Source organism: Catenulispora yoronensis (assembly GCF_039531695.1).
Classification (GTDB): Bacteria; Actinomycetota; Actinomycetes; order Streptomycetales; family Catenulisporaceae; genus Catenulispora; species Catenulispora yoronensis.
The window spans coordinates 40,933-83,283 of record NZ_BAAAQN010000056.1 but is presented as its reverse complement, the minus strand read 5'-3'; the positions used below and the strand labels follow the sequence as shown (position 1 = coordinate 83,283).

Annotated in this window: 30 protein-coding genes; 18 read left to right on the top strand and 12 right to left on the bottom strand. The window is 71.4% G+C overall.

From position 1 onward, the window contains the following. Positions 1-683: 683 nt before the first annotated feature. Complete coding sequence (locus ABD481_RS35155) at positions 684-2,219, bottom strand: FAD-binding oxidoreductase (RefSeq protein WP_344670164.1); 1,536 nt, start codon at positions 2,217-2,219, stop codon at positions 684-686. 257 nt (positions 2,220-2,476) lie between these two features. On the opposite strand from ABD481_RS35155, the gene ABD481_RS35150 reads away from it, so the two are divergent. After that, complete coding sequence (locus ABD481_RS35150; RefSeq protein ID WP_344670163.1) at positions 2,477-3,841, top strand: FAD-binding oxidoreductase; 1,365 nt, start codon at positions 2,477-2,479, stop codon at positions 3,839-3,841. Positions 3,842-4,079: 238 nt separating this feature from the next. On the opposite strand, the gene ABD481_RS35145 is transcribed toward ABD481_RS35150, so the two are convergent. Both ABD481_RS35145 and ABD481_RS35140 read right to left on the bottom strand, forming a co-directional pair. Further along, a complete protein-coding gene (locus tag ABD481_RS35145; protein ID WP_344670162.1) occupies positions 4,080-4,430 on the bottom strand; it encodes a YciI family protein in 351 nt (116 codons plus the stop codon). A 156-nt stretch (positions 4,431-4,586) separates the two neighbouring features. Next, a complete protein-coding gene (locus ABD481_RS35140; RefSeq protein ID WP_344670161.1) occupies positions 4,587-6,083 on the bottom strand; it encodes a multicopper oxidase family protein in 1,497 nt (498 codons plus the stop codon). 155 nt (positions 6,084-6,238) lie between these two features. On the opposite strand from ABD481_RS35140, the gene ABD481_RS35135 reads away from it, so the two are divergent. From ABD481_RS35135 to ABD481_RS35115, 5 genes are all read left to right on the top strand, one after another. After that, positions 6,239-6,946, top strand: coding sequence for a dihydrofolate reductase family protein (locus tag ABD481_RS35135; RefSeq protein WP_344670160.1), 708 nt, complete (start codon positions 6,239-6,241; stop codon positions 6,944-6,946). 119 nt (positions 6,947-7,065) lie between these two features. Further along, positions 7,066-10,401 carry a non-ribosomal peptide synthetase gene (locus ABD481_RS35130; RefSeq protein WP_344670159.1) on the top strand — a complete coding sequence of 1,112 codons (3,336 nt, stop codon included), beginning with the start codon at positions 7,066-7,068 and terminating at the stop codon, positions 10,399-10,401. 12 nt (positions 10,402-10,413) lie between these two features. Further along, on the top strand, positions 10,414-12,045 hold the full coding sequence (cmdF, locus tag ABD481_RS35125; protein WP_344670158.1) for a tyrosine 2,3-aminomutase: 1,632 nt from the start codon (positions 10,414-10,416) through the stop codon (positions 12,043-12,045). Between the two features lie 62 nt (positions 12,046-12,107). Continuing rightward, positions 12,108-13,637 (top strand): 4-hydroxyphenylacetate 3-hydroxylase family protein, encoded by a 1,530-nt coding sequence (locus ABD481_RS35120; protein WP_344670157.1) that lies wholly within the window; start codon positions 12,108-12,110, stop codon positions 13,635-13,637. Between the two features lie 145 nt (positions 13,638-13,782). Beyond that, positions 13,783-14,964: an acyl-CoA dehydrogenase family protein gene (locus ABD481_RS35115; RefSeq protein ID WP_344670156.1), complete on the top strand. Its 1,182-nt coding sequence runs from the start codon at positions 13,783-13,785 to the stop codon at positions 14,962-14,964. Positions 14,965-15,048: 84 nt separating this feature from the next. Here the strand turns inward: ABD481_RS35115 and ABD481_RS35110 are convergent, their stop codons facing one another. Both ABD481_RS35110 and ABD481_RS35105 read right to left on the bottom strand, forming a co-directional pair. Next, positions 15,049-15,948: a hypothetical protein gene (locus ABD481_RS35110; protein ID WP_344670155.1), complete on the bottom strand. Its 900-nt coding sequence runs from the start codon at positions 15,946-15,948 to the stop codon at positions 15,049-15,051. 347 nt (positions 15,949-16,295) lie between these two features. Continuing rightward, positions 16,296-17,258: a helix-turn-helix domain-containing protein gene (locus tag ABD481_RS35105; RefSeq protein ID WP_344670154.1), complete on the bottom strand. Its 963-nt coding sequence runs from the start codon at positions 17,256-17,258 to the stop codon at positions 16,296-16,298. Between the two features lie 237 nt (positions 17,259-17,495). Here ABD481_RS35105 and ABD481_RS35100 point away from each other — a divergent pair, with 237 nt between their 5' ends. From ABD481_RS35100 to ABD481_RS35090, 3 genes are all read left to right on the top strand, one after another. Beyond that, positions 17,496-18,062 (top strand): DUF5987 family protein, encoded by a 567-nt coding sequence (locus ABD481_RS35100; protein ID WP_344670153.1) that lies wholly within the window; start codon positions 17,496-17,498, stop codon positions 18,060-18,062. Continuing rightward, a complete protein-coding gene (locus tag ABD481_RS35095) occupies positions 18,059-19,714 on the top strand; it encodes a GMC family oxidoreductase N-terminal domain-containing protein (RefSeq protein ID WP_344670152.1) in 1,656 nt (551 codons plus the stop codon). Before ABD481_RS35100 ends, ABD481_RS35095 begins: the two co-directional genes overlap by 4 nt. Positions 19,715-19,958: 244 nt before the next feature. Then, on the top strand, positions 19,959-20,837 hold the full coding sequence (locus ABD481_RS35090; protein ID WP_344670151.1) for a helix-turn-helix transcriptional regulator: 879 nt from the start codon (positions 19,959-19,961) through the stop codon (positions 20,835-20,837). Between the two features lie 64 nt (positions 20,838-20,901). Here ABD481_RS35090 and ABD481_RS35085 read toward each other — a convergent pair whose 3' ends face one another. Next, a complete protein-coding gene (locus tag ABD481_RS35085) occupies positions 20,902-21,663 on the bottom strand; it encodes a DUF2306 domain-containing protein (RefSeq protein WP_344670150.1) in 762 nt (253 codons plus the stop codon). A 217-nt stretch (positions 21,664-21,880) separates the two neighbouring features. On the opposite strand from ABD481_RS35085, the gene ABD481_RS35080 reads away from it, so the two are divergent. Genes ABD481_RS35080 through ABD481_RS35060 form a run of 5 tightly spaced genes read left to right on the top strand, consistent with a single transcriptional unit; the run spans position 21,881 to position 27,655 of the window. Further along, on the top strand, positions 21,881-22,726 hold the full coding sequence (locus tag ABD481_RS35080) for a methyltransferase domain-containing protein (protein ID WP_344670149.1): 846 nt from the start codon (positions 21,881-21,883) through the stop codon (positions 22,724-22,726). Positions 22,727-22,776: 50 nt separating this feature from the next. After that, on the top strand, positions 22,777-24,111 hold the full coding sequence (locus ABD481_RS35075) for a condensation domain-containing protein (RefSeq protein ID WP_344670148.1): 1,335 nt from the start codon (positions 22,777-22,779) through the stop codon (positions 24,109-24,111). Positions 24,112-24,121: 10 nt separating this feature from the next. Beyond that, entirely contained in the window at positions 24,122-25,402 is a 1,281-nt protein-coding gene (locus tag ABD481_RS35070; RefSeq protein ID WP_344670147.1) for an acyl-CoA dehydrogenase family protein, read from the top strand. A 37-nt stretch (positions 25,403-25,439) separates the two neighbouring features. Beyond that, complete coding sequence (locus ABD481_RS35065) at positions 25,440-26,744, top strand: cytochrome P450 family protein (RefSeq protein ID WP_344670146.1); 1,305 nt, start codon at positions 25,440-25,442, stop codon at positions 26,742-26,744. Continuing rightward, complete coding sequence (locus ABD481_RS35060) at positions 26,741-27,655, top strand: phytanoyl-CoA dioxygenase family protein (protein ID WP_344670145.1); 915 nt, start codon at positions 26,741-26,743, stop codon at positions 27,653-27,655. Before ABD481_RS35065 ends, ABD481_RS35060 begins: the two co-directional genes overlap by 4 nt. Positions 27,656-27,979: 324 nt before the next feature. On the opposite strand, the gene ABD481_RS35055 is transcribed toward ABD481_RS35060, so the two are convergent. Beyond that, positions 27,980-28,897 carry a cyclase family protein gene (locus ABD481_RS35055; RefSeq protein ID WP_344670166.1) on the bottom strand — a complete coding sequence of 306 codons (918 nt, stop codon included), beginning with the start codon at positions 28,895-28,897 and terminating at the stop codon, positions 27,980-27,982. A gap of 77 nt (positions 28,898-28,974) precedes the next feature. Further along, the gene (locus ABD481_RS35050; protein WP_344670144.1) at positions 28,975-30,132 is read right to left on the bottom strand and encodes an epoxide hydrolase family protein; all 1,158 of its coding nucleotides are present in this window, start codon (positions 30,130-30,132) and stop codon (positions 28,975-28,977) included. Between the two features lie 484 nt (positions 30,133-30,616). On the opposite strand from ABD481_RS35050, the gene ABD481_RS35045 reads away from it, so the two are divergent. Next, positions 30,617-31,714 carry an acyltransferase family protein gene (locus ABD481_RS35045; protein ID WP_425559366.1) on the top strand — a complete coding sequence of 366 codons (1,098 nt, stop codon included), beginning with the start codon at positions 30,617-30,619 and terminating at the stop codon, positions 31,712-31,714. Between the two features lie 79 nt (positions 31,715-31,793). On the opposite strand, the gene ABD481_RS35040 is transcribed toward ABD481_RS35045, so the two are convergent. The 3 genes from ABD481_RS35040 to ABD481_RS35030 form a co-directional block, all read right to left on the bottom strand. After that, the gene (locus tag ABD481_RS35040; protein ID WP_344670142.1) at positions 31,794-33,365 is read right to left on the bottom strand and encodes an MFS transporter; all 1,572 of its coding nucleotides are present in this window, start codon (positions 33,363-33,365) and stop codon (positions 31,794-31,796) included. Between the two features lie 192 nt (positions 33,366-33,557). After that, on the bottom strand, positions 33,558-34,391 hold the full coding sequence (locus ABD481_RS35035; RefSeq protein WP_344670141.1) for an SAM-dependent methyltransferase: 834 nt from the start codon (positions 34,389-34,391) through the stop codon (positions 33,558-33,560). Positions 34,392-34,397: 6 nt separating this feature from the next. Beyond that, positions 34,398-36,563, bottom strand: coding sequence for a molybdopterin oxidoreductase family protein (locus ABD481_RS35030; protein ID WP_344670140.1), 2,166 nt, complete (start codon positions 36,561-36,563; stop codon positions 34,398-34,400). 211 nt (positions 36,564-36,774) lie between these two features. Here ABD481_RS35030 and ABD481_RS35025 point away from each other — a divergent pair, with 211 nt between their 5' ends. Both ABD481_RS35025 and ABD481_RS35020 read left to right on the top strand, forming a co-directional pair. Beyond that, the gene (locus tag ABD481_RS35025) at positions 36,775-38,358 is read left to right on the top strand and encodes a class I SAM-dependent methyltransferase (RefSeq protein WP_344670139.1); all 1,584 of its coding nucleotides are present in this window, start codon (positions 36,775-36,777) and stop codon (positions 38,356-38,358) included. Positions 38,359-38,360: 2 nt separating this feature from the next. Further along, entirely contained in the window at positions 38,361-39,680 is a 1,320-nt protein-coding gene (locus tag ABD481_RS35020; RefSeq protein ID WP_344670138.1) for an extracellular solute-binding protein, read from the top strand. Between the two features lie 85 nt (positions 39,681-39,765). On the opposite strand, the gene ABD481_RS35015 is transcribed toward ABD481_RS35020, so the two are convergent. Beyond that, positions 39,766-40,416, bottom strand: coding sequence for a hypothetical protein (locus ABD481_RS35015; protein WP_344670137.1), 651 nt, complete (start codon positions 40,414-40,416; stop codon positions 39,766-39,768). Between the two features lie 88 nt (positions 40,417-40,504). Here ABD481_RS35015 and ABD481_RS35010 point away from each other — a divergent pair, with 88 nt between their 5' ends. Beyond that, on the top strand, positions 40,505-41,776 hold the full coding sequence (locus tag ABD481_RS35010; RefSeq protein WP_344670136.1) for an RNA polymerase sigma factor: 1,272 nt from the start codon (positions 40,505-40,507) through the stop codon (positions 41,774-41,776). The last annotated feature ends 575 nt before the right edge of the window (positions 41,777-42,351 follow it).

Here is a 42,351-nt window from a genome sequence, read left to right as displayed (position 1 = left end):
ATCGCCCTACTCAAACTCACCGGCTGGACCAACATCGCCGCCGCCACCGACCACATGCGCGACCACCGCAACCACACCCTGAAACTACTAGGCATACAAACCAACCCATGAGAACGCAAAAGCCCTGTCGGCGGTACTGTAGGCAAAGCCCTGCCGACGTGACCGAGGAGAACAAACCCAAACCCCCAGGGAGAGGGCTGACAATCACTGGGTAGGGGGCTGGGCGCCCTGCGCACTACGGCCGCCAGGAAGGTTCAGAGCAAAACCGCCAGCCGAAGGCCTGCTCCACCGGCGGCCGGAAGGTTGAAGCGACCGCCTCGGCCACCGAGTCCTTCAGTCCTCTCCCTGGGTTTTTGGTTTGTTCTCCTCGGTCACGTCGGCAGGGCTTTGCCTACAGTACCGCCGACCAGGTGTCAAGTTCATGCACACCCAACCGCAGCCCAATAAGCATCACCGCAGCGGCATGGACTTGATACCTGGGCGGCGGTGCTGTACCCGTAGGGCTGCCGACGTGAGCGAGGGGAACAAACCCCCACCTCACAAACCGCCAGCGCAGGGACTAGCCGGGCCCACCTATGGACTAGCGCCAGTTCTCCGAGGGATCAGAGGCCCGCCGGAGGCACCTGCCTTTGACTTTGCTCTTAAGCTCTTAACTCTACTCTTAGGCTCTCAAGCCCCTTCTCTCAACCTCCTGAAGGCAACCGCACCGACAACGCATGCCGAAACACGTCCCCCGGATCAAAACGCTGCTTCACCCGCTGAAGACGCGGATAGTTCCCCCCGAAGTACAGCTCCTCCCACCCCATCCCCGAGCGGTTCCACTCCGGATCAGCCAGGTCACCATCGGGATAGCTGATGTACGAACCATCCACCACCCCATCCGGCACCGGCACCCCACCACTGTGCTGAAAAACCTCACCGTAGAACGCCCGCACCCACCCAATATTCGCCTCATCCTCCTCCCTCTCAGTCCACATCCCCGTGCTGTACGACGCCTTGATGATCGCATCGCGCTGAGCAACCGCCGTAGCATCAGGCGCAACAGCGTTGACCTGCCCCCCGAACCCGGTAAGCACCAAACACCCCATCGGATTCAGGTGCTCAGGCATCGTCAGGTACCTGTAAATCGTCGCAATCTGCCCATCCGTATGCCCCCGGCGCAGGTAAGCAGCCTTGTGCTTATAGCGCCCAGCCGGATCGGCAGGCCAGTTGTAGGACGGCATCCACGACTCCATCCACGGCACCACCTCCCCGGTGTCGGACATCGGCGCCGCGCTGAGGTTGCTGACAATCGCCTCGATATGCGCCCCCAGCAGCTTCTCTGCATCCGGCGCGTCGTCAGGGATCACCGACGTCAACATGAGCACCGAGCCCGCGCGGTGCATGACGATCAGGTTGCTCCACAGCGGCGCACTGGGCGAATCCGGCGCGCTATTCTCCTCGTACCAGGTGAAGTAGTTGCGCAGCAGCGTATGAAAGTCCTGCTCGCTGAACCCATCCCAGGACCAGACGACATCCCGGCGCCGAACCGCCGCCGGCGCCGGCGGAAGCAGCTCGGACGGGTCGAGCGACAACGCACCGGGCGTCCGCAGCCAGTAGCGGGTCACGACACCGAACGTGCCGCCACCGCCACCGGCGTGGGCCCACCAAAGGTCGTGGTGGGGATCCCCAGGATCCCGCGACCCGACGACGACGCGCGCCCGCCCATCACCGTCGACCACCACCACCTCCACCGCCTCCAGATGGTCCACGACCAGCCCGTCGCGCCGAGACAACGGCCCATAGCCGCCCCCGGCGAAGTGGCCGCCGACACCCACGTCAAAACAGGTACCACCGGGGATGGTGACGCCCCAGCCGGCATGCAGCGACCGGTAGACCTTCTCCAGACGCGCACCGGCGCCGACAACGAACGCCCGACGCTCCGCGTCGAACCCGACATGGTCGAGTCCGGAGACGTCGATCAGCAGACGGATGTCGGGAGTAGTAGTGAAGTCCTCGAAGCAGTGACCACCGCTGCGGACCGCGACACGCCGCCCGGTGGCCACGGCGTTCTCGACGGCCGCCACGACCTGCGCGGTGTCGCGGACCAGCCAGACCTCGTCGGGAGTGCCGACGAAGCGGTGGTTGTAGCCCTCGGTCAGGGCCGGGTAGCGGGCATCCGCAGGGGTGACGATGTCGGAGCTCTCACCGGGCGCGGCGCCCTGGCGGGTTTCGGCCATGGGGGTTCCCTTCTCACGGGTGGAAGCCCTCCACACCGTGTCACCGCGCACGCCCCCCGGCATCTCTTCCTGTGCGGAGCAAATCCCATCCCGAAGCGTGTCCGGATCCGCGAGTCGGCTCCGACCCACAAGTAGAGAAGGCGAACAACACAGCGACGACTGCTGGTCAACAGCGACGACTGCTGGTCACACGACTGCTGCTCACACCACTGCTGCTCACACGACTGCTGCTCAACGGAACGTAGAAGGAGACCACCATGTCCACCACCGTGGAGCCCGAGGCCATCGAGTCCCTGCGGGCTGACGTCACCGGCGAGGTCGTCCTGCCGGGTGACGAGGGCTACGACGACCTGGCCAACTTGATCGTCCACACCGGGCACCCGGCGGTGATCGTCCGCGCCCGCAGCAACGACGACGTCGCGCGCGGTATCGGCTTCGCGGTGGAGCACGGCCTGGAGATCTCCACCCGCAGCGGCGGCCACAGCAACGCCGGCTTCAGCACCAACGTCGGCGGCCTGGTCCTGGACCTGTCCCTGCTGGACGGCGTCGAGGTCCTGAACGAGTCCGAGCGCCTGGTCCGGCTCGGCGCCGGCGCGCACTGGGTGAACGTCGCCGGCGCCCTGGCGCCCTACGGCCTGGCCTTCACCTCCGGCGACACCACCAGCGTGGGCGTCGGCGGCCTGCTGGTCGGCGGCGGCGTGGGCTGGATGGCGCGCAAGTACGGCCTGGCGCTGGACAGCCTCGTGGCGGCCGAGGTCGTGACGGCCGACGGCCGGATCCTGGTGGCCAGCGCGGAGGAGAACCCCGACCTGTTCTGGGCCATCCGCGGCGGCGGCGGCAACTTCGGGGTCGTGACGTCCTTCACCGTCGTCGCGCAGGCGGAGCCCCAGGTCTTCTTCGGCCAGATCTCCTTCGCCCCCGACGAGACCGCCGCGGTGTTGCGCGGCTGGGCCGCGTACATGGACTCCGCCCCGGAGGAGCTGACCACCACCGCCATGTGCTGGCCGACCTTCGGCGAGGCGGCCCCGCCGCTGGGGATCGTGGTCTGCTACGCCGGCGACGACGACGCGGCGGCCGGCCTGGCCATCGACCCGATCCGCAAGCTCGGCACCGTCGTCGACGACCAGGTCCGCCTCGTGCCCTACGGCGAGGTGCTCCAGCCGATCGGCGAGCTGCCCCCGGGCTGGCGCCCGCGGGTGCGCAACCGCCTGACCCCGTCGGTGACCGGCGACCTGGTCGACACCATCCTCGCCGAGCAGGCCAACCTGGCGAATCTGTATGTGGAGATCCGCGAGATCGGCGGCGCCCTGAGCCGGGTGGCGGAGGACGCGACCGCGTTCCCCCACCGCTCCACCCAGGCCCTGATCATGGGCGTGCTGCTCGGCTCGCCGGAGGACAATGAGCCGCTTCTCCCGACCTACGAGCAGTTCTGGTCGGCGATCGCGCCGTCGATGTCCGGCGCCTATAGCGGTTTCTTGAGCGACATTCTTCAGTCCGACATCGACGCGGTCTATCCGGCCCCGGTGTATCGCCGTTTGGCGGAACTGAAGCAGAAGTACGACCCCAACAACATCTTCCATCTCAATGTCAACGTTGTTCCCGCCGGAGCCGGCGAAAGCTGACCCTCCGGGGCCGGGACGTCGCCAGGCGTCCCGGCCCGGCGCCCGGCGCCCAACAGCCAATCCCGGGGCTCGCCGCCCCGGTCGGGCAGTGCCAAGCCGTGCCGAAGCCGCCCACCGCAGGACAGCTTTCGACTTGGCACTGCCCGACCGGGACGGTGGACCCGACAGCGACAGCGCTGCCTGGCTCGACCCCGACGGTCGAGCCAGCCAGCGCCCAAAACCACTGCCTAAAGCGCGCCTAAAACGTGTCGATGATCGGCCGGACCTCCATGGCGCCGAACTTGGCGTCGGGCCAGCGCGAAGCGATCTCCACCGCGCGCTCGACGGTCTCGCACTCCACCATCAAAGTCCCGGCGAGGCACTCCTTGGCCTCGGCGAACGGACCGTCGGTCGCGGTCACGGAGCCCCCGCGCACCCGGACCGTCTTGGTCTGCGAGGCGTCGGCGAGCGCCTGCCCGCCGAGCAGCTCCCCCGACGCCGAGATCTCGGCCATCAAAGACTCCACCTCGGACATCAGCTCCTGCTGCTCCTGCTCGGACAGGGCGGCCAGCGTCGCGGGGTCGTTGTTGATCAGCAGCAGGTATTTCACAGCGCTCCTCGAAGGATTGATGACGGGTGTCACGCGACACCGACGTCCTGAGCCGGACGTCCCGGGAGCAATACTAGGATTTCGCAGGCGCGCTCACGGGATCTCGGCGCATGTCGCGTCAACTTCGAGGACTGATACCTCGGATCGGCCCCGCCCTCACGCCACCACCATCGTCGCCATCATCCCCGTGTACGAAGCATGCTCCAGCAAATGGCAGTGATACACGTACTTCCCCGGATAGTCGGTGAACGAGGCCTGGATCCGCACCACCCCGTTCTTCGGGATCACCACCGTGTCCTTCCACCCCCGCTGCGTCGGATCCGGAGCCAGCCCATTGACATCCAGGATCCGGAACTGCACCAGGTGCAGATGGAAGTTGTGCTCCCACCCCGAGACATCAGTGATGGTCCAGATCTCGGTGCTCCCCAGCGCGATCCGCGAGTCCACCCGGTCCGGGTCGAAGATCTGTCCGTTGATCGGGAAGTAGTTCCCGTCCGGCGTCAGCGACAGCTCGATGCTCCGCGTCCGGTTCGCCGCCGGCAGCGGCGGTAGCGACGCCGCCAGCTGCGCGGGCACCTGGCTCAGGTCCGCCCCGCAGCTCTCGGTCACGTCGAAGCGCAGGACCTGGCCCAGGGTCGCGTCCTGGAGGAACAGCTGCGTGCCGTGCGCGCAGCCGGAGAAGTCGATGACGACCTCGGCGCGCTCGGCCGAGGAGATCTCGATACTCGCCGTCGACACCGGCGCCGCCAGCAGCCCGCCGTCGCTGGCGATCTGCACCACCGGCCGGCCGTCGCTCAGCGTCAGCGAGAACGCCCGGTGGTTGGAGCCGTTCAGGAAGCGGAAGCGGTACTTGCGCGGCGCCACCGGGAAGTACGGGCGCGGCTTGCCGTTGGCCAGGACCACGGTCCAGTCCAGGAACGGGTCGTAGAGCAGGCTGTTGTCGTCGTTCAGGTAGGCGTCGCGCAGCAGGATCGGCACGTCGTAGCGCCCGCTGGGCAGGCGCAGCCCGTCCTCCCACGGGTCCCGGATGATGTACATGCCGTGCAGGCCCTGGTAGACGTGCGGGGCCTCCATCATGTGCAGGTGGTCGTGGTACCACAGCGTCGCCGCGCGCTGCGTGTTCGGGTACGTGTTGACCTTCGTCCCCCCGGCGACGATCTCATCGGTGGGGAAGCCGTCGCTGGCCGCCGGCGTGTGCCCGCCGTGCAGGTGCACCACGACGCTCTCAGTGAGGCTGTTGGTGAACTTCGCGACCACGCGCCGGTTGCGGGTGGCGCGGATGGTCGGGCCGATGAAGCCGCCGCCGTAGCTCAGGATGCTGGTCAGGGCGCCCGGCGCGATGGCCGCGGTCGACTGCTGCACGTTGATCGTGTAGTAGTCGGCGTCGGCGGTGGTCGCCGTCGGGACCGCGTCGGCCAGGCGCGGCATGGCGTCGGTGAACGGCGTCAGGACGGCGGCCGGGCGGACCGTGCCCTTGATCGGCACCATCGACATGCCCGGCATCTGGGCCATGTCCGCGGGGTCCGGACCGGTTCCCTCGGCGGCCGGGCCGACGGGCAGCGCGGGACCCCCGCGCGAGCCCAGGACCAGCGCGCCGGCCCCGGCGGAGAAGCTGGCGGCGGCGCTGAGCCGCAGAACGTCGCGTCGTCTCATGGTCGGCACTTCCTTGCTGGCGTCAGGGCGGAGGCGTCATTGCCGCGCACAGTGCGCAACACAGGAGATGAAATCCGTATCAGGGTTCTGCTTGCATCTCCCATATTGCGGTTTCGCGGACGGACGCGGGGCCGACCCTCGCGGAGGTGATGACGATGGGCCGGGTGATCGCGGACATCTCGATGTCCCTTGACGGCTTCGTGGCCGGTCCGGACGACGGGCCGGGCGATCTGCCGATCGGCCGGGGCGGTGAGCGGCTGCACCGCTGGATGTTCGAATTGGCGAGTTGGCGCGCTCAAGTGGGGAAGGACGGCGGCGGCGACCGGGACGGCGGTGGCCAGAACAGCGGCGGCGAGGACGGCGGTGGTCAGGACAGCGCCAGCGCCGGCGCCGTCCAGAACGGCGTCGCCTCGGATCTGATGGAAGAGTACTTCCGGCGCAGCGGCGCGATCCTCATCGGCCGCCGCATGTTCGACCACGGAGAACCGGTCTGGGGCGACGAGCCGCCGTTCCGGGTACCGGTGTTCGTGCTCACCCACCGTCCGCGCGCGGCCGAGGCCAAGCGGGGCGGGACCAGCTGGAACTTCGTCCTGGACGGCGTCGCCTCGGCGGTGGCGCAGGCCACGGCCGCCGCCGGCGAGCGCGACGTCGCGGTGATGGGCGGCGGCCAGGTGATCAGCGCCTGCCTGGCCGCCGGGCTGCTCGACGAGCTGCGCCTGCATCTGGTGCCGATCCTGCTCGGCGGCGGCGTCCGGCTGTTCGCCGACTCCGCCGACCCCGCCGTCGGCCTGGAGCAGACCCGCGTGGTGTCCTCCCCGGGCGTGACCCACCTGTTCTACACAGTGCGGCGCCCCACAGCCTGAGTTCCGCAGCCTGAGTTCCACAGCCTTAGCTCCACAGCCACACCGCATTTGGAGAGATGAGCCCTCTCCGGGATCTCGCTGACCATGGGCCCATGCCCAGTGAGATCCGGAGGCCGCTCATGACCGAAGTCCCGGAAGCCCCGCGTCCCGGCACTCACCAGGCCGCGGCCACGCCGGTCCAGGAAGCGCTGTGGCTCCTCGAAGCCCTCGGCCACGACTCCGCCGCCCACACCCTGACCCGCTCCTACCGCCTCACCGGCGACCTCAGCCCCGAGCTGCTGCGCGTCGTCTGGCACGAGGTCGTGGACCGGCACGAGGCGCTGCGCACCACCTTCGCCCTCGCCGCCGGACGTCCGGTGCGTCAGGTCGCCGAGCGCGGGTACTGCGGCTACTCCTTCACCTACCACGACGTCTCCGGCCACCGCCGCGCGACCGCGCGCGCCCGGCGGCTGATCGCCGAGGCCGCCGCCTGGCCGTTCGAGCCCGGCGGGCCGCTGGCCCGGCTGACCGTCGTCCGCGGCGGCGTCGCCGAGCACCGGGTGCTGCTCACCGCGCACCAGACCGTCGCCGACGACCGGTCGATGTCGGTGCTCGTGCAGGAACTGTCGGAGCTCTACAACGCTGTCAGCGCCGGCGACTCCTTCCACGACGTCCACCCGGCCGCCGCCGCCGAAGCCTTCGGCGCGTTCGCCGAGCGGCAGCGCCGCCGGGCCGCCGAGGCCCAGGCGGCCGACGCGCTCCAGTGGTGGGTGCGGGCGCTGACCCCGCTGCCGCCGGAGGTGCCGCTGCCGGTGGTCCGCCGCCGTCCCGCCGAGCCGTCGGGCGCCGCGCTGACCGCGCAGCTCGACACCGGACGGGACCTGCTCCGGGCGGTCCGGGACCGGGCTCGCGCCGAGGGCGTCACCGAGTTCGACGTGCTGCTCGCCGCCTTCCAGACGCTGCTGTTCCGGCACGGCTCGGCCGACCGGATCGCCGTCGCCACCCCGGCGTCGACCCGTCGCGGCGCGGTCGACGCCCCGGTTGTCGGGCCCTGTGTCAACACGCTCATTCTCTGCGCGGACTTCGCCGCGGCGCCGGAGCCCGCCACGACACCAGAGCCCGCCGCGACACCGGAGCTCGCCACGGCACCGGACTTCCGGACCGTCCTGGCCCGGACCACGCAGTACGCGCAGGACGCCTTCGAACGGCGGGATGTGGCGTTCGCCGACGTCGTGCGCGCGCTGCCGGTGATCCGCGACCCTCGGCGCGCGCCATTGTGCGACGCGGTCTTCATGCACCGCACTGACCCGCCCGCCGCGCTGACGCTGCACGGCGTGACCGCCACACCGCAGCCCGCGGACCCGGGAGCGGTCGACACCGACCTGGCGCTGACCGCCGACACCTCCGGGACCGGGCTCGCGCTGTCGCTGACGCTGCGCGCGGACCTGTTCGCCCCGGACATTCCGGAGCTGATCCTCGGCCAGTACCGCACCCTGCTCGCCGCCGCTGTCGCCGATCCGACGGCGCCGGTCGGCACCCTCCCGCTGGACGGCGCCGACACCGTGGCCGCCGCGAACCAGGACGCCGACCGCATCGCCGCCGACGGCTACGCCGGGGCGACGGTCCCCGAACTGGTGCGGCTGTGGGCCGCGAGCAGCCCGGACACCGTGGCGGTGGAGTTCGCGGGGGAGAAGCTGACCTACCGCGGCCTGGCCGACGCCGCCGGGCAGGTGCGCGAGGCCCTGCGGAGCGCGGGAGTCGGCCCGGGCGAGCCGGTGGTGGTGCGGCTGGCCCCGGGCCTGGGCCAGATGGCCGCGCTGCTCGGAGTGCTGGAGGCCGGCGCCACGCTGGTGTGGTTCGGCCTCGGCGACGTCGGCAGCCGCGGCCGCGTGGTGCTGTCGGCCCTGCGCCCGGCCGCCCTGCTGATCGACGGCGGTCAGCGGCCGGACGAGCTCGCCGACTGGTACCGCGGCGAGACGGTCGGCCAGGTCGTCGACATCGCAGAGGTCCTCGATATCGCCGCCACCGCCAATACCGCCCCGCCGCAACACACTCTGCCGACAACGCCCCCATCAGCCCGCACCCCACCCCCACCCCCACCCCAAGTCCGCGCCACCGACCGCGCCTACATCGCCTACACCTCCGGCTCCACCGGCACCCCCAAAGGCGTCGCCCAGAGCCACGCGGCGCTGGCGCAGTTCGTCACCTGGCTCGCCGACGAGTTCGCGCTCGGCCCCGGGTCCCGGGTCGCGCAGTGGGTCGCCCCCGAGCACGATCCGGCGCTGGCCGAGACCTTCGCGGCGCTCGCCTCCGGCTCCACGCTGTGCCTGGTCCCGGCGCTGATCCGGGCGAACCCGGAGAAGCTCGTGGACTGGCTCGCGGCCGAGCGGATCAGCATGCTCCAGACCGTCCCGAGCTTCGCCCGGGAGCTGCTGCGGGTGGTGGAGGCCGGCCGGGCCCCCGAGCGGATGGCGGCGCTGGCCGTGCTGCTGCTGATGGGCGAGGCGCTGCCCGGCGAGCTGGTCACCGGGCTGCGGACCGCGCTGCCGCTGGCCCGCACCGCGAACCTGTACGGGCCCACCGAGACCATCGCCGCGACCTGGCACGAGGTGTCCGGTCCGGTGTCCGGGCCGGTGCCGATCGGCCGGTCCATCCCGGGCCGGCAGGTGCTGGTCCTGGACGACGAGGACCGCCCCTGCCCGGCCGGCGTCACCGGGAACCTGGTGATCCGCAGCCCCTACGTGGCCGACGGCTACCTGGGCGCGCCCGAGCCCGGCCCGGCGTTCGCGCCGCTGCCGGGGTTCCCGGCGGTGACGGTCGACGGCCGGCCGGTGGGCTGCTACCGCACCGGCGACCTGGCCCGCCGGCTGCCCGGGGGCGTGCTCGAATACCGGGGCCGCAAGGACTACCAGATCAAGCTCTACGGCAGCCGTCTGGAGCTGGCCGACGTCGAGGCGGCGCTGGCCGACCATCCGTCGGTGGCCGAGTGCGCCGTCGTCGCGGTGACCGACGCCGACGGCTTCGCCAGCCGGCTGGTGGTCCACGTCGTGCCGCGCGCGGACCCGGGCGGCCGGCCGCTGGGCTCGCCCGACGAGTGGCGCACCCAGCTGCGGCACCGGTTCGGCCGCTCGATGCTGCCGGCGCTGTTCCGGACGCTGCCCGGCCGCCTGCCGCGGACCCCGGCCGGCAAGGTCGACCGGGCCCGGCTGCCCGATCCGGGCGCCGCGGCCGGGCCGGCCGGGCGGCCGCTCCAGACCCCGGTCGAGAAGGAGATGGCCGGGTTGTGGGCGGAGCTCACCGACGGCGTCCCGGCCTCGGCCGGCGACACCTTCTTCGCCGCCGGCGGCCACTCGCTGCTGGTCCTGCCGCTGCTGCGGCTGATCCGCGGCCGGTTCGGCGTCGCGGTGTCCGCGGCGGATTTCTACGCGCACCAGACCTTGGCCGGGCTGTCCGCCCTGGTCGACCGATCCAGATAACGGAGTGAGTGCATGGCTTCCCAGCAGATCGCCGCCGGGTCCGTCTCGGAGGGCGCCGCGCCCGTCGTGTTCGACGGCGAGCACCTGGACATCGCCGCCGTCCGGCGGGTGGCCGAGGGCGGGGCCGCGTGTTCGGTCTCGCCGCAGTCCCTGGCCAAGGCGGCCAAGAGCCGCGCGGTGTTCGAGGACGTGGTCAACGCCGGCATCCCGGTGTACGGCGTGACCACCGGCTACGGCGAGATGATCTACATGCTCGTCGACCCCTCCAACGAGACCACCCTGCAGACCAACCTGGTCCGCAGCCACAGCGCGGGCGTCGGCCCGCTGTTCCCCGAGGACGAGGCCCGGGCCATCGTCGCCGCCCGGCTCAACGCCCTGTCCAAGGGCTACTCGGCGGTGCGTCCGGAGATCCTGGAGCGGCTGGCGCTGTTCCTGAACCTCGGCCTGACCCCGGCGATCCCGGAGATCGGGTCGCTGGGCGCCAGCGGCGACCTGGCCCCGCTGGCCCACATCGCCAGCACCGTCATCGGCGAGGGCTACTTCCTGTCCGGCGGCCGGCCGGTGCCGGCCGACCGGGTGCTGCGCGAGCACGGCCTGGAGCCGCTGGTCCTGAAGTTCAAGGAGGGCCTGGCGCTGATCAACGGCACCTCCGGCATGACCGGCCTGGGCGCCCTGGTGCTCGGGCGCGGCTGGGAGCAGGTGCGCCAGGCCGAGATCGTCTCGGCGCTGCTGGTCGAGGCGGTGCGCGGCTCCATGGGCCCGTTCCAGCCCGAGGGCCACGACCTCGCCCGCCCGCACCCCGGCCAGATCGACACCGCCGCGAACCTGCGGGCCCTGCTGCGCGGCAGCGAGCTCACGGTCGAGCACGCGGACCTGCGCAAGCAGGTGGCCGCGGCCAAGCAGGCCGGGACCAGCGTCCAACGCACCGAGATCTACCTGCAGAAGGCGTACTCGCTGCGGGCCATGCCGCAGGTCCTCGGCGGCGTGCGGGACACGCTGGCGCACGCCACCGCGCGGGTGCAGACCGAGCTGAACTCGGCCAACGACAACCCGCTGTTCTTCGAGGACCAGGAGGTGTTCCACGGCGCCAACTTCCACGGCCAGCCGGTCGCCTTCGTCATGGACTTCACCACGATCGCCCTGACCCAGCTCGGCGTGCTGGCCGAGCGCCAGCTCAACCGGGTCCTGAACCGGCACCTGAGCTACGGCCTGCCGGAGTTCCTGGTGGCCGGCGACCCCGGCCTGAGCAGCGGCTACGCCGGGGCCCAGTACCCGGCCACGGCGCTGATCGCCGAGAACCGGACGATCGGCCCGGCCAGCACCCAGAGCGTGCCGTCCAACGGCGACAACCAGGACATCGTCAGCATGGGCCTGATCGCCGCCCGCAACGCCCGCCGGGTGCTGCGCAACAACCAGTACATCCTGGCCGTGGAGTACCTGGCGGCGGCCTCGGCCGTGGACGTCTCGGACCGCTACCGCGGCCTGAGCCCGGCCGGCAAGGCCACCTACGACGCGGTGCGCTCGCTGGTGCCGCGCCTGGACTCCGACCGCTACATGGGCGACGACATCGAGACCGTGGCCGCCGCCCTGGGCCGCGGGGAGTTCATCGCCGCGGTCGAGAACTGCAACATCGACCTGCGCTGATCCAGGCCGCCGCCGCTGATCCGGCCCGCCGACCACCCACGTCCCCTGCGAGGAGCACCGGTATGACCACCCGGCCGTTGACCGGCGACGAGTACATCGAGAGCCTCCGAGACGACCGGGAGGTCTACCTCTACGGCGAGCGCGTCAAGGACGTCACCACCCATCCCGCCTTCCACAACCCGGTGCGGATGACCGCGCGGCTCTACGACGCGCTGCACGACCCGGCCAAGCGGGACGTGCTGACCTGCCCCGTCGACACCGGCGGGGAGGGCTACACGCACCGCTTCTTCACCACCTCGCGCAGCGCCGAGGACCTGGTCGGCGACCAGCGCGCGATCGCGGAGTGGGCCCGGATGAGCTACGGCTGGATGGGCCGCAGCCCGGACTACAAGGCCTCGTTCCTGGGCACCCTGGGCACCAACGCCGAGTTCTACGGCGAGTACGCCGACAACGCGCGCCGCTGGTACCGCGAGGCCCAGGAGAAGGTCCTGTTCTGGAACCACGCGATCGTCCACCCGCCGGTGGACCGGGACCGCCCGGCCGACGAGGTGGCCGACGTCTTCGTGCACGCCGAGCAGGAGCGGGACGACGGCCTGGTGGTCAGCGGCGCCAAGGTGGTCGCGACCGGCTCGGCCCTGACCCACCACGCCTTCATCGCCCACTACGGGCTGCCGATCCGCAAGCGCGAGTACGCCCTGGTGGCCACCGTCCCGCTGGCCGCCCCCGGCGTGAAGCTGATCTGCCGGCCCTCCTACACCGCCGCGGCGGCCGTGGCCGGCACCCCGTTCGACCACCCGCTGTCCTCCCGCCTGGACGAGAACGACACGATCCTGATCCTGGACAAGGTCCTGATCCCTTGGGAGAACGTGTTCGTCTACGGCGACCTGGGCCGGGTCCAGATGTTCACGGCCCGCTCCGGCTTCCCCGAGCGCTTCACCTTCCACGGCTGCACCCGGCTGGCGGTGAAGCTGGAGTTCCTGGCCGGGCTGTTGTCCAAGGCCCTGCAGGCCACCGGCACCCGGGACTTCCGCGGCGTGCAGTCCCGGCTCGGCGAGGTCCTGGCCTGGCGCAACCTGTTCTGGGGGCTGTCCGACGCGGCGGCCCGCAACCCGGTGCCCTGGACCGGCGGCGCGGTGCTGCCCAACCCCGACTACGGCATGGCCTACCGCTGGTTCATGCAGATCGGCTATCCCCGGATCCGCGAGATCATCCTCCAGGACGTGGCCAGCGGCCTGATCTACGTCAACTCCAGCGCCGCCGACTTCAAGAACCCGGAGATCCGCCCCTACCTCGACAAGTACGTGCGGGGCTCCGGCGGGGTCACGGCGCTGGACCGGACGAAGCTGATGAAGCTGCTGTGGGACGCCGTCGGCACCGAGTTCGGCGGCCGGCACGAGCTCTACGAGCGCAACTACTCCGGGAACCACGAGAACACCCGGGTGGAGCTCTACTTCTCCCAGCTGGCCGACGGCCGGCTGGACGGCTACCAGGCCTTCGTGGAGGCCTGCATGGGCGAGTACGACCTGGACGGCTGGACCGTGCCGGACCTGTCCTCCTTCGCCGAGCTCAACGCGCTGATCCCGAAGGTTTGAGGCGCCGCGCCGCGATACGCCGCGATACGCCGTGCTGCGATACGCCGTGCGGCGCCGCACTGCCGAAGATGCCGCCCCGCGCCGCCGGTGCCAGCGTGGGCGGTGCCCCCGCACATCAGTACCCTCCATCACCCGGGAGTGACCCATGGGAATCACCGAGGCCCCGTCCAGGGCCGAACTCGTCGGCCGCGCCTCCGACCTGGTGCCGCTGCTGCAGAAGGCGGCGCCGGCGATCGAGGAGAACCGCCGCCTGACCGACGAGGCCGTCGAGGCGCTCACCGCCTCCGGCCTGCTGAAGATGCGCGTGCCGCGCCACCACGGCGGCTACGAGTCCCCGATGCGCACCGTGGTGGACGTGCTGGCCGAACTGGCCCGCGGCGACGGCTCCGCCTCCTGGACCGCCGCGGTGTGGGCGATCAGCACCTGGATGGTGGGGATGTTCCCGGACACCGTCCAGGACGAGGTGTTCGCCGTCCCCGACGTGCGCGTCAGCGGCATCCTCAGCCCCACCGCGGTCGGCACCCCGGTCGAGGGCGGCGTCGTCCTCAACGGCCGCTGGGCCTTCAACACCGGCTCCCAGCAGAGCGCCTGGAACACCAACGCGGCGGTCCGCGCGCTGCCCGGCGGCGGCTTCGAGCCGATCATGGTCCTGATCCCGCTGTCCGACCTGGTGGTCGTCGACGACTGGCACACCGCCGGCCTGCGCGGCTCGGGCAGCGTCAGCACCGTGGCCCAGGACGTGTTCGTCCCGGACGCCCGCATCCTGCCGATGGGCCCGGTCCTGGCCGGCGTGCACCAGCTGGGCCGCAACGCCGACTCCCCGGTCTACAAGGCACCGTTCATGCCCACCGCCTGCGCCACCGTCAGCGCCCCGGCCCTGGGCCTGGCCAAGGCGGCCCGCGACGCCTTCTTCGACCGCCTCCCGGGCCGCAAGATCTCCTACACGGCCTACGAGAACCAGGCCGAGGCCCCGATCACCCACCTGCAGACCGCCGAAGCCGCCACGAAGATCGACGAGGCCGAGTTCCACGCCTTCCGCGCCGCCGGAATGCTGGACGACAAAGCCGCCGCCGGCGAGCCCTGGACCCTGGAGGAGCGGGCCCGGGTGCGGCTCGACCTGGGAGCGACCTGCCAGCGCGCCAAGGAGGCGGTCGACATCCTGGCCGACGCCAGCGGCGGCTCCTCGGTCTACTCCACGGTGCCGATCCAGCGCATCGAACGGGACATCCAGACCCTGAGCCTGCACGCGATCATCCACCCGTCGACGAACCTGGAGCTGTACGGCCGGGTGCTGTGCGGGCTGGAGCCGAACACGCACTACGTCTGAGGGCGGGGCAGGGGGGACGCAGGGCGCGTCCGGGGCCGAGCGGAGTCCGTGCTCGGCCCCGGAGGCGTTGGCCGACGCGCCCACCTAGAAGAGGGCGAACGGCAAGGCATCGGCGACCACGCCCAACGCCTCGCTCCAGATCCCGGAACTCGCGGCCTCGGCGACGTCGACCCCGCCGGCCGCCTCGGCGGCGGTCACCGTGCTCCGGCCCGCGAGCGCCGCCCCCTCATCGGCTCCGCCGTCGGCGGCGCCGGCCTTGGCCGCGGCGGCTGCACCCGCTGCCTTGGCCGCGGTGGCCTCCTTCGAGGCCTCGACCGGATCGGGTACGTCCTTCAGTACTGTCTCGATGACGTCGCCCGGGTCCTGTCCGCCGCTGGCTCCGGGACGGGTGACCGGGGGGATGATGTCCGGCGCGTCCTTGGCCACGAGCGAATAGCAGGATCCGGGCCCGTTCATGATGTCGTTGAGGACCGCTTGCCAGCTCAGGTCTTTGGTGTTCTGGAACTGGGACCACAGGTCCTTCGTCGACTTCACGCAGTCGAGCGCGTCCGGAGCGGTGGTCAGCAGTTCCTCGCCCGTCGCCGCCAGGTTCGAACTGATCGACACCGTCAGCGGGGACGACGACGATGAGGTGACCGAGCCGCCGGGGGGAATCAGGAGCCCGCCGTCGGAGGCGGGGCGTACTGATGTCTTGATCAGCGACCAGGCGACCTGGTCGGCTTTCGACAGCTTCGCCAGGTCCGTGTGGAGCTTGCCCGCGGCTTCCTTCGAATCCACTTCGAGTTCGGCTTTTGAGATGTTGAATGCCACGGCGTTGTAGGGCCGGGATGATTCCACGCCGTATTGCCTACTCAGGTGTATTCGAATAAAGGTGGACCATGCGGGATGCGCCGGATGCGCCGGATGCGGTTGGCGACGCGAACCCGGCAGGCCCGGCGGCAGATGCGCAGGATGAGAGCGTGAGCAGCATTGCCGCGGCGACACAAACAGCTGAGAATCGGCGGCGTGGAAGTCGAGGCATACGTCCGTTGAGCATGTTCTCCACCTTTTCGGTCATGCGAAGGCTGGAGCATGAATCCGGGCAGCACTCTATGCAGCCCTTGTGGTGGCGACCAGGGAATTCCATCATCGCGTCAGGGCGTCCAGGGGAAGCATGTAAACGGGTATTGCGTTTTGTCGTTGGCGCTTTTCCCGCTGCTTGATTCGGCGGCTCGCGGCGGACCTACGAGCCCTGATACATCAGAGCCCTGATCGGCCGCACGCCGACAGGCACCGGTCGGACCGATCCGACCGGTGCCTGCTCTGGCGTGTGCGGGGCCGGCGGGTGCCGTCTATTCCGCTCCGACGGCGGTGCGGCGGATGGCTTCCTTCCGCGCGTCGAGGAGCGCCAGCAGTACCGGTGGGTCCAGTACCCCGGCCGGCTTCAGGGCGAGGTCGACCGAAGGGGTCGGCGCGCCGTTGCGCACGACGATCGGTCCCTCGGAGCCCACACACAGTTCCGCGGAGCTGCTCAGCGCGGCTTCCCGGGCTTCTCGCAGTTCGCGCGCTCCTTGCGGGCCTCGCGGGTCCCGCAGCTCGCGGGGGTCGCGTCCCCGCCGGGGCGGCAGGGAGGTGCCGGGTCCGGGACCGTGGCCGGCGCCGGGAGCGTGGCCGATCCCGTGCCCGATCCCGCGTCCGGCCCCGGCGCCGTGCCCGACCCCACCCCCGACCCCATGCGCATCCGGACTCACCGACTGCGCCAGCAGATACCAGCTCCCCGGCGGCACCCCGTCGAACGTGAAGTCCATCGGCCGGTCCAGCACGGCGCACCGCACCGGCCGGCCCTCCGGCAGCCGCTCCGGGAACAGGCCGACGAACACCAGCCCGTGGCGTGCTCCGGCGTACGGCAGGATCTTGCCCTGCACCGTCCCCGTCCCCAGCCCCACCGGCCCCCGCGGCTCCCGGACCGGGATCCGGTCGGTGTACCCGCCCCGCTTCCGGAACGCCGTCGGGGACAGGCCCACGCTGCGGCTGAACCGCGAGCTGAACGTGCCGACGCTGTTGTAGCCGACCAGGATGCTGATGTCGACGACGTTCAGGTCCGTCGAGACCAGCAGGTGCTTGGCCTTCTGCAGGCGCAGCGCCGACAGGAACCGGGCCGGTGAGGTGCCGGTGGCGCGCAGGAAGATGCGGGTGAAGTGGAATTTGCTGAACATCGCCGCCCGAGCCATGTCGTCGACGGTGACCTGTTCCCCGAGTCTGGCGCGCATCGTGGTGATCGCCCGTTCCGCGGCGCGCTCGACGGTGTTCTCCATGGTCTGCTGCCTCTCGCCAATGCGTCATGTCCTTCGATGAGCTGATATTCAGGATGCTCGAACCGGGACAGGCCGGACTTCTCCCCTCGTGCTGCGGCCGGAAGCGCAATTCCGAACAAGCCCGCGGCGCGGACCGGGGCGGCCGCCCGGGCCGGGGCCGGTGGGCACTCCGGAAGACGACCCCCCTTCGCGCAGCGCCGGACAATAGCCGCGACCTGCGAGAAAGGGAGTTCACGCATGGAAGAGACCTTCGATGGCGATCCGTCCGAGACCGCCACACTGGAGGCGTACGCGGACACCATCGTCCCCGGCGAGAAGCGGTGGCCGGGGGACCGGGCGATCGCCGGGGTCAGCGCCGGCGGCGGCGCCGTGGCCGCCGGCGCCGTGGAGCTCATGCGGACGGACGCCGGCGGTCTCGCACCGGCGCTGCCGGACCTGGTGCGGGCGCTGAACGCGCACGCCGAGGCCTACCGGGACCGGCTCGGGCTGGAGCGCGACGACTCCGTGCCGGCGTTCGTGGCGCTGTCCGGGGAGCACCGGGTCGCGCTGGTGTCCGAGCTCGTCGCGCCCGGCCACCCGGAGAAGATGCTCTGGGTCGGCATGGCCATCTTCAGCAACATGGCCTTCGACGTCGGCGCGCACCTGCACACCTCCGAGGCCATGGCGTCCGGCCACCCGGGCCTGGCGGCCCTGGGCTACTTCCAGCCCGACCCCGACGGCCTGTGGCGCTTCCCGGACTTCTCCTACCGGCGGCCGCTCGCCGACCACCACCCCGACACCACACCCTCCGGGAGCCCGGCATGAGCGCCGTCGAGAGCACCGACGTCCTGGTCATCGGCAGCGGCTTCGGCGGCGCCATCGCCGCCTACCACCTGGCCGCCGGCGGCGCCCGGGTCGAGGTGCTGGAGCGCGGGCCCTGGCTGTCCGCCGAGGAGTTCGAGCACGACTTCAAGTTCGGCACCTCCTCCACCCGGATCTTCGACTTCGTCATCGGCGAGGGCATGAGCCTGCTGGGCGGGAACTGCGTCGGCGGCGGCAGCGTCGTCTACTTCGCCGCCATGCCCCGGGCCCCGCGCTTCGTCTTCGACCGGCAGGGCGGCACCGGCCGCCGGATGTGGCCGGCGGCCATCTCCCGCGACGCCCTGGAGCCCTGGTACGACCGGGTCGCCGAGGCGCTGCCGGTGACCCAGATGACCTGGGACGACGCCACCTACGCCGGCGGCCTGTGGGGCGCGGCCTGCCACGCCGCCGGCCGCACCGCCAACCCGGTGCCGGCCGCGATCGACCGCGAGCTGTGCACCAACTGCAACTGGATGATGGCCGGCTGCCGCTTCGACGCCAAGCGCTCGCTGCTGCTGAACTACCTGCCGGCGGCGCTGGCGCACGGCGCCCGGATCCGGCCGCTGCACGAGGTGCAGCAGATCTCCCGGACCGAGGACGGCGGCTACCGGGTCGCCTACAACGTGGTCCACGATGTCGACTACCGGGTGGTGGTCGGCAGCGGGAGCATCGAGGCCAAGATCGTGGTGCTGGCCGCCGGCACCGGGGCCACCCCGGTGATCCTCCAGCGCTCCGAGGCGGCCCTGGGCCCGATGCCGTACGCCGTCGGCCGCTACTTCTCCGGCAACGGCGAGCGCCTCAACACCGCGATCCTGGACGAGGACAAGGTCGGCGAGCTGCTGGGGCTCTCCCGCGGCGGGGACCGGCGCTACGCCGCCAACCAGATCGGCAAGGGGCCCACGGTCGCCACCTGGGACCACCTGGACCCGGCGCGCCCGGAGTACGAGCGGTTCTGCCTGGAGCAGCTCTACTTCCCGCCGGGGCTGGGCACGATCCTGGCCCAGGTCCCGGACGCCACCGGGCCGACCTGGTTCGGCGCCCAGAAGAAGGAGATGGTCAAGCGCTGGCAGTCCTGGCTGACCGTGTTCACCATGTCCGAGGACGACAACGAGGGCGTGTTCGGGGCGCCGCCGCCGACCGGCAACGCGGCCCGCTTCTCCCAGCAGATGCTCGGCTTCGGGCCGCTGAAGTACGTGCCGACGCCGAACACGCTGCGCGGCTGGGAGCTGTCCGACGCCGAGGCGCGGCGGATCCTGGAGAAGGACGGCCTGGCCCGGGTGATGCCGTGGACGAACGACGTCGTCGGCGCCTACACCGTGCACCCGCTGTCCTCCTGCCGGATCGGCGACGACCCGGCCACCTCGGCCCTGGACGACCGGCACGAGCTGCGCGGCCATCCGGGCATCTTCGTCACCGACGGCTCGGCGGTGCCCGGCGCGCTGCTGGCCAACCCGGCGTTCACCATCGCGGCGCTGGCCGAGCGGGCGATCCCCGGGATCGTCGAGGCGGCAAGGGCCCGGGGCGTGGACGTGGTCTACGGCGCGCCGGCCCCGGACGGCGGGGTGTCAGCGCGCGGCGCCGCGCTGAAGGCCGCGGCGCGGATGTCAGGACACTGAGCAGGTGCCCGGGCCGGCCCCGCGACCCGGCCCGGGCACCGCCGCGGCCGTTCGGGCCCTGTCATATTCGCGCGATGCGCCAAGTGTCGGCTTTTCACCGGCTCAGCATGTGGATAGGTCGAGATTTCCATATTGTCCTGGCCCAAGGCCCCGGTTACGCTGGCGACGACCAGCCGCCCGCGGAGCCTCCTTCGCATCGGCCCACCGGCTCTTTTCCTTCTGTTGGTCGTCATCTGGAGGGGCCATGCAAGACGCGGTGGAGTCCGCGATCGACACCATGTGGAACCGCTACCGGGAGCCGCTGTCGCTGTCGCAGATCGCGGACGTGGCGGTCCTGGACCGGCTGCGCTTCGCCCGGGCGTTCCGCTCGATCACCGGCACCTCGCCCGGCCGCTTCCTGGCCGCGATCCGCCTCTACCAGGCCAAGCAGCTGCTGCTGGAGACCACGATGAGCGTCACCGACGTCGCCCACGAGGTCGGCTACTCCAGCCTGCGGGCCTTCGCCCCGCGCTTCACCCGCAGCGTCGGCGTCTGCCCGGGGGTGTTCCGGGGCCAGGCCCAGGCCGCGCTGCCGGTCCCGCTGCCGGTCCCGGCGCGGGCCGGCGCCCGGACCCCCGGGATCGGCGGGATCAGCGGGCTCGGTGGGCTCGGCGGGCTCGGCGGCATCGGCGGGCCGCCCCGGATCGGCCGGATCCGCGGACTGGCCTGCGCGCCGGACACCGGCGTGCCGCTGCGCATCTACATCGGGGTCTTCGACAGCCCGATCGTGCAGGGCGCGCCGCTGTCCTGCGACGTGCGCGACGCGCCCGGCCCCTACCGCCTGGACCGGGTGCCGAACGGCCAGTGGCACGTCCGCGCGGCCGCCGTGGCGCTCGCCGCCGACGGCGCCGATCCCGGGCCGGGCCTGCGCAAACCGCTGTTCGTCGCCGCGCCGGACCCGGTCACGGTGCGCGGCGGCTGCCTCGACGTCGACCTCGAACTGCACGAGGCGGGCTCGCTGGACCTGCCGATCCTGCTGGCGCTGCCGGAGCTCGACCGCGGCCGCGTGAAGACGGCCGTCGACCCGGGCCCGTCGTCCCGAACGGCCGCCGCCCCCTTGGCCGCCGAGAGTTCCGGCGGCTGAGGGGGCGGGCGGCTGAGGGGGCAAGCGGCCGACCAGGGTCGGCGGCGACGGCGGCCAGGACCGATCAGTTGCGGATGGCCCCGGTGGCCGGCGAGTACCGCCCGGCGGGCAGGTTCTTCCCGCGCCGGCGCGCCGTGTACTCCAGGTACCACTGGGCCGCCAGCAGGTTCACCACCCACGCGCCCCAGCTCGTGGCCTCGACCAGGATCCTGATGTTCACGTTCAGACCCCAGTGCAGCATCATGTAGACCACGATCCGGCCGTACGTGGTGAACAGCGCCAGCGCGAAGCTGTAGATCATCCACCGCCGGTGCTCGGCGTACCGCCGCAGCCGCGCCTTGCGCCACGCCCACAGCGTGGTGCCCAGCCACAGCACGGCGCCGAAGCCCAGCCCGGTGCTGCCGTCGTTGGCCCGGTGCGGGATCAGCACGAACAGCACGATCAGCGACGAGGGCACGACCCCCAGCCAGACGTAGACCCGGCCCACCCAGCGGTGCACCGCCGGATGCGTGCGCCGCAGCCACGGCCAGACCTGGAGCGTCATCGTCATCAGCGCCAGGTTGCCGCACGTGACGTGCGCGATCAGGAAGCCCAGATGCGGGTGGAAGTTCGGATCCAGCTCGCTGCGCGAGTCCCGGGGGTCGGTGGTGAGGTAGCGCGGGAAGGCCCAGAGCAGGTTGAACACCACCGTGCCGCCCAGCACCGCCAACCACGGGTAGTACTGCTTCCACCACGGCCGGTCCGGCCTGGACGACGAGCGGGCGTCGGCGTCCGGATGCTCCGGCGGGATCACCTGGACACCGGTGGGCTGCGGATTCTGAGACATGGGAGTCCTCGGGTCGGGGAGACGACGGGCTCGAACGCAGCTTGAGTATCAGTCCGCTGAATCCCCCCGGCATCTCCGAGAATGCGCTGCCCGGCCCCGCCGGGCCCGGCGAGCAGCGCGGGAGGCGGCGCAACCGTGAAGATGTCCGCGCCCCGGCGCCGTCCCGACCATGGACCGGGGGCACGGTCGATCCGGTCCCAGCCCGAGAGGAGAAGCCATGGAGAGCGCGGCAACCACCGGCCAGGCCCCGCAGGCCGACGGGATCGCCGAGATGTTCGACGCGTCCTCGGACATGTCGGACGCCTTCAACGACGGCCAGGTGCACCTGGCCTACTGGTACGACGAGGACGACGACGCCTCGCTGGTCGAGGCCTCGCAGGAGCTGACCCGCAAGGTCGGCGACTCGCTGCGGCTGCGCAAGGGCCAGCGGGTCCTGGACATCGGCTGCGGCCTGGGCACCCCGGCCATCCAGCTCGCCGCCGAGTACGGCGTGCACGTCACCGGCGTCAACATCAGCACCCGCCAGGTCGCCGAGGCCCACAGCCGGGCCCGCGCCGCCGGGCTCACCGACCAGGTCGTCTTCCAGGTCGGCGACTACACCGCGCTGGACTTCCCGGACGGCAGCTTCGACGCGGTGGTCGCGATGGAGGCCCTGGTCTACGTCCGCGACCTCGGCCACGCCCTGCGCGGCCTGCACCGGGTGCTGCGCCCCGGCGGCCGGCTGACCCTGACCGAGCCCACCCGGGAAGGGCTCGGCGTCGTCGGCGCCGCCGAGTTCGCCGCCACCTTCCGCGCCGAATGGCTGCTGTCGGTCGCCGAATGGCTGGATCCCTTGCGCGAGGCCGGATTCGAGCTGGCCGAGTACCTCCAGTGCGGCCCCCGCGTGTTCGGGATGGGCCCCAAGTACGGGCAGGCCGTCGAGGCCCGGCGCGAGGAGCTGGCCGCCCGGTTCGGCACCGCCGCCGTCGACGAGCTCCGCAGCACGATGGAGTACTACCTCGCCCCCGGCACCGACGGCCGGATCGGCTACGCGGTCATCACCGTTCGCAAGCCCCGGACTTGATCGGGCGTCCGCACACCGTCAGCGTCAGCCTCACCTCAGGAGAGAACCCCATGACCACGACGTCGGAAACCCAGCAGGCGACCGCGCCGCTCTCACTCCAGCAGCAGTTCCTGTGCATCTTCGCCCAGGGCTTCGAAGCCGGGCCGTTCGGACCGCACTACACCGAGGTCTTCGCCTGGCGCGTCAAGGGCCGCGTCGACGTGCCGACCCTGCGCCTGGCCCTGGCCGACGTCGTCGAACGCCACGAAGCCCTGCGCACCCTCGTGCAGCTGGAGGACGGCGGCGCGCAGCGCGTGCTGCCCGCCGTCCAGCCCGAGCTGCTGGTGGTCGACCTGGACGGCGCCCCCGGCGCCGACCGCGACCGGCGCGCCGAACAGCTCATGATCGAGGCCGAGACCCGGCCGTTCCCGGCCGACCGGATCCCGCTGCTGCGGGCCGTCCTCGGCCGGTTCGACGAGCAGGACTCCGTCCTGGTGCTGTGCGCCCACCACAGCGCCGCCGACGTCTGGTCGATCCAGGTGATCCTCCAGGACCTGGCCGAGTGCTACACGGCGCGCGCCGCCGGCGGCGAGCCGGACCTGCCCGCGGTCACCCAGTACCGGGACTACGTCGCCGCGCAGCAGGAGGACGCCGCCGGGCCGACCGTCGCCGCCTCGCGCGCGTACTGGCGCGAGACGCTGCGCGGTGCCAAGATCATGGTCGCGCCGGTGCACCGCACGGGACAGAGCCCTGCCACCAGCTACCACCGCTTCACCACCGAGGCCCGGCTGAGCACCGAGGTGTCCCGCCTGGCCAAGGCGACCCGCAGCTCGATGTTCATGGTGCTGCTCGCCGCGTTCACCGTCTACGTGCACCGCCGCACCCGCGCCACCGACATCGTGGTGCCGACCTTCGGCCCCGGCCGCGAGCGCCGCTTCCAGTCCACCGTCGGGTCGTTCTTCAACTTCGTGCCGCTGCGGGTGGACCTGGCCGGCTGCCGGACCTTCCGCGACGCCATCGCCACGAGCCGGACCGCCTGCATCGGTGCCTTCTCCCACGAGCTGCCGCTGCTGCACGTGCTCGCCGAGGCGCCGGACCTGATGTCCTCGGCGGGCCCCGACGCGGTGCCGACCCTGTTCCAGGCCGTCCAGCCGCCCTACCTGATGCAGGGCAACCGGATCGGCGACCTGGAATACACCGCGATCTGGCGGCGGGTGATCCCGCAGCCGCTCGGCTCCGACACCCCGGACGGCATGATCTGGTCCATGCACCTCGGCGCCGACGAGGTGGTCGGCGGCCTCAGCTACAGCCGCCACCTGTTCGAGCAGGCCGAGGTCGAGGAGCAGGTGGCCGGGTTCCTCGCGGTGATCGGCGAGATGGTCGCCGATCCGGACTCGGCGATCTGAGGCCGGCGCCATGACCACCGTCGACAACGCCGTGCGCGGCGCGGCCACGCCCTCCGAGCCCGAAGTCACCCCCGCCGTGCTGATCGAGCGCGCCAGGGCCATGGTGCCCGCGCTGGTGGCGCGGCAGCACGAGACCGAGCAGCGCAGCTACTACGCCGAGGACACCCACCAGGCGTTCCGGGACGCCGGCTTCTACCGCGTCACGGTGCCCAAGCGGTACGGCGGCTACGAATTCGGCTTCGACACCTTCCTGCAGATCGTCATGACCCTGACCCGGGCCTGCGCGTCCACCGGCTGGATGTACTGCCTGGGCGCGGCGCACTCGCTGTTCGTCGGCAGCATGTTCGGGGAGAAGGCGCAGGCCGAGGTCTTCAGCGCCGGCGACTTCATCGCGCCGCTGGTCAACGCCCCGCACGGAACGGCCCGGCGCGCCGAGGACGGCGGGTGGATTCTGGACGGCGTCTGGCGCTACTGCTCCGGCGCTCCGTACGCGACCCACCTGATCGGCAACACCGTGATCGTCGACGAGGACGGCGAGGCCGGCGGCGAGGACGGCGAGGACGGCGAGCAGGTGGGCCCGCCCCGCCAGCTGCTGTTCATCGCCCCCCGCGACCAGTGGGAGATGCTCGACGACTGGGGCGGCCAGCTGGGCCTCAAGGGCAGCGGGTCGCACAGCATCCGCATCACCGGCGGACGGATCCCCGAGCACTTCGGCATCGAGGTCAACTTCGAGGAGATCTCGGTGACCGAGGGCACCCCCGGCCGCGACCTGCACGAACACCCCCAGTACGGCGGCGCCCCCGCCAGCTCGATGGCGCTGGAAGGCGGCCACATCGCTGTTGGCATGTGCCAGGGCGCGCTCGACGCCTACACGGAGTTGATGTTCACCCGCACCACGATCCTGCCGCCCTTCGGGCCCCGGGCCGAGGACCCCGACTTCCTGCTCTGGTACGGAAAGGCCAGCGGCATGATCGACGCCGCGGAGACCCTCGTGCTCGCCGCGTCCCGGCGCTGGCAGGAACTGGCCGCGCAACCGGTCGGGGCCTTCACCGCCGAGGAAGACCTGCGGATCGCGATCGCCGTCCGCGAAGCCGCCGACCTGGCCTGGCGGGCCGTCGACGAGATCCTCCAGCCGACCGCCGGCAGCCCGTCGGTCCGGGAGGGCACCCGCCTGGAACGCGTCTGGCGCGACCTGTCCACCGGACGCACCCACGTCAGCTCCGCCGTGCTGCTCACCACCCTGGCCAACCGGGTCTACGCCCAGCTCAGGCTGATGCGCGTGCGGCCCTGACCCGAACCGTACCGATCCGTCCCCACAGGAGGCAGACGTGGACGACGATCCGCTATACGTCATCGACCCGGCCGGCACCGACATCCACGGCGAGGCGGCCCGGCTGCGCGCCCGCGGGCCGGTCACCAGGGTGCTGCTGCCCGGCGACCTGGAAGCCTGGTCGGTGACCGGCTACCACGCCGCCCGGCAGGTCCTGGCCGACGAGAGGTTCTCCAAGGACGCCCGGCGGTACTGGCCGCCCTACATCGACGGCACCCTGGCCCCGGACTTCCCGCTGATCGCCTGGGCCCGCATGGACAACATGTCCACCGCCGACGGCGAACCGCACGCCCGCCAGCGCCGGCTCGTGCTCGGCGCCTTCAGCCCGCAGCGGATCGCCGCCCTGCGGCCGCGGGTCGAACGGGTCGTGGCCCGGGCCCTGGAGGAACTGGCCGAGCACGCCGCCAAACAGCCCGGCGAACCGGTCGACCTCAAGGCCCGCTACGCGCACCTGGTGTCGACCCGCGTCATCGGCGAACTGCTCGGTGTCCCCGAGGGCGACCCGGACGGCATCCTGGACCTCGCCGGATACGTCCAGCCGGACCCGCGCAAGGCCGCCGAGGAGTACGCCGCGCTGCGCGGCAAGATCGAGGCCCTGGTCCAGGCCAAGCGCCGGGCCCCGGGGGAGGACCTGATCAGCGACCTGATCGCGGCCCAGCCCGGCGGCTGCCCGGTGGCCGGCACCGGCGCCGGATCCGACACCGAACTGGTCGGCCTGGCCCAGCTGATGTTCAACACCGGCGCCGAACCGGCCCGGAACCTCATCACGAACACCGTGCTGGCCCTGCTCACCCGGCCCGGCCAGCGCGCCCTGGCGGCCGGCGGCGCCGTGGACTGGGACGACGTGGTGGAGGAGACGCTGCGCACCGACGCGCCGGTCGCGAACCTGCCGTTCCGCTTCGCCACCGAGGACGTCACCGTCGACGGCGTCACCATCGCCCGCGGCGACCCGGTGGTGATCGGCTTCGCCGCCGCCGGCCGCGACCCCGAAGTGCACGGCGACGCCGCGGCCGAGTTCGACGCCCGGCGCCCCGACAAACGGCACGTCGCGTTCGGCCACGGCGTGCACCGGTGCGTCGGCCCGGCGCTGACCCGCATGGAGGTGGGCCTCGCGGTGGAGGCGCTGTTCACCCGCTTCCCCGGGCTGCGGCTGGCCGTCGAGCCGGACGAGCTGGCCGGACAGGGCACGTTCATCATGAACGGCCGGCGCGCGCTGCCGGTTCATCTCGGACCGGACCACGAATCAGAACCCGGACAAGAACTCGGACCAGAACTCGGACCAGAACGAGGCATCTCGCCATGACCACTCAGCAACAGCCGGCCCCGGCCGAGCTGACCCGCCTCACCCACGTCACCCCCGCCGCCGCCCTCGACGACGTCGTGGGGATCCTGGAGCGCGACGGGGCGGTGATCGTCGAGGACTTCGTCGACGCCGGGACCCTCGCCGCGCTCCGCGCCGATCTCAGGCCCGGCCTGGAGACCGCCGGCTACAGCGAGAGCGGCTACGACGGCCAGAAGACCAAGCGGCTGTCCAGCCTGTTCCAGCGGTCGCCGGGTCCCATGAGCAGTGTCGTCCTGCAACCGCAGTTCCTCGGCGCGGCCCGGCGGCTGCTCCAGCAGCCCACGCACATGTGGATCGGCAAGGTCCGGATGGAGGTGACCCCGAGCATCCAGGTCAGCTTCACCCAGGCCATCCGCATCGATCCGGGCCAGGGCCGGCAGCCGCTGCACCGCGACGACGCGATGCACCTGTGGCGGCATCCGGGGCCGCCGTGCCGGCTCCAGCTGATGCTCGCGCTGACCGAATTCACGCGGGAGAACGGCGCGACCCTGGTCATCCCCGGCAGCCACCACTGGGACGACGAGCGGGCCCCGGCCTACGCCGAGACCGTTCCGGCGGTCATGCCGGCCGGTTCGGCGCTGCTCTGGCCGGGCGCGGTCTACCACGGCGGCGGCGCCAACACCACGGACACGCCGCGCTACAGCCTCTCCGTCGCGCTCGACCTGGGCAACCTGCGGCAGGAGGAGAACCAGTACCTCGCGGTCTCCCGGGAGACGGTGCAGACGCTGCCGGAGGAGGTGCAGCGGCTGCTCGGCTGGGAGCGCTGCCCTCCCGGCCTCGGCCAGGTCGAGACGCAGGACCCGATGTTGCTGCTGGAGCTGACGCAGCAGGAGCTCTCCAGTCGGCCGCGCGGTGCCAATCCACTGATGTAGCGGTTGGCGGTAGCGGTCGAAGGTAGCGGTCGAAGGCAGCTGTTGAGGGCAGCGGTCGAAGGCCGGAAGCAGCCGGTGTGTTCTGCGGAAGCAGACGCACCGGCTGCGGCGTTCCGGCTGCGGCTCCGGCTCCGCGTCCGGCTCCGGCTCCGGCTCCGGCTCCGGCTCCGGGTCCGGTTCCGGCTCCGGGTCCGGTTCCGGGTCCGGTTCCGGTTCCGGTTCCGGCTCCCGCTGTCCCGACCGGCGGCACGACCTGGCCGCGGCCGCCGGGACCAGTCCCCGGCGGCCGCGGCCACGTCGTGCGCGGGCTGTTATATGGCAGGGCTATTTGATGGCGAGCGGGTTCACCGGGGAGCCGACGCCGCCGGTGACCTTCAGCGGGGGAGCGCTGAGGAAGAACTCCCACACCCCGTCGGCCTCGCAGTCGGCGGCCAGCGCTTCCAGGTCCAGCATCTCGCCCAGCGTCATCCCCATGTCGCGGATCAGGACCATGTGGATCCCCATGAACACGCCGCCGGGCTCGAAGGGCAGCACCTCCAGCGCCCAGTTGTCGCAGCCGACGGCGGCCACGTCGCGCTCCCGCAGCCACGCGCAGCACGCCTGGCCCAGCCCGGGCTCCCCGGCCATGAACGCCGCCGGATCGCGCTCCTGGAGGAACTTGCGCCGCCAGCCGGTGCGGACCAGCAGGATGTCGCCCGGCCCGACGGCGACGCCGCCCTGACGGCGCCGGGCCGCGTCCAGATCGTCCGGGGTGATGGCGGTGCCGGCCGCCAGCCACTCCACCCCGTGCAGCGCGGCGATGTCGAGCAGCACCGCGCGGCCGGCGATCCCGGCGGCCTGCCCGTCGATCGAGCAGCGGCCGGCGCCGGCCACGGTGACCGCGCCGGCCGGGAACCCGTTGTAGAGCTGGTCGTCGTAGAACACGTGGGCCAGCGCGTCCCACTGCGAGCCGGCCTGGAGCGGCAGGAACAGGTAGTCGTCGGCGTAGCGGAACCCGCTGGGGAACGGCTGCTCGGCCCCGGTGGCCGACATCAGGTGCACGGGGTTGATCCGGAAGGCGCCGGTCTGCGGCCCGTTCCCGTCCAGCGGGATGCCGAGGTCGAAGATCTTGCCCTGCCGGATCAGCCGCCCGGCCGCGATCAGCCGCTCGGGGGTGATGAGGTTGGTCGTCCCGCGCTCGTCGTCGGCGCCCCAGCGGCCCCAGTTGCGCAGCTTCGCGCCCAGGGTCCGGAAGTCCTCGATCGGCTCGCCCCGGTCCGGCTCTGCCCGGTCCGGCGCGCCCCGCCCGGGTCCGGCCCCGTCCGCCGCCTCGGCCGCGCTCACTTGGCGATCCGGCGGCGGAACTCGCGCACGTCGGCGACGAACAGGTCGGGCTCCTCCAGCGCGGCGAAGTGCCCGCCGCGGTCGTACTCGTTCCACTGCACGATGGTCGGCAGGTCGCGCTCGGCGAAGCGGCGGATGGCCTTCACCGGGGCGTGCGGGAACACCGCCAGCCCGACCGGCAGGTCCAGGGCGGGCAGCCGGCCGGTGGCCCGGGTGATCGGCAGGAAGTCCAGCGTCTCGTAGTAGAACTGGGCCGAGGAGCCGGCGGTGCCGGTGAACCAGAAGCTGGACACGACGGTCAGCATGCGGTCGCGGCTGACGGCGTCCTCGGGGACCTTGGCCGAGTCGGTCCAGTCCTTGAACTTCTCCACGATCCAGGCGAGCTGTCCGACCGGCGAGTCGGCCAGGCTGTAGGCGATGGTGTGCGGGCGGGTGGCCTGGAGCTTCATCGAGCCGGCCAGCTCGTCCAGGAAGCGGGCCGCCCAGGCCAGCCGGGCGCGTTCCTCGTCGTCCAGGTCCGCCAGCTCGCCCGGGTCCCCGCTGGGCGTGGTGGTCAGGGTGTTGAGGTGCAGGCCGGCCACGTGCTCGGCGTCGACCCGGGCCAGGGTGAAGGAGATGCCGGCGCCGAAGTCCCCGCCCTGGGCGACGTAGCGCTGATAGCCGAGCCGGCGCATCAGCTCGGCCCAGGCCTTGGCCACCCGCAGGTTGTTCCAGCCGGTCTGCCCGTGCGGGCCGGAGAACCCGAACCCCGGCGGGGAGGGGATGACCAGGTGGAAGGCGTCGGCCGGGTCGCCGCCGTGCGCGCGGGGGTCGCTCAGCGGCCCCAGCACGTCCAGGAACTCCACCACCGAACCGGGCCAGCCGTGCGTGATGAGCAGCGGCGTCGCGTCCGGCTCGGGGGAGCGCACGTGCAGGAAGTGGATCGGGGCGCCGTCGATCTCGACCCGGAACTGGGGGATCGCGTTCAGCTCGGCCTCGGCCGCGCGCCAGTCGTAGCCGGTGCGCCAGTACTCGGCGAGCTCGCGCAGGTAGTTCGGCGGCACGCCGCGCTGCCAGGCGACCTCGGGCAGGCCTTCGGGCCAGCGCGTGTCGCGCAGGCGGCGGTGCAGGTCGTCCACAGCGGACTGGGGGACCGCTATCCGGAATGGCTTCATCGACGACTCCCGTTGCTCGTCCGTGGGATGCGCGGCCATGGCACCGGCGGGCTCCGGTTCACGGGTTCGGCGGGCCCGCCTGAAGCTGCGCACTAGCAATACTGCGAGCCCGCCGCGGATGCCTCACCTCTGCTATTGCTTACCTGCGAAGGGTTTTTGCTCACCGGCGGCGGGTAGCCGTTCCGGCATAAGCGCGTCAAGGCCGGAAATCAGTGTTCCGCGAGCATTCGGCGGCGATCTTTTGGGCTTTTCAGAAGATCATTGATTCGAGATTGCCAGAACGCCGCAATCTGGAAGATGCGAGGGCGGTGCGGCCGCCTCCAGACTCCACTTCCGAGACCCGTCATGGCTCTCACCCCGCCCCCCTTTGACGAGGCAGGTACTCATGACAGAGGCAACGGCAACCCGCCCGGCGAGGCTACCTTCCCTGACCGCGCTTCGATTCGTCGCCGCATTCCTGGTCTTTGCCTACCATGCGCACTATTTGGGAGCATTCCGCGACGCCACGGTGCAGAGCAAGTACAGCTTCATCACCAACAGCGCCGGGGCGCTCGGCGTGTCGTTCTTCTTCGTGCTCAGCGGATTCGTCCTGACCTGGGTCGCGAGTCCGACCGACACGATGGGGCAGTTCTGGCGCCGGCGGTTCTTCAAGATCTTCCCGAACCACGCCACGGTCTGGCTGGTGGTCGTCGCGCTGCTGGTCGTCTCGGGCACCAAGATCATGGCCGGCCCGGCCGTGGTCAACCTGTTCCTGGTCAACTCCTGGGTGCCGAACTTGAACAACCTGCTTTTCGCGGTCAACGGCGTCACCTGGTCGCTGTCCGCGGAGATCGTGTTCTATCTGCTGTTCCCGTTCCTGATCCTCGGGATCGTCAAGATCCGGGCCGAGCACCTCTGGTACTGGGCCGCCGGTGTCGCGGCGGTGTCCCTGTCGGTGCCGCTGCTGTCGAAGGCCTTCATGCCCGACAGCCCGGCCTTCCCCGGATACGACCAGTTCTCCTGGCCGCAGATGTGGTTCGTCTATCAGTTCCCGCTGGTGCGCTGCCTGGAGTTCGTCGTCGGGATCCTGTTCGCGCGCATCGTCCTGAGCGGGAAGTGGGTACCCCGGATCAGCCTGGCGCCGGCCTTGCTCCTGGTGTCGGCGCTGTTCGTGGTGTCCCTGTGGCTGCCCCAGTTCTGGGTCTTCGCCGCGCCCTACTCCTTCCCGCTCGGGCTGCTGGTCTCGGCCTTCGCCACCAGCGACATCGCCGGCCGGCAGACCGTGCTCACGCGCCGCCCGATGGTCTGGCTGGGCGAGATCTCCTACGCGTTCTTCCTGATCCATCTCAACGTGCTGAACCAGGCGCAGGCCGCGTTCAAGGGGGAGTGGATGGGATACGGCACCTACGACCCGACGTCGTGGAACACCCCGGAGGCGGTCCTGTTCCTGCTGGGCTGCCTGGGCGTCAGCATCTTCCTGGCCTGGCTGCTCTACCGGTTCGTCGAGGTGCCGGTGATGCGGCGCTGGTCCCGGCCCCGGACGCGGCGCCCGGTGCCGGCGGTCGAGCCCGGTGAGGTGAGCGCCTCGGCGTCGACGGCCTGAGGCCCGGCGCACTGACTGACGCTTCGCCCGGCATTCCGCCCGGTACCCGTTGTGTCTCGGGTACCGGGCGCCGCCGTCATCAGGACTCGGACACCTTCAGCGGCTCGGCCGCCGGATCCGGATCCGCCTCGGCGGGCGCCGCCGGCGCCTCGGCCTTCTGCCGCAGCGTCATCCAGGCGAGCACGAAGACGATCGCGATCGTCACGATGCCGATGGCGGCCACCGCGTTCAGCCCGTCGGTGAAGGCGTCGCGGGCCTTGACCAGCAGCGACTGCGAGACGGCGGCCGGGAGCTTGGCGGCGGCCGCGACCGCGTCGGCCAACGTCTCCTTCGCCCCGGCGACCGTCGACCCGGCCATCCCGGACTGGTACACCGCGGCGCCGACGCTGCCGAGCAGCGCCAGCCCGAGCGTGGAGCCGAAGACGTTGCTGGTCTCCGACATGGACGCCGCCGACCCCGCCTTCTCCGGGGGCGCCGACCCCACCACCAGGCTGGTGCCGAGCACGAACAGCGGCCCGATGCCCAGGGCCACCAGCGCCGCGCTCACCGACACCAGCGCCGCGCTGCTGGTGGCGTGCACGAAGCTGAGCATGATCAGCCCGGCGAAGCACAGCACGAGCCCGCCGAGGATCGCGGTGCTCGACTGGATCTTGCGGACGATGATCGGCGTCACCAGCACGCCGATGGCGATGCCGACGCCGGTCGGCGCCTGCCAGAGCCCGGCCTTGGCCGGCTCCAGCCCGAGCACGCTCTGGATGAACTGGCTGGTCATCAGCCCCAGCCCGGCCAGCGTCCCGGACCCGAGCATCATGGCCGCCAGCGAGCTGCTGAACCGCACGTTGCGGAACAGCCGCAGGTCCAGCAGCGGGTTCGGCAGCCGCAGCTGACGCCGGGTGAACAGGACCGCGAACCCGGCGCCGACGACGATGGCGAGCACCGGCCACACCGGCGAGCCGTTGCTCCCGATGGCCAGCTGCTTGATGCCGTAGATCACCGGCAGGATCGCCGCCAGCGAGAACACCACGCTGACCAGGTCGAGCTTCTTGGCATTGGCGTCCCGGTACTCCGGCAGCAGCAGCGGCCCGACGATCAGCAGCAGCAGCATGACCGGCGTGCCGAGCAGGAACACCGAGCCCCACCAGAAGTGCTGCAGCAGCACCCCGCCGATGACCGGCCCGAGCGCCGCCCCGCCGAACTGGCAGAACGCCCACAGCGAGATGGCGGTGCCCATCTGCTTGGGGTTGCGGAACATGTTGCTGATCAGCGCCAGCGTCGACGGCGACAGCGTCGCCCCGGCGATCCCGAGCAGCGCCCGGGCGATGATCAGCATCAACGGGCTGGTCGAGAACGCCGCCAGCAGCGAGGCGGCGAAGAATCCGCCCGCGCCGATCATCAGCAGCTTCCGCCGCCCGATCCGGTCGCCGAGCGTCCCCATGGTGATCAGGAACCCGGCGAGCATGAAGCCGTAGATGTCGGTGATCCAGAGCTGCTGGGTGCTGGTCGCGCCCAGATCGGCGCTCAGGTGGGGCAGTGCCAGGAACAGGCCACCGATGTCCAGCGCGACGAGCAGCGTGGGCAACGCCAGCACGGCCAGGCCCAGCCACTCCCGGCGCCCGGCCAGCGGGGCCGCGTCCTGAGTCGTGTCACTCATGGCAAATCCTTCCTCGCTAACCACAGTGGTCGGCACCCGCGGGTGGCGCCTCTATCTGGTGGTCGGAGCGGAGGGAGGGAATCCGACATCGCGGGGCCGGCGACTTTGGCGGGAGCGGCCCGGTGCGGACCCGGTGCCCGCGTCCCCGGCCGGGGACGCGAGCACCGGACCGCTTCGGCGGCGGGCCGCCGATCAGCCCCGGGGCTTGCCGAACGCCGCGATGGCATACCCGACCCGGTCCGCGCCGACCTCGAAGAACCCGGCGAGGCCGCCCTCCAGGCCCGCGTAGGCCTCGTCCCCGAACTGGGTCACCACGCGCTCGCGCACGCCCCGCGCGGCCTCGACGTACTTCGCGCCCATGCCGAACACCCGTGGTCCGCACTGGGTGTACTCCTCGACCACGAACCCGGCCATGGCGAAGGCCTCTATCCATCCCGCCAGCGTGAGCAGGTTGGCCATGCCCATGCTGGTGAAGAACTCCTCGACCGCGCGCGCCTCGGACTCCTCCGACTCCAGGGTGTACTCGACCAGCCCGACCCGGCCGCCCGGCCGCAGTACGCGGTGGAACTCGCGCAGGGCCCGGCCCAGATCGGGCGCGTGGACGAGCGACTCCATCGCGAGCACCGCGTCGAACGAGTCGTCCGGGAATGGCAGCGCCATATAGTCGGCGCGCTGGAAGCGGACCCGCTCCTGCATCCGGGCCGCCTCGGCCCGGGCCGTCGCCGCGTCCACCTCGGTCTGGCTGACCGTGATGCCGACGACGGACGCGCCGGTGTTCTCGGCGACGTCGAGGGCGGGAAGCCCCAATCCGCAGCCGGCGTCCAGGACGCGGTCCCCGACCGCGAGATTGAGCGCATCGGCCACTTTCCGGGTAATGCGCCGCGACGCCTCGCGGAGGGGAGTGGTGTCCTCCTCGCCGTACCAGTAGGACAGATGCACCTGCCCCTCGTTCATGACATTGGTGAGGGGGGCCGATTCGTCGTACCGCCGGCCTATTTCATCGGGCCCGGCTGCTTCTTTCGCCACGATTGTTCACTTCCGTTCGAGATTGCTGGCCTTCTCAGTCGCCACCACGGTCACCGGCACCCCATTGAAAACCGCATTGCCCGAAACGGGATCCATTACCGCTTCATCAGTCAGAGCATTGGCATTGACCCCCGCATGCTCGCGTGCCACTTTTTGTCGGCTCTCCTCGTGCCCCCACCCATGGGGCAGGCTCACGACCCCCGGCATGATCGCGGTGCTGAGCTCCACCATCACTTCGAGCTCTCCCACCGCCGAACGCACCAGCGCCCGCTTCCCCAGTCCGAGCCGCGCCGCGTCCTGCGGATGGACGTGGAGCGTGCACCGGTTGCTGCCGCCCACCAGTGACGGCACGTTGTGCATCCAGCTGTTGTTCGACCTCAGATGGCGCCGCCCGATGAGCACCATCGTGTCGCGCTCGCTCGCCCACTCCCGCATTCGCCGCAGGAGCCGCGGCACGTCCGCCGCCAACGTCGCCGGCGCCAGCTCGACCTTCCCCGACGCCGTGCACAGAATCTCCCCCAATCGTGGCCGCAACGGCCCCAGGTCCATCCCGTGCGGGGCCTCGCGCATGGCCTCCAGCGACAGGCCGTACGACCCCAGCTTCAGCAGCGCGTCCAGGATGAGCTCGGTCCCGTCCTGCCCCTCCAGCCCTTCCCGCAGCTCCGGCACCGCCGCCAGCAACTGCCCCAGCAGCATCTCCTCGGCCCCCGCCGGATCGGCGTCGGCCGCCTGCCCGGCCAGGATCAGCAACAGTTTTGCCAGGATCGCCGCCTCGGAACGCTGGTCGTCACGCAGCGGCAGCACCGGCGGGGAGAACCTGGCGTAGTTGCGGACCATGATGATCTGCACCAGGAAGTCGAAGTGCGGGCTCTGGAGCATCCGCGGCGGCGGCAGGATCACGGTGGCGTACCGCGTGGTCTCGTTCAGATACGGATCGACGCAGACCATGAAGTCCAGACCCGACAATGCCCGAGCCAGTCGTGGTGCCCCGGGAGCCGACAGCGCCGGGTTGCCGCCGACCGTGATCAGGGCTCGTATTCGCCCTTCGCCTGGAGTCTCGATCTCGTCGGCCATGGTGGCGACCGGGAACTCCCCGAGCACCTCCGGCAGGCCGCGTACTCGGCTGTGCCAGGCCCCGGTGGCGAACGGCTGCCCGCTGCGGAAGATCTCCAGCCCTGCCGTCTTGGCGAACATGACGCCGCCGACGCTGTCCATGTTGCCTGTCAGAACATTGATGACGTCGACCAGCCATTGCGCCAGCGAGCCGAACTCCGCCGTGCAGGTCCCGATCCGGGCGTAGACCGCCGCCGTCGGCGCCGCCGCGATCTCCCGTGCCAACCGCACGATCGTCGCCGCCGGCACGCTGCACGCCTGTTCCACGGCCTCCGGCGCGAAACCGTTCGCCAGGGTCCTGAGTTCTGTCAGGCCATTGACGTTCAGGTCGACCTTGACCAGGTCCTCGGCCAGCAGTGTGTGCACGATTCCGAACAGCAGACAGGCATCCGTCCCCGGCCGGACGAACACATGCTCATCGGCCAACTCCGCCGTCCGGGTCCGCCGCGGATCGACCACCACGACCCTCCCGCCGCGCGCCTGGATCGCCTGCAACCGCCCCTTGAAATCCGGCGCCACACACAGCGATCCGTTCGACTCCACCGGATTGGCCCCGAGAATCAGCATGTAGTCGGTCCGGTCGAGGTCCGGAACGGCCACCGCCATCGGATCCCCGAGCATCAGCCCGCTCGCCACGTGCTTCGGCATCTGGTCGATGGTGCTGGCCGAGTAGACGTTGCGGCTCCCGAGAACCTGCGTCAGCGGCTGCCGGTAAAGGAATCCGGCCATGGTGTGGAACGTCGGATTGCCGAAGTACAGCGCCACGGCGTCCCGTCCGTGCTCCGCCATGATCCCGGTGAGGCCGCGGTGCACCTCGGCGAAGGCCTCCTCCCAGCTCGCGGGCCGCAGCTCCCCGTCGACCCGGACCATCGGCCGCGTCAACCGGTCCGGATCCTCGTCCAGCTGCCCGAGCGCCGCGCCCTTCGGGCACAGGAAGCCCTTGCTGAACGGGTCCTCCTTGTCCCCCTCGACGCGCAGCACCGATCCGGCGTCGTCCAGGGTCAGCCGCAGGCCGCAGGCGGTCTCGCAGAGCGGGCAGGTCCGGAGTGCAGTCTTCATGCTCGCTCCCGAGGTCAGGAAGTCACGAGTTCGCGGTTCACGGGTTCGTGGGTTCACGGGTTCATGGGTCCAGCCGGGACGCTAGCAACGCCCCGTCCGGCCCCCCACTCGCCATGTGCGGACCCTGAGAACCGATCCGGCATCCCCGAAGATGCCGCCCGCTTCCCGCCCCGCGATCGTGAAGGCAGACCTGTCGAAGAGAGGATTCGCCATGGCCCCGCACGCCGACCCGGCCACCGCCGCCGGACCGCTGACCGCCTTCCGTGAAGCCGACTCCGAAGCGCTGGCCGGGGCGTTCGACCGCCTGGTCGCGGCCTTCTGGAGCGACGGCGCGCTGACCGATCCGGGGCGGGCCCGCGAAGCCGTCCCCGAGCTGCTGTCCGTCTGGGACGGCGCCGATCCGGAGCGCCGCGGCTACCTGGCGATCCTGCTCGGCCTGCTGGCCGAGTCCGAGTACCCGGTGCTCGGCGGACCGGTCGCCACGGCGGTGCGCCAGGGCCTGGACGCGTTCCTGGACGAGGTGCGGCGGACCACCGAGATCGAGCCGCTGACCCTGGCGCTGATCTACCTGCTGGCCCACTTCCCGGACGAGCGCGCCCGGATCTGGTCCGCGTTCGGCCGCCTGCCCCTGGACCCCGACGACCGGACCCGGCTGGACCGCGGCCTGACCCGGCTCGACCATCTCGACCCGGATCTGGGCCGGTCCTGGCCCTCGCCCTTCGACTGGGACATCGACGAGCAGGAGCGCGAGTTCGACCGGGCCTGGATCAGGACCCTGACGCCGGAGCAGATCACCGCGACCTGGGACGGCGACACCCGCTCGGTGTGGGCCTACGCCGGGGCCAAGGCGCTGTGGGCGGTCGCCAACGGTATGCCCACCGCGGTCGTCGACGACAGTCCGTACTGGGCGGCCCCGCACGAGCCGGCGGGCGCCGTCGACGGCACCGTCTTCGCCGACCACGAAGCCACCCTGCGCTGCACGTCCTGCGGCAGCACACTGACGTTCGAGAAGCGGGGCGCACGTTGCGCGGCCTGCTCGACGTTCTACCCGGTCGCCGCCGGCGGCATCCTCGACCTGTCCCGCCGCGAACGCTCCGGCGCCGGCGTCAGCGACGCCGCCGAGGATGTCGAGGCCGACGTCCTCCAGAACGCCGCCGTGGTGAGCACCGTCGGCCACCACTACGAAATCGGCCTGCGCCCGGCCTTCCTGCGCATCATGGGCCGCAACTGGGACGGCAGCATCACCCCGGCCATCGAGGACTCCTACATCGCCGACCGCCTGCGCGCTGCCGCCGCAGCCCGCTCCGACGGCCCGATCCTGGACCTCGCGGCCGGCGCCGGCCGCTGGACCTGGGTGGTCGCCGACACCGTCGGCACCGGGCGGGTCATCGCCCTGGACCTCAACGACGCCATGCTCCACTGGCTGCGCGGCCGCCTGCCGCGGGTGGCCGCGGTCCGGGCCAGCGCGCTGGAGCTGCCGGTCGCCGACGGCAGCCTGACCGCCGTCAACTGCTGGAACGCGCTGCAGGCGATGCCGGACCCGGCGCTGGCCCTCGCCGAGATCGGCCGCTGCCTGCGGCCCGGTGGCGTCCTGACCCTGATGACCTTCCGCTGGGCCGACGATCCGGTCTACCGGTACTTCCAACGCTCGCACATCTTCCCGGCCAGCCCCGAGGGCTACGTGCTGTTCGAGCCGCGGGCGATCCGGGACTGGCTGGCGGCCGCCGGGCTGCGCGTCGTCGAGGAGTCCGGGCCGGGCACCTTCGTGTTCCTCACCGCGAAGCGGGACGGCTGACCGTGGGCGGCGACCAGCGGACCGTCGTCGAGATCCTGCTCGCCGACCACCCCTTCGAGGGGTTCCTGGACCCGATCCGGCGGCGGGCCGCCGAGTTCGGCGCGGCGCATCCCGGCTACGAGGTCCGGATCTCCACGTACCGGTACTGGACCGGGCGCGACGAGTTCATCAGGATCCTGGACCAGGGCCGCGTCCCGGCGCTCGTCGACGTCTTCTTCACCGAGACCCAGCGCGCCCGCGACGCGGTGGCCGCGGCCGGCGGGCCGCTGTTCACTCCGGTGGAGCGGGCGGTCGCGGGACGTCAGGAGATCCTTGGTGAGCCGGTGGTTCTCGACGACTTCGTCGAGACGGCGCGCCGTTACTACAGCTATGACGGTGAATTGGTGTCGCTGCCGTTCAGCGTGTCCACGGGCTTGCTGTACGCGAATATGACGATGCTGCGGGAAGCCGGGATCACGGAGGTGCCGCAGGACTGGGAGGGGCTGGAGGCCGCGTGCCGGGTGGTTCTGTCGGGGAGTGCCTCGCAGGGGGCCTCGCACGGCGTCGCGTGGGCGATCGACGGCTGGTTCTTCCAGCACTACGCGGCCCAACAGGGTGGTCTGCTGGTCGACCACGCCAACGGCCGGGCCGGCCGGGCCCAGACGGTGGATCTGGCCTCTGAGGAGCTTCTGGCATGGATCACGTGGTGGCAGCGGCTGCATAAGGAGGGCCAGTATCTGCATACCGGCGTGGCGCAGGACTGGGCCGGGACGTTCGACGCCTTCATCGAGGGGCGGGTGCCCTTCCTCCTCAACTCCTCGGTGATGGCCGAGCGGCTGGTGGCGGCCGGGACGGAGGCCGGGATCGAGGTCGTTACGGACCGTCTGCCGCGCAACGGCGCCGTGCCGTATTCCGGTGACGTCCTGGGCGGCGACTCCCTGTGGCTGGCCGCCGGGCTGTCGCCGGAGGTGGAGGACGGGGCCCTGGCGTTCCTGCAATATCTGCTGAATCCGGAGAACGCCGCCGTGTGGCACAAGTCGAGCCGCTTCATTCCGGTGACGCACGGCTCGCACCGGCTGCTGGAGGCAGAGGGCTGGTTCGCCGAGAAGCCGCACCACCTGACGGCGCCGCGGCAGCTCGCCGCCTCGGACGGGTCGGCGGCGGCGACCGGAGCGCTGGTGGGGGAGCTGGCCGGGATGCACGCCGACCTGGTCCAGGCCATGACGGACGTGCTGGAGCAGGGCGCCGATCCGGCGCGGCGGTTCGCGCAGGCGACGGTCGCGGCGCAGCGGCGGCTGGATGACTACAACACGGAGACTGCGAAGCGGTGGGCGGCGCGGTAGGGGGTGGCTGCGCTGCTATGCGCTGAACGGTGACCTGTCCGGCCGTGCGCTGGACGGTGATATGTTCGGCCGTGCGCCGGACAGGTCACCGTTCGGCTGTGCGCCGGGCGACTCGTTCCCGCACCCAGCCCTCGAAGAGGGCGTTCCGCGGCTGAACCGGATCGGCGAGCAGTTCCTCGACCCGTTCCGGATCGAGCGTGTCCAGCATCAGCACGAGTTCGCGCGCCGCGTCGGATGCCAGGGCCAGCTGAGTCGCGAAGGTCGGCGTCCTGAGCTCGGCCAGCGCGAACTCCAGGTCCAGAAGCTGGCGCATGCGGGGGAACGCTTCTTCCTGCACGCGTTGCGCGAGGGCCGCGCCGAGGGAATCGAGGTCGCCGAGGTCGTTGAGGCTCCACCGTCGGCGGAAGGTGTAAGGGGGTTTCTCGGCGGGGCGGTAGGACCATTCGTCCGGCGGCATGAGCCAGGAGTACAGGAAGATGCTTTCCCGGCCCGGTATGGTGGGCGCTCCACCGCCTTCGTAGAGCTGGCACGTGAAGTCCCAGTAGGTCAGCGGCAGCAGCGCGAAGCCGACCTCGAAGCAGAGCTCCGTCTGGTAGAGGTTGAACGTGTCGAAATAGAGCAGCGTGTGCCCGTGCTCGCCCTCCAGCCGGAAGTAGCGTCCCTTGCGCGGGACGCCCTCCTGTTTCGCCATCGGAGCGACGTGCTTCCTGATGATGACGTCGAGTGGTGCGGGCACGGTTCGGCTCCGTTCTCCGGCGAGTCCGTCGCCGACACCACGGGATGTCAGCGACAGGCATCGTACTGGTTGCCGCTACGATGACCGCGTGAGTCCGGAAGCGCGCTTGGAGGATCTTCTGCGCCAAGCAGCGCCGCGGGTGCTGGCGACGCTGACCAGGCGGCACGGCCAGTTCGACGCCTGTGAGGACGCCGTCCAGGAAGCGCTGATCAGCGCCGCCACGCAGTGGCCGGCCGACGGCGTCCCGGACAACCCCTACGGCTGGCTGCTCACCGTCGCCACGCGCCGCCTCACCGACGGCTGGCGCAGCGACCAGGCGCGCCGGCACCGCGAGGCCACGGTCGCCGCGCTCACCCCGGTCGACGAGCACCTGGCCCCGCCCGCGGACGAGGTCCCGGGCAGCGACGACGACACCCTGACCCTGCTGTTCCTGTGCTGCCACCCGGCGCTGAGCCCGCCGTCGCAGATGGCGCTGACGCTGCGCGCCGTCGGCGGCCTGACCACCGGCGAGATCGCCCGGGCGTTCCTCGTCAGCGAGACGGCCATGGCCCGCCGCATCACCCGCGCCAAGCAGACGGTCAAGGCGGCCGGCCTGACCTTCCGCCCCCCGCCGGAGGAGGAACGCGCCGAGCGCCTCAGCGCGGTCCTGCACGTGCTGTACCTGATCTTCAACGAGGGCTACACCGCGACCTCCGGCCCGGACCTCCTCCGCGCCGACCTGACCACCGAGGCCATCCGCCTGACCCGCCAGGCCTGCCGCCTCCTCGGCACCGACGGCGAGGCCGAGGGCCTGCTGGCCCTGATGCTCCTCACCGACGCCCGCCGCCCGGCCCGAACCCTCCCCGACGGCACCCTGGTCCCCATGGCCGACCAGGACCGCACGCAGTGGAACCAGGACTACGTCCAAGAGGGCCTCGCCCTGGTCACCGAAGCCCTGGGCCGCTCCCAAGTAGGCCCCTACCAGGTCCAGGCCGCCATCGCCGCCCTCCACGCCGAAGCCACCAGCGGCGACGACACCGACTGGCCCCAGGTACTCGCCCTCTACGGCGTCCTGGAACGCCTCGCCCCCAACCCGATGGTGACCCTGAACCGAGCCGTCGCCCTGGCGATGGCCAAAGGCCCCCACGAAGGCCTCCGCCTCCTGGAATCCCTCAACGACGACAGCCGCATGACCGAACACCACCGCCTCGACGCAGTCCGCGCGCACTTGCTGGAGATGGCCGGCGACATGGAGGCGGCGACCGCCTGCTACCGCCTGGCCGCCGAACGGACCGACAGCGTCCCCGAGCGCCGCTATTTGCTGGCGCAGGCGGCACGGCTCGGCGGCGAGGGGCACGCGGAGGAAGACGAGAGCCGCTGAAGCGCCGGCGGCGGCGCGCAGTTTCGCACGTACCGCCGCCGAGCACCTGCATTCGCATTCGCATTCGCAGATCGAGTTGAGCTGAGTTGAGCTGAGTTGAAATCAGCCGACCCGAGCCGAGCCAGCCGATTCCGAGCCGCCGACCTCGACTTGAGCCAGCCCGATCCGAGCCGACTCGAACTTGGCCGATCGGGCGCGAACCAAGCCAACCCAAGGGCCAAGGCGAGCCGACCCGAGACGGAGCCGGAGCCAGACCCCGAGCCCGAGCCCGAGCCGGAGCCCGAGCCAGGGCCCGAGCCAGAGCCAGAGCTAGAGCCCAGAGCCAGAGCCAGAGCCCCGAGCCCCGAGCCCCGAGCTCCGAGCCCCGAGCCCCGAGCTAGAGCCGGAGCCCGAGCCAGGGCCCGAGCCAGAGCCAGAGCCAGAGCCAGAGCCAGAGCCCCGAGCCCCGAGCCCCGAGCCCCGAGCCCCGAGCTCCGAGCCCCGAGCCCCGAGCTAGAGCCGGAGCCCGAGCCAGGGCCCGAGCCAGAGCCAGAGCCAGAGCCAGAGCCAGAGCCCCGAGCCCCGAGCCCCGAGCC

Coding starts and splice junctions, on each gene's coding strand:
- ABD481_RS35155 (WP_344670164.1), bottom strand. CDS start 2,219: ATGGCCGAAACCCGCCAGGGCGCCGCGCCCGGTGAGAGCTCCGACATC.
- ABD481_RS35150 (WP_344670163.1), top strand. CDS start 2,477: ATGTCCACCACCGTGGAGCCCGAGGCCATCGAGTCCCTGCGGGCTGAC.
- ABD481_RS35140 (WP_344670161.1), bottom strand. CDS start 6,083: ATGAGACGACGCGACGTTCTGCGGCTCAGCGCCGCCGCCAGCTTCTCC.
- ABD481_RS35135 (WP_344670160.1), top strand. CDS start 6,239: ATGGGCCGGGTGATCGCGGACATCTCGATGTCCCTTGACGGCTTCGTG.
- ABD481_RS35130 (WP_344670159.1), top strand. CDS start 7,066: ATGACCGAAGTCCCGGAAGCCCCGCGTCCCGGCACTCACCAGGCCGCG.
- cmdF (WP_344670158.1), top strand. CDS start 10,414: ATGGCTTCCCAGCAGATCGCCGCCGGGTCCGTCTCGGAGGGCGCCGCG.
- ABD481_RS35120 (WP_344670157.1), top strand. CDS start 12,108: ATGACCACCCGGCCGTTGACCGGCGACGAGTACATCGAGAGCCTCCGA.
- ABD481_RS35115 (WP_344670156.1), top strand. CDS start 13,783: ATGGGAATCACCGAGGCCCCGTCCAGGGCCGAACTCGTCGGCCGCGCC.
- ABD481_RS35105 (WP_344670154.1), bottom strand. CDS start 17,258: ATGGAGAACACCGTCGAGCGCGCCGCGGAACGGGCGATCACCACGATG.
- ABD481_RS35100 (WP_344670153.1), top strand. CDS start 17,496: ATGGAAGAGACCTTCGATGGCGATCCGTCCGAGACCGCCACACTGGAG.
- ABD481_RS35095 (WP_344670152.1), top strand. CDS start 18,059: ATGAGCGCCGTCGAGAGCACCGACGTCCTGGTCATCGGCAGCGGCTTC.
- ABD481_RS35090 (WP_344670151.1), top strand. CDS start 19,959: ATGCAAGACGCGGTGGAGTCCGCGATCGACACCATGTGGAACCGCTAC.
- ABD481_RS35085 (WP_344670150.1), bottom strand. CDS start 21,663: ATGTCTCAGAATCCGCAGCCCACCGGTGTCCAGGTGATCCCGCCGGAG.
- ABD481_RS35080 (WP_344670149.1), top strand. CDS start 21,881: ATGGAGAGCGCGGCAACCACCGGCCAGGCCCCGCAGGCCGACGGGATC.
- ABD481_RS35075 (WP_344670148.1), top strand. CDS start 22,777: ATGACCACGACGTCGGAAACCCAGCAGGCGACCGCGCCGCTCTCACTC.
- ABD481_RS35070 (WP_344670147.1), top strand. CDS start 24,122: ATGACCACCGTCGACAACGCCGTGCGCGGCGCGGCCACGCCCTCCGAG.
- ABD481_RS35060 (WP_344670145.1), top strand. CDS start 26,741: ATGACCACTCAGCAACAGCCGGCCCCGGCCGAGCTGACCCGCCTCACC.
- ABD481_RS35050 (WP_344670144.1), bottom strand. CDS start 30,132: ATGAAGCCATTCCGGATAGCGGTCCCCCAGTCCGCTGTGGACGACCTG.
- ABD481_RS35040 (WP_344670142.1), bottom strand. CDS start 33,365: ATGAGTGACACGACTCAGGACGCGGCCCCGCTGGCCGGGCGCCGGGAG.
- ABD481_RS35030 (WP_344670140.1), bottom strand. CDS start 36,563: ATGAAGACTGCACTCCGGACCTGCCCGCTCTGCGAGACCGCCTGCGGC.
- ABD481_RS35025 (WP_344670139.1), top strand. CDS start 36,775: ATGGCCCCGCACGCCGACCCGGCCACCGCCGCCGGACCGCTGACCGCC.